The following is a 57,024-nucleotide window of genomic DNA, read 5'->3' on the forward strand; positions in this document are numbered from 1 at the left end:
AGGACGGGTGGGGCTGTCCGGCGACAGGACCCGCGCGCTGGTCCTACCGGATGTCCCGTACTTTCAGGTTCCTGAACCACACCACCGTGTCGTGATCCTGCAGGAGGAGCGGCGTGCGGATCTTGTCCGCGTACCCCTTCACATCCCTGAACTTGCTCGTCGCGATGCCATGCGCGGCGGCCGGACTGGTGATGTCGTAGGCGAGGACGCGCGCGCCGTTCAGCCAGTGCTCGACGGACGTGCCGCGCACGACGAGACGTGACGTGTTCCAGTCGCCGGTGGGGCGTGCCGCGACGGTCGTGGGTGGGATGACGTCGTACCACGCACCGGTCTTCTGGCGATCGGTCAGCGCGATCGCCGTGTAGTTCTCATCGTCGATGGTCTGGTACTCGTGGCCGATCGCGCCACCGCCGTTGCCACGCGCCTCGTCCACGAAGTACTTCACGCCGCTGTTGCCCTGGAACGAAAGCCGCCAGTCCCACTGGAACTCGAAGTCGCCGAACGCGCGCGTGGTGATGATGTCGCCGCCCTTGCGTCCGAGCCCTTTGAGCGTGCCATGCTCGACGGTCCATCCGGCGGCGGGGAAGCCGGCCTTCGCGAACCCCTTCCATCCATTCGTGGTCGTGCCATCGAACAGGAGTTCCCAACCGGCGGCGCGCTCCTGTTCGGTGAGGACGTTCTGCGGAGCGGCGTTCGACGCGCGCTCGTCGAGCTGCGCCGCGATGCGACGCCACGTGGCGATGTTGGCGGCCAGGTTCGTGTACGGATCGCCGGGCACGTTGTAGGCCTGCAGGCCGATCGGTCCGGAGTATCCCGCCGCGCGAAGCCGCTGCAGGTAGTCGACCATGTCGAAGTCGCCCTGATCGAGCCGCGCCACCCACGTGCGGCTCGGCGAATCGATGCCATTGATGCTCACGCGCGTGGACACGGGTGCCACGGCCTTCAGTGTTGCGTCGAGGCGATCCCCCACGCCGCTCATGTACTCGTGACACAGGTTGATCGTGGCGCCCACGTTGGCTCGCTTCGCCTTGGCGACGATGCGGGCAGAGTCGACGCCGTGCTCGACGTAGAAGCCTGCGTGGCCGTAGAGCGCGACCTTCACGCCGTACTTGCGCGCGATGTCGGCCACCTTGCGCACGTTGGCCACGGCGCGCGCGTCGTTGTCGCCCGTGGTCTTCGTTTCGCGGATGGTGATCCACACCACTGTGTCGGTACCCGCCAGCATGCGGATCGCCTCGGCCAGCCGCGGGTCGAATGGCTCGGGCCTGTCGATGTACGTGTACACGTAGAGGCCGTAGATCTTCAGGTCCACTGCGCCGAACGCCTTCTGCCAGCGCGCGAGATCCTCGGGGTTCGTGTAGTTGTAGCTGATGCCGTCGTAACCGAGTTCCTTCAGCACCGACGCCTGTTGTTCTGGCGTCCACGACCCGCGGCCCACACCGTTGTCGAAGACGTAGAACTCGGGACGTGCGTCGGCCGCCGCCGGCAGCAGCGCAAGGAGACAGGCGAGACACGCAGCGCGCCAGGCGTTCATGCCACCCCCCACGGTGCGCGACCGGCCGGCGCCACGAGGTGCCTGTTGGCCTCCTCGTCATCAGGAAAGCGTTCGCTGACGGGATCCCAGCGCAGCGCCTTGCCCTGGCGCTTCGCGCCGATGTGCGCAAGGTGGCAGATCGAGATCGTGCGTTGGCCTACTTCGGCGTCCTCCATGGTGTTGCCCCGGCTGCGCACCGCGTCGATGAAGTCCACGCGTTCGCTGCGGAGCGGGAAGCGCACGGCGTCTGGACCGAGTGTCGACGACAGGATCGACGGCGTGCTGGCTTCGAGGAACTCGGGGTGCGCGGCCGACTTCGAGTAGTTCACCTGCACCCAGCCCTCGTCGCCTTCGAAGCGGATCTGCGGCTGATCCATCGTGTAGAACATCTCGACGCCGTTGGCGAACCTGAAGCGCGCGTCGAACGTCTCCAGCACGTCCCACACGGGGTCGTCGTGGTACTTGCCTGTCGCCTGCACTTCGATCGGGCCGGTGCGCTCCGTCCCGTTGGCCCATTGGCAGATGTCCACCAGGTGCGCGCCCCAGTTGGTGAGCATGCCGTCGGCGTACATCGTGCTGCGGAACCAGCCGGGGCGTCCCTTCAGATCGCGCGGGTTGTGGACGCGCTTCTGCATGTAGGGGACCTTCGGCGCGGGCCCGAGCCACATGTCGTAGTCGAGGCCGGCTGGCACGGGCGCTTCGATCGCCGGTTCCGCCGGGAACTCCTCGCGGGGCGACGACACCCGGATCGTCTTCAGCGTGCCGATGCGTCCGTTGCGCACGAGTTCGACGGCGCGATGGAAGCGTTCGAGCGAGCGGAACTCGCTGTCCACGCGGAACACGCGCTTGTGCTTTGCGACGGTGTCGACGAGCAGGCGTCCCTCGTTGATGTAGCGCGTGATGGGTTTCTCGAGCGACACGTCCTTGCCCGCGCGCAGTGCCAGCAGCGCCATCGGCACGTGCCAGTGATCGGGCGTGCCGATCATCACCGCGTCGACGTCGGTGCGGGCGAGCACGTCACGGAAGTCGCGATACGTGGCGCAGCCCGCGTACGTGCCAGACGATGACTGCTTCGCGTGGATCGATTCGACGAGCGCCCTGGCCTGCTGCACGCGCCAGTCGTCCACGTCGCACACGGCCACCACCTGCACGCCGGGCACGGCCATGAACTCCGGGATGTTGAGGCCCTGGCTCTGCCTCCCAGTCCCGATGAACGCCATCGTCACGCGATTGGACGGCGCCTGCGCGCCGAAAAGACGCGAAGGGAGAATCGTCGGCCCGACGATGCCGGCCGCCGCCAGTCCGGCAGACTGCAGGAATGCTCTGCGTTGCATGGTGCCTCAGCCTACTACACGAGCCTTGGCTGAGGGCGCGGGTCCTGTCGCCGGCCAGCCCCAGTTGTCCGGTGATGCCGTGGCCCGCAAGGACCGTGGCACTAGCCCTGACCGCCGCCTGGCCCCCGCCCGCCGCGCGGCGAGAACGGATCCCCTGGAGTCTCTCCGCGCAGAGTAGAGGAAGGTAGCCGTCGGATTTCCCGCTTCCGCCGGGCTGCGGCGCGGCAGGCTATCCGGCGGTCGGCGGTTACTGATCGTCTCCTGCAGACGAATCGGAGCAAGCCTGTCTGCGACTCGCGCACGCGACGATCTCCGAGAGGGTCGCGCCCATCTACACCGTGCGTGACCGGCAGCCTGTCTCGCGCACGCTCGCGAGAGGGCGCGGGTCGTGCCGTCAGCGCCTGGCGTGCCTGGAGACGCTCGCGCGTGCCAGAGGCGACGGCGGATTGTTCGACAGTCGAGACGATGTGTTCGAGCAACTGGGATCGTTCGAATTTTCGCTGTCCTTATCCTTTACCCACTTCCCTTTTCACTTTTCCGCAGGCTTCCATCCCTGTTCGTACTCGCGGCCCCACAGCTGCATCGCGGCATCGTCGTTCGCGATGCGGCCGGTGGTGGGGTCGCAGGTGAGGGCGCGGCCGGTCTTCCAGGCGATGTTGCCGAGGTGCGCCATCATCGTGCTCACGTGGCCGCCGTCGATGGGCGTGGCGAGCGTGGCGGTGCCGCGGATGCCGTCGCGGAAATTCGCGGTGTGCAGCGCGTCGAGGCGCACGGCGGGGCCGACGGTGCTCGTCACGGCACCCGGGTCGGTCTTCACTTCCTCGACCTGCGCGCCCTGGATGTCGTAGACCGTGTAGCCGTCGCCGTCGATGAGGAGCGAGCCGTTCTCGCCGTGGAACGTGACGCCCACCGCGCGCCCCTGCGGCTTCCACGCGTTGGCGCTCATCGATTCCCACGTGATCATCCGCCGCTCGGGATACTCGAGCGTGATCATCTGCGTGTCGGGGAACTCCCAGTCATCGGCGTAGCGATAGCGTCCGCCGGCCGACGTCACGCGCGTCGGGTGTTCGAGCTGCAGTCCCCAGCGTGCGAGGTCGAACATGTGCGTGCCGTTGTTGGCCGATTCGCCCGTGCCCCAGTGCCAGCGCCAGTGCCACTCGTAGTGCACGACGTTGTCGAGATACGGCCGGCGCGGCGCGGGGCCCTGCCAGAGGTCGTAGTCCAGCCACTCGGGGACAGGCCCGGGCTTGCCGGTTCCGATCGACGGGCGATTGGCGGAGTACCACGTGCGCGCGGTGTACACGCGGCCGATGCGTCCGCCGTGGACCAGTTCGATCGCGCGCTTGACGTTCGGCCACGAGCGGCGCTGGTTGCCCATCTGGACCACCTTGCCCGTGCGCTTCTGCGCGGCGACGAGCCATTCGCCTTCGAGCGGATTGTGGCTGCACGGCTTCTCGACGTAGACGTGCTTGCCCGCGTTCAGCGCCATGATGGCCGCCGGCGCATGCCAGTGATCCGGCGCGGCGATGACGAGCGCATCGACGTCGGGCATGTCCAGCACCTTGCGCACGTCCGCACTCGTCTTCGGCGTGCCGCCGCCGGCCTCGGCAATCATCGCCGCCACGCGCGCCGACGCGCGCGAGTCCACGTCGCAGATCGCGGTGATGGCGGTGCCCGGCGTGTTCAGGAACGCGCGCGCGAGCTGGCCGCCGCGGCTGTTGACGCCCATGATGGCCACGCGGACGCGGTCCGACGGAGCCCCGCCCTGCACGCGAATCGCTGGCGCGGCGGAGACGACGGCTGGAGCGGCGAGCCCCGCGCCGAGCGTGGCGGAGGCAGTCTTCAGGAACGAACGACGATCGACGGAATGGGCCATGGCGCCAATACGATACCTCGTCACGACTCCGGCAACCGGCAACGGGCAAGCCGGCAACCGGATCGAGTGGTTCTGACCGCCGGATGAAATCCGGCGGCTACGCGGCGCCGTGCTCGCGGCGCTATCGCTGTTCGACTGCCCGGCAATGGCCGATCGGTTGCCCGTTGCCGGTTGCCGGTTGCCGCCGATGTCTGACATCCTGTGCACACCGCATGACGACAGCCGCCACCGCGCTCTCGCGGTTCATCACCTTCGACCGCGCGGCGTGGGCGCACTTGCGCGACAGCACGCCGCTCACGCTCTCCGAGGCGGATCTGAGTGCGCTGCGCGGCGTCAACGACGCGCTCTCGCTCGACGAGGTCGTGCAGATTTACCTGCCGCTGTCGCGACTGCTGAACCTGTACGTGCACGCATCGCAGGGGCTCTACCGCACCACGCAGACCTTCCTCGGCAACAACGGCCATCAGGTGCCGTTCATCATCGGGCTGGCCGGAAGCGTGGCCGTCGGCAAGAGCACCACCGCGCGCATCCTCCAGGCGCTGCTCTCGCGCTGGCCGAATCACCCGTCGGTTGATCTCGTGACGACCGACGGGTTCCTCTTCCCGAATGCGGTGCTCGAAAGCCGCGGCCTGATGAAGCGCAAAGGGTTCCCGGAGAGCTACGACAGGGCGCGCCTCGTGCGCTTCCTCGCCGACGTGAAGGGCGGCGTCCCGGAGGTCCACGCGCCCGTCTACTCACACCAGCGCTACGACATCGTGCCCGGCGCCGTGCAGACGGTGCGACAGCCGGACGTCGTCATCGTCGAAGGGCTGAACGTGCTGCAGGCGCCGCCGGATCAGCGCGACACCGATCACCTGTTCGCGTCGGACTTCTTCGACTTCTCGATCTACGTCGACGCGCAGGAGCGCGACATCGAGCAGTGGTACGTCGCGCGCTTCCTGCGTCTCGTCGAGACGGTGTTCCAGGATGCCGACTCGTACTTTCACAGGTACGCGTCGCTCGACGAACGCGAGGCGCGCGAGACGGCCGCGCACATCTGGACCGAGATCAACGCCCCCAACCTGCGCGAGAACATCCAGCCCACGCGCATGCGAGCCCACCTGATCCTGACGAAGGGCCCGCACCACACCGTCGAACGCGTCCAGCTCAGGCGCGTCTGAGCGCGATCCGATCCACGGTGGATCGGGCACCCACAAAGGCGTGCCCCTACAACCGTTGGCCGCGCCGTGGCCTTGGTGGCCGCTGCCGGTGCCCGCCGTCGTTCGGCGTGACCGACGCTCGACGTTGTCCCGGTTGCCGGACCCCGTCACCTCTGCTTGCGCGGGTCGTCGGGGGGAGGCGGTGTGCGGAGGGCGAACACGATCGCGATGATGGCCATGGCGACGAGCGGGTACTGGAGGATCGTGGCGCCGAACAGGCCGGCGTAGATCGAGCCGAAGGCCGTGAAGAGCGCGAGGCCGAACCAGAGTGAGCGGGCCATGATTAGGCGCGGGTCGGGTCCAGAGGACCCACCCTACCTTCGGTCGGGCCGACCCTGCCAACGTTGTCACGGATCCAGTCGTGCATCAGGCGTGCGGCGTGGCCGCGGTGGCTGACCGCCGACTTCTCGTCCTGCGTCATCTCCGCGAACGTGCGGCCGAGCGGCGGATAGTACAGCACCGGGTCGTAGCCGAAGCCGTTGGTGCCGCGTGGCTCTGGCGCGATCTCGCCAGCCACCTCTCCCTCCGACACATGGAGGATGGCGCCGTCGGCCTGCGCGAGCGCCATCACGGACACGAATCGCGCCGGCGATACACGACTCCCCAGCGCGTCGAGTTGCTCGTACACCCACGCATTCCGTTCCGCATCGTCGCGCCCGGGCACGCGGGCGGACCGCACGCCCGGCGCGCCGTCGAGCGCCGCCACCTCGAAGCCAGAATCCTCGGCCAGGCACGGCAGGCCCGATTCAGTTGCGTAAGCCGACGCTTTCAACATCGCGTTGTCGCGGCAGGTGTCGCCCGCTTCCTCCGGCGGTGCGATGGGCGTATCGAGGTCCGCGAGCGACACCAGCGTGAACGGCAGGTCCGCGCACAGGACCACGAGCTCGCGCATCTTGCCCGGGTTGCTCGTGGCAACGAGCAGGCGCGGCGCGCTCATGCGCGGCCGGGCACCGCGATGCCGAGCAGATCGCCGACGATCGCCGCCTGCTTCACGATCAGTTCATCGATGCCCTTGCTGCCGAGATCGAGCAACTGGTCCAGTACCGCGCGCGGGAACGGCTCGCGCTCGGCGGTGCCCTGGACTTCGATGAAGCGCCCGTCGCCGGTGCGGATCACGTTCATGTCGACGTCCGCGTTCGAGTCCTCGTCATACGCGAGGTCGAGCATCGGCACGCCGCCGATCACGCCAACGCTCGTCGCGGCGAGGTAGTCCTTCACGGGGATCGCCTTGATCTGCCTGGCCTCGACCATGTGGTGCATCGCGAGCGCCATCGCCACGAAGCCGCCCGTGATGGCGGCCGTGCGCGTGCCGCCATCGGCCTGGATCACGTCGCAGTCGATCCAGATCGTGCGCTCGCCGAGACGCGTCATGTCGACGACCGATCGCAGCGACCGCCCGATCAGGCGCTGGATCTCCTGCGTGCGTCCGCCGACCTTGCCGGCCGTCGACTCGCGTTGCACGCGCGTGGTGGTGGCGCGCGGCAGCATGCCGTATTCGGCGGTGACCCACCCCTTGCCGCTGTTGCGCATGAACGGCGGCACGCGGTCCTCGACGCTCGCCGTGCAGATGACGCGCGTCCGTCCTGTCTCGACCAGGCACGACCCTTCGGCGTGCAGCGAGATGTGCGGGGTGATGGTGCAGGGGCGGAGGGCGTCGTTGGCGCGGCCGTCGGAGCGTGGCATATCCGACACAGTCTACAGTGCCGTCATGTCGCGCGCCCGCCCTGCGCTTACGGCTGTGGCGGCGATGCCGACGGTGTCGTCGCGTCCGGAACGTCGGGTGCCGTCACCCAGCGAAGGTTCTTCGTCAGCGGATGCCGCAGGTCGACGTGGCCGGCGAGCGTGTCCATCTCCTGTCCGTCGACGAGGATCTGCACGCCCTTGATGGCAGGCAGGTTGACGGTGATGGCATCGACGATCGCGTATACGGCGAAGAGCTCATCGAGGCTGCCGCCGCGATGGTTGGCGACGGCTTCCTTGGACAGGTCCACGAACGCGGTGCCGTCTTCCGATACGAAGACCTGCCGCACGCTGGTGCCTTCGGCGATCGCCTGCGCGAGCGGCTCCGGCGCGGGCTGGAGCTGGGCTTCGACGAGCTCGCGCGCCTGGTCGGCTGGCGTGGCACCGTACGGGACGTCGGCATCGACGGCCGTCAGGCGCAACCCGTCCTCCGCCACGTAGAACAGGCTCGCGCGAATGCGTCCGGAGGCCTCCGCGCCATCGTCGGCATCGCCGAGAGGGACGTCGACCGTGGCCGGCTCGAACCAGCGCGGCACCACGACGAACGCCGCGACTCCTATGACCAGCGCGGTCAGGACGCCGAGGAGCGCGACGATGACGGGACGACGCATGTCAGCGTGGGTCCTGCTGCTGCGTGGCTGGGGCGGTCGAGCCGCTGACGCGATCGCTGCCCGCCTTGAAGCGCACCACCGCCGCGAGGAGCGCTTCGACGATCTGCGACTGATGGTCCGGCGCGTTGAGGCGCTTCTCCTCGGTGGGATTGGTGATGAAGCCCGTCTCGACGAGCACGGCCGGCATGTTCGCGCCCACGAGCACGCGGAACGGTGCCTGCTGGATCGCACGCGGCGACATCGGCAGCCGCTGGCGCATCTCCGCTTCCATCAGTCGCGCGATGCGCGCCGACTCGTTGAGATGCTGGGCCTGCGCCATCTCCCACAGAATCAGCTCGACGCTCCGTTGTCCGCCGCCGACCGTCGGCAGGAGCGCGCCTGGTTCGGCAGCGTTCGCGCGGGCCGCGTTACCGTACTCGCCGAGCGTGACGTAGAACACCTCGGCGCCCGCCACCGACGATCGCACCGACGCGTTCGCGTGGATGCTGATGAACAGGTCGGCCTTGTTGTTGTTGGCGAACGCCGCGCGCGTGTCGAGCGCCACCGTCTCGTCCGCGCTCCGTGTCAGGAGGACGCGGATGCCGAGACGGGCTTCGATGGCGGCCTTGAGTTGCCGCGCGATCGAGAGCACGACGTTCTTCTCGAGCGTGCCCGACGGGCCTCGCGCGCCCTGTTCCGTGCCGCCGTGTCCCGGGTCGATCACGACGGTGCGCACGCCGCCGACGTCGATCGTCGGCGTGATCACGTCGACGGGTGCCGACGGGAGCGCCTCGCCGCCTGCCGTGTCCGTCGGATCCGGCGCGGCAGGCGCGGGCAGCGCCGTCAGCAGATCCAGCGTCACGCGAAGCCGGTCGCCATCGTGCTGTTCACTCGCGCGATAGCTCGCAAAGGCGGCGCCGAGCGTGATCTCCACCGACGAGGGCGGCACCACGCGTACCGCCGTGAGCACCTGGGAGGTCGCGACGGCGGAGACATCGGCGTCGAGCGCGTCGGCAGCCAATCGTACGAGCAGTCGACCGCTCTCGCTGACCACCGTCTGCTGCACGGCAGGCGAGACGGTGAGCACGATCCGCGTGCCGTTGCCGAGTGGCTCGCTCGTCGCGGTCACGGCAGGCACGCTGGGCGAGCCGACGACGATGAGCGAAGAGCGACGACGGACGTCGATACGTGGCGACGCACCTGGGGCCAGTGCGCGTTCGATCACTTCCACGGGCAGAAGCCAAGTCGCGCCCTGTCTGGACGGCGGTCCAGGCAGGCTCACCACGCGACCGTCGACGGAGGCCAGGCCCTGCGTGAGCGACACCACGATGGACTTCTCGCCCATCGTGATGACGAGGCCGCCGGCGCGGTCCTCGCGCAGCACGAGGCCGAACAGGCCGCTGAGATCTGCGGCGCTGACGTATTCGCGCCCGTTCACGAGCCAGACGGGCAGCGGCTGCGTGCCGGTGGTCGTGATGACGTTCCAGACGCGCCGTGTCGCGGCGGGCTGTGAGGCGGGCGTTTGCGCGCCGGCCCCCGTCACGAGGACTGTCGCGGCCCCGACGAGCAGCACGGGCAGCCAGTGGCGGAGGCGAATCACGGCCTCAATCATAAAGGGGATATCGGCAGGCTACCCCATCGGTTCCAGCACGACAGGGTTGGTCAGCGCGCCGATCCCCTCGATTTCCACGGTGACTTGGTCGCCTGGCACGAGCCAGCGCGGCGGCGTGCGGGCCATGCCGACGCCTTCGGGCGTGCCCGTGAGAATCACGGTCCCGGGCAGGAGGGTGGTGCTGCCGCTCAGGAACGCGATGATCTCCGGGACGCTGAAGATCATGTCCGCCGTGTTGGAGTCCTGCACCAGCTCGCCGTTGAGACGTGTGGAGATGCGGAGGGCGTTGGGATCGGGGATCTCGTCGGGCGTGACGAGCGCGGGACCGAGCGGCGCGAAGGTGTCGAACGTCTTGCCCCGGCTCCATTGACTGCCGCCGCGCTTGATCTGCCAGTCGCGCGCGCTCACGTCGTTGGCGCATGTATAGCCGAGCACGTAATCGAGCGCGTGCTCCGGCTTGACGTTCTTGCAGGCCCGTCCGATGACGACGGCCAGTTCGCACTCGTAGTCGACCTGCTCGCTCGCGAGATGGTGCGGGAGCTCGATCGGTCCGCCGGGGTGCTGCACGGTGTTCGGTCCCTTGGCGAAGACCACGGGCTGCTCGGGGATCTTCGCGCCCGTCTCTTCAGCGTGGCGACGGTAGTTCAACCCGATACACCAGATCATGGTGGGAGTGACGGGAGCGAGCACCTGTTTGACGGGTACGTGTGACTGCGTCGCCTTGAAGCCGTCGGAAGGATTGCCGGTGAGCGCGTGATAGCTGCCCATCTCGCCATGGGTCGCGAAGACCGTCAGGCCGTGCTCCGTGAGACACCGCATGATGCGCATGACACGACATCATATCCGGGCACCCGCCTTCGCGCCTTCGGCGCTACGGCGCGGCAGGCCCTCGTCATCCGGCATTCGGCATCATCGCAGCGTGGCGAAGCGCCCGGACGCCGTGTCCCAGGGCTGGCGACTGCGGGGGGCGAACACCTCGGGCGGGCAGGCGGTGGCGATGAGGGCGCGGCCTTCGGCCAGCGAGCGCACGGCACCGAGCGCCACCAGTTGCACCACCACGTTGCCGAGCGCCGTGGCTTCCACGGGACCCGCGAGCACGCGGCATCCCGTGGCGTCGGCCGTCGCCTGATTGAGCAGCCGATTGCGAGAGCCGCCGCCGATCACGCGGATCGTGTGGACCCGCGTGCCGGTCACCGCCTCGAGCGCTTCCAATCCGCGTCGATACGCGAGCGCAAGGCTGTCGATGACGACCCTGACGACGTCTGACGCCGACGCGGGGACGGCCTGCCCGGTCCTCGCACACCACGCCTGGACGGCTGCTGCGTCAGGCGCTCGATGAAACGCGGCATCGTCGGGATCGATGACGGCCTGACACGGTGGACGCGAAGCCGCGGCCGCAAGGAGATCCTCCATCGCGAACGCCTGCCCTTCAGCACGCCATCCGCGCAGGCAGCCTTCGAGGACCCAGAGCCCCGTGATGTTGCGGAGCAGGCGCGTGGTGCCGCCGACGCCACCCTCGTTGGTGAAGTTGTGCGCGAGCGCCGCGTCGGACACGACCGGCGACGGCATCTCCGTGCCGAGCAGCGACCACGTGCCGGAACTGATGAACGCCACGCCTGGCCCCGACGGGATCGAGGCCACCGCCGACCCCGTGTCGTGACACGCGGGCGCGATCACGGGTACACCAGACAGGATGGGTGCGCGCGTGGTACACGCGGCCAACGGCGTGCCGAGTCTCGTCCCGGGGCGCACGATGGGTGGAAGCATGTGCGTCGGGAGGTCGAGCTCGCGCAGCAGCTCGGTTGCCCACGTCCCCGTCCGCCAATCCACCATCTGCGTCGTCGAAGCATTGGTGGATTCCACGGCGCGCGATCCGCACAGCCAGTGGTGCAGCAGGTCTGGCATCGTCAGCAGCGCCGCCGCGCGATCGAGGCGATCCGGCGCGTCGCGTCGTTCGGCGACGAGCTGATACAGCGTGTTGAACGGCAGGAACTGGATGCCGGTGCGGTCGTAGAGCGTACCGCGTCCGATGCGCGCGATGACCGCGTCCATCACGCCGTCGGTTCGCGCGTCCCTGTAGTGCCAGGGCAGTCCGAGCAATCTGTCGTCGGCGTCGAGGAGCGCGTAGTCCACGCCCCACGTGTCGATGCCCAGGCTGGCGAGCGGCTGGCCGGCCGAGGCGCGCTCGAAGCCGGCCAGGACCTCGTCGAACAGGCGCGGCGCGTCCCAGTGCAGGCCGCCGCGGTCGTCGCGTGCCGTGGGAGTGGGGAAGCGATGCGCTTCGGCGAGCGTCAGCGTGCCCTCATCGGTGTCCACGTCGGCGCGCATCACGCGTCCGCTCGTGGCTCCGAGATCGCACGCCGCGATGCGCCACCGCGCGCTCGTCATGCGTAGGAACTTCCTGACGCGAGATTGCGCGCCCCGCGTTCCTTCGCGATCGCCTCGACGTAGCCGCTCTCGCGTAACGCGACGAACGGATCGGCGGGCAGGCCGCGTGCGGTGGCCCACGCCGTGACGAAAGGCCGCGTGTCTGTGGCGAACGCGTCCGTGAGGCAGCGCTCCGCGTCCACGAGCCGGCATGCCTGCTGGTGCGCGGCGAGGGCTTCACGGTCCACGAGCGCGGCTTTCACCCAGAGTTCCTGGGCGGTGCGCACCGTCTGGACCATCGCCTCGATCTTGCCCTTGAGGTTGTGGCTCTGGTCGACCATGTACGCGAGATCGGGCTCGCGGTCCTGCTCCCAGGCGAACTGCTGGATCTCGTTGAAGATGCGGAACACCTGGTACGGATCGATCGACCCGAGCGTCAGGTCATCGTCCGCGTAGCGGCGATCGTTGAAGTGGAAGCCGCCGAGGCGATCTTCGTCGAGCAGCCACGCGACGATCTGTTCGATGTTCTGGCCCTGGTAGTGGTGACCCGTATCCACGAGCACGGACGCCTGCGGACCTGCCTCGCGCGCGAGCACGAGCGCCATGCCCCAGTCGGCGATGTCGGTGTGGTAGAACGCCGGCTCGAACGGCTTGTATTCCACGAGCATGCGCTGGCCGGGGCCCAGGCGTTCGTGCACCATGCCGAGCGCCTCGGCGAACCAGCGCTTGCGATGGCGGATGTGTTGCGTGCCGGGGTAATTGGAGCCGTCGGCGAACCAGAGCGACAGGTCGCGCGATCCGAGCTGCCGCGCGATGTCCACGCTCTCGCGCAGGTGCGCCAGCGCCTCGGCCCTGACGGCGGCGTCGGGATTGCCGACCGACCCGTGCTTGTAGCGCTGGTCCTGGAACAGGTTCGGATTGATGGCGCCCGCGCGGATGCCGTACCGCTCTTCGAGCGCCTGCACCTGCGGGACGTCGGCGATGCCGCCAGGGAGGTCCCACAGCACGTGCAGCGCCAGCGTCGGACACGCACCCGTGAGCCGATGCACCTGCGCGGCGTCGGCGAACTTCTCCGCGAGCGTCGTCGCCGCTGCCGCCTGCAGGAATTTCCCGAACCGTGTCCCCGTGTTGGCGAAGCCCCACGAGGGCAGCTCGATGACGAGCCGATCCAGCGCGCGCCCCGCAATCTCCGCGTACGTCAGTGTGCCCATGAGGTGTCAGCAACTGTAGCGAGGTGGGAGCCCGCCGGCAACCGACTGCCGGCTGGAACAAGGCGGTGTAGCCGCCGGATTCCATCCGGCGGGCGGCGATCACTGACTGCTGGACAAGTCCGGCAGCTACAAGGTAGGGGAGTCCGGCACCTACACCGTCGTGAGGGCGGCGTCGACGTGTGGCGTGTGTCCGATTGCCCGGTTGCCGGTTGCCCATTGCCGGTTACCGGTGAGGTATACACTCCCGCGCATGCCCACACCCTCTGCGGCGGCGCACCTCGATGCGCTCTATGAGTTCGACCGCGAACCGGTGACCGACGATCGCCTCGTCGGGCCGGGGTACTTCGCCGGCTCGCTGGCGGGCGAGCACGTGGCGGCGACAGAGTTCGTCATCGGTGTGATGTTCGTCAACTGGGGCGCGAGCGTGCGCGACATGTTCCTCGGTCTGGCGATCGGTAACGCGCTGGCCGTGCTCACGTGGACGCTGTTGTGTGCACCCGTGGCCGTGCAGACGCGGCTGACGCTCTACTGGTACCTCCGCAGCATCGGCGGCCCGTGGCTCACCGTCATCTACAACGTGCTGAACGCGGTGCTTTTCTGCATCCTTGCCGGCTGCATGATCACGGTCTCGGCGTCGGCCGTGCGCATCCCCTTCGGCGTCGCGCCGCAGGTGCACTGGTATCCCACCGACGTGCGTTTCGTGCTCGTCGTATGTCTCGTCGGCGCCGTGGTGGTCGGTCTTGCGATGGCCGGCTTCAAGAAACTCGCGGCGTTCTCCAGCGTGCTGTCGCCGTGGATGTTCCTGATGTTCATCGCCGGCGCTCTCGTCGGCCTGCCGGTGCTCGCGCAACAGGCAGGGCTGCCCGGTGTCTCCAGCATCGCCGATCTCTTCACGCTGGCGGACCGCGTGGTGTGGACCGGCCGCACGCCCGACGGCAGCGCGCCCATGGGCTTCTTGAAGATCGCAGCGTTCGCGTGGATCTGCAACCTCGCGATGCACGGCGGCCTCTCGGACATGGCGTTGTTTCGCTACGCCCGCCACAGTTCCTACGGCCTCCTGACGGCGGTGGGCATGTTCCTCGGCCACTACCTCGCATGGATGTGCGCGGGGCTGATGGGGGCCGGCGCGGCATTGCTGCTGCGCGCGCCGCTCACCGGGCTCGATTCGGGTGCCGTGGCGTACGCGACGATCGGCTGGGCGGGCATCCTCGCGGTAATCGCCGCCGGCTGGACGACGGCGAACCCGACGCTGTATCGCGCGGGTCTGGCGCTGCAGGCCGTCACGCCGGACTGGTCACGCGCGCGCGTCACGCTCGTGGCCGGCATCGCCACCACCGTCATCGCATGCTTCCCGTTCGTGTTCACGCGCCTGCTGGACTTCGTGGGGCTCTACGGACTCCTGCTCGCGCCTGCCGGCGCGATCGTGCTCGCGGAGCACTGGCTGTTCCCGCGGCTCGGCCTCACGCAGTACTGGGCCACCTATCAGGGACGCCTGTTGAACTGGCCGGCGCTCGTGGCGTGGGTTGGGTCGATCGCCATCGGGTTCGTGCTCGAGCGGAGCGGCGTCCTGCACCTGTTCTACCTGTTCGTGCCCGTCTACCTGCTCACGATGGTGATGTACATGGCGCTGGCGTCGATGGCTGGCGCGCGCACGCCGGCCCCGGCAGGAGCGAGTGGCATCCCGGGTATCGAACGGCGCGGCATGCCACCTGCGTCGCCGGCGATCGCGCGCGGTGGTGCGCTGAGGATGGTCGCGGGAATCGTGGCCGTCACGGCGCTCGTCGCCTGCCTCGTGCTCCCCGCGCGCCTGCTGGGGCTCGAGCCGCAAGACGTCGTCGCCGCGCTTCCGGCCCTCCACGCCGGGTTGATTGTCGCGACGCTGGTCTACCTCGTCGCCGGCACCGTCTTCGCCGTCGGCCGATACGAGTAGGGGCTGGTGGTCAGCAGCAGGCGTAGCGCCGGATTCTATCCGGCGGATGGGCATCACTGACTGCCGGACAAAGTCCGGCAGCGTCCACGTGTCGCTCCACCTGACCGGTTGCCGGTTGCCGGTTGTCCGTTGCCGGGCGTCATATTGCGCCAGAATGGAGCATGCCGCTGATTGTGTCGGTCGCCTCGGCGGCTCCCGGACATCGCGTCGATCAGGCCACGATCCGTCGTGAGTTCGCGCCGCTCGTCGCGGGTGTTCCGCACGTGGAACGACTCCTGCCGGTGTTCGATCGATCGGGTGTCGAGGCGCGTCGACTGATCCATCCGCCAGGCTGGTATCTCGAACCACGCTCGTGGGACGAGCGCAATCGCGAGTATCAGGCGCGTGCGCTCGAGCTGGCGGAACAGGCGGCGCGCGCAAGCCTCGACCAGGCGGGCGTCTCGGCCGCTCGGATCGACCACGTGTATTTCGTGTCGACGACGGGACTGGCCACGCCGAGCCTCGATGCGCTGCTGGCGGGGCGGCTGGGCATGCGCCCCGACGTGCGGCGGTCGCCACTGTTCGGGCTCGGATGCGCGGCTGGCGCTGGTGCGCTGTCACGCGCCGCCGACGTGCTGACGGCGCGCCCACGCGAGCGCGCCCTCGTCGTCTCGGTCGAGATCTGCAGCCTCGTCTTCTCGACGGACGCGAAGACGCAGACCGACCTCATCGGCGTCGCGCTGTTTGGCGACGGCGCGGCGGCAGCGGTCCTCGCCGGAGATGACGCGGGCCATGAGGGCATCGGCATCGTCGCGACGGAGACGCGCCTGTTCGCCGACGCGAAGCACCTGATGGGGTGGGACTTCACGGGCGACGGCATGCGCCTGGTGCTCGCGCGCGACATCCCGGATGTCGTTCGCGATCGCATCGCGCCTGTCGTCTCCGAGTTCACCGCGCGTCACGGCCTGTCGGTGGCCGACTTCGATCATCACGTGCTGCATCCCGGCGGACCGAAGGTGATGGCCACCTATCGGTCGTCGTTCGGGTTGTCGGAAGACGCGCTGCACATCGCGCGGACGTGCATGCGTGAACACGGCAACCTGTCGAGCGCCGCCGTGCTCGTCATGCTGAGCAACCTCGTGGCCAGCGGCCGGCCGGCGTCCGGCGATCGTGGCCTGATGCTGGCGCTCGGCCCAGGCTTCGGCGCCGAGATGCTGATCCTCAAGTGGTAGCCGACGTCGCCATCGTCGGTGCCGGCCCGGCCGGCGCGGCACTCGCCATCGAGCTCGGTCGCCGTGGCGTGCGCGTGAACCTGTACGAGAAGTCGCGTGCGCCGAAGCTGAAGGCCTGCGGAGAGGGCATCCTGCCGCACGGCGTTGCGACATTGAAGGTGATTGCCGGCGGCCTTCCCGACGCGCCCCGCGTGCGCGGGTTGAGGTTCGCGATCGAGGGTGCGGCCGTCTCGGCTGATTTCCCCGAAGGTCATGGCCTGGTTGTCAGGCGCGATCGCCTGCACGCCTGGCTGCTCGACCGTGCCGGCGCGAGCGACGACATCGATGTCCGCCTCGGCACGCCGTACTCGCCGCATGGTGAACGCTTCGTCGTGGGCGCCGACGGCGCGCGGTCGATGTTCCATCGCCTGCTGCCTGCGTATCGCCCCGCCGATCGACGTGTCGGGCTGTCCACGCACATGGCCGGCATCGACGGCGTGACCGACCGGGTCGAAGTCTTCTTCCATCCACTCGGCGAGATCTATCTCGCGCCGTCGGGGGAAGGGGAGGCACTCGTCGCCGCGCTCGTTCATCAGCGCACATTCAGGCGCGACGCGCTCACGTTCCTCCTGCGCGACATCCCGGAACTGCGCGCACGTACCTCGCACATCGAGATGACCACGCCGCTGCTTGCGTCGGCACCGTTGGGACTGCACGTGCCGCGCGTTGTCGACAGGGACCTGCTGCTCATCGGTGATGCCGCAGGCGCGCCGGATCCCATCACCGGCGACGGTATGGCGCTGGCGTTCGCATCGGTGACGCTCGCCGCCGACGCCATCGCATCCGGCGATCTGGCGCGCTACGAACGCGAACGGCTTGCACTCGGGCGCACGTCGGCGCGACTCGGCCGCCTGTTGCTGCACATGGCGCGCGTGCGCGGAGTTGCCGCAAGGACGTTGATTGCGCGGCCGTCGCTCGCACCCACGCTGCTCGACGTGGCCATCTCGCGCAGGCCGCTGAATGCGGCCACGCTGCTGCGGGCGGTGCTGTGACGACGACGTCGAGTCAGCGCACGGACAGGTTCGCGCACCGCATCTACCAGCGCGAGATCCTCGACGATCACGAACCAGAGCAGGCGGTCGTCGACACGATCTACGCGTTCATGGCGATGGTCAACCGTCGTCTTGGCGGTGCGGCGGCGACGATTGCGCGGTTCGAGACGTTCAGCCGTGCGTGGCGTCCCGGCGAACGCATCGAGGTGCTCGACATCGCGTGCGGTGCTGCCGACATCCCGCGGGCGCTCATCGCGTGGGGGCGCGCACGCGGGTTCGACGTGCGCGTGACGGCGCTCGACGTCTCGCCGCCCGCGCTCGACTACGCACGACGATCGGGACCGCCTGACGAACGCCTGCGCCTGCTGTGCGCAGACATCCGCCAGTCATTCTGTCGGAAGGCGAGCTTCGACTACGTCACGAGCGCGATGTTCTTCCACCACCTGACCGACCAACAGGTCGTCGATGCTCTGCGTCTGGCCAACGGACTGGCGCGTCGCGGCATCGTGATCAACGATCTCGTGCGCTCGCGACAGGCATGGGTGCTCACGTGGCTGCTCACGTGGCCCTTCCATCCGATCCTCCACCACGACGGCCCGCTCTCGATCCGCCGCGCTCTCACCCCCGATGAACTCCTGCGTCTGGCCGGTGTCGCGGGTGTGCCATGGCTCACTGCCGAGCGCCACGTCGGCGAGCGGATGACGGTGGCCGGCGAGCGATCGTGATACGAATGACACCATGAATCACGTCACATACGCCTGGGACGATGCACGTGCCGCGTCGCTGACGCCTGCGCACCGTCTCGTCTATCGATCGAACATCCTCGGCGCCGATCAGCGCATCACGAACACCGGTGGCGGCAACACGTCGGCCAAGCTCACCGAGCGCGATCCGGTGACGGGCGCGCCTACCCGCGTGTTGTGGGTCAAGGGATCGGGCGGCGACCTGCGTACGAGCACGCTCGCCAACTTCGCGTCGCTCTATCAGGACCGTCTGCTCCAGTTGCAGGACACGTATGCGGGCATTCCCGATCGCGGCGTGAAGTCGGACGCGGAAGACCACATGGTGGCGCTCTATCCGCACTGCACGTTCAACCTCAATCCGCGAGCCACGTCGATCGATACGCCGCTGCACGCGTTCGTGCCGGCCGCGCACGTCGATCACATGCACCCGAACGCGGTCATCAGCGTGGCGGCCTCACGCAACGCCGAGCGCCTGACGCGCGACATCTACGGTGACGATGTGGTGTGGACGCCGTGGCAGCGGCCTGGCTTCGAACTCGGCCTGGTGTTGCAGGACGTTGTCGCGCGGCACCCGAACGCAGTGGGCGTGGTGCTCGGGCAGCACGGCCTGATCAACTGGGCGGACGAGGACAAGGCGTGCTACGAACGCACGCTCGATCTGATTTCGCGAGCGGCTGCGTACATCGAGTCGCGGGACAAGGGCGACGCGACGTTCGGCGGTCAGCGATACGCGGACATCACGACTGGGGCGCGTGGCGACGTGTTGTTCGCGATCCTGCCGTGGCTGCGAGGGCAGGTCTCGACGCGCCGACGCATGATCGCCACGCTCCAGCACGACGCGGCGATGCTGCGGTTCGTCAACAGCCACGACGCGCCACGTCTCGCGGAACTGGGCACGTCGTGTCCCGATCACTTCCTGCGCACGAAGATCAAGCCGCTGTACGTGGCGTGGGATCCATCGACGGGCGACGTCGAGGAACTGCGTCGGCTCCTGGCCGAGGGTCTCGACCAGTACCGGCGCGACTATGCCGCGTACTACGAGGCGTGCAAGCGTCCTGATTCGCCGCCGATGCGCGATCCGAATCCCACGGTCGTCCTGATCCCAGGCCTCGGCATGATCGCGTGGGGCAAGGACAAGAGCGAGTCGCGCGTCACGGCGGAGTTCTACACGTGTGCCGTGGAGGTGATGCGCGGGGCCGAAGCGATCGACGAGTACGTCGCGCTGCCGCAGCAGGAGGCGTTCGACATCGAGTACTGGCTGCTCGAAGAAGCGAAGCTGCAGCGCATGCCGCCAGAAAAGCCGCTCGCCGGGCGCGTCGTGATGGTGGTGGGCGCGGGCCATGGCATCGGGCAGGCAGTGGCGCATCGCGTGGCGGCCGAGGGCGCGCACGTCGTGTGCGTGGACTGGTCGGAGGAAGCCGTGGCCTCGACGACCGGAGAACTGATCGCGAAGTACGGCCGCGGGATTGGCGTGGCCGGCAGCGGCATCAGCGACTGCGGCCCCGCGATCGCCGTCAACGTCGACGTGTGTCATCGGCCGAACGTCGCGTCGCTCGTGCGTGACGGCGTGTTCGCCTACGGCGGCATCGACCACGTTGTCATCACCGCGGGCGTGTTCCCGACGCCCGATGCGACGGGGCACGTGCCCGACGAGATCTGGCGGCGGACGTTCGACGTCAACGTCCTCGGTGCGTATGTCGTGGCCGACGAGTGCCGTGTCGTGTGGGACGCGCAACAACTGGCGGGCAGTCTCGTCATCACGACGAGTGTGAACGCCGTCGTCGCGAAGAAGGGGTCGGCGGCCTACGACACGTCCAAGGCCGCCGCCAATCACCTGGTGCGCACGCTGGCGGTGGAACTGGCGCCGATCGTGCGCGTCAACGGCATCGCCCCTGCCACCGTCGTCCAGGGTTCGACGATGTTCTCGAAGGAGCGCGTGATGTCGTCGCTCGCCAAGTACGGCATCGCGTTCGACGCCGACGCGTCGGTCGAGGACCTGCGCGCGGCACTGGCCGACTTCTACGCGCAGCGCACGCTCACGAAGCGTCCCATCACGCCGGAGGACCAGGCGGAAGCCGCGTACTTCCTGCTCTCGGATCGCGCCGGTCGCGTGACGGGCCAGATCCTCCACGTCGACGGCGGCCTGCCGGAAGCGTTCGTCAGATAGTGGCGGCTTACGGCCTGCCGCTCGTGGTCTACGGCACAGCCTGTCCCCGTACGTCGAGCCTCTTTCGGGATGAGCGTGGGTGACCGGTTCGAGCCAATGAGCGAACGGCCCAGCCTACCAGCGGTCGAAGAAGCGACGCACGGCCGCGCGGCCGATACGTCCAGCGCGCGCGCAGCGACTCCGTTCGATGTTGTCTTTTCGACGCCAGGTGACGCACGATTGTGTCGACGTCAATAGTCATAACGTGACAGTTTTCGACGCCCCGGAAGGTTTTTCGACGTGACGCTCCAGCCACCCCAGCCGGCGACGTTTCAGGAGCAGACCGTCCCCCACGGAACTCGTCTGGTCGGAGCGGCTGCACTTGCCCGTGAGCTGGCACTGGTGGTGCCCGTTCGCCATCCGAGCTGTGTCGCCGAACGGCACATCAGTGGAAGCCGGCGCGCCGACGGCGCCTGGGCCGTGTTCGACAAGCGCTATTGGCCTGGCGACGGCTTGACCGACCACGTGCTGTTCTTCCTCAAGCACGAACCCCTCGACCTCCTCGTGCTCCGGCGGGTCTTCGAGGCGCTCCCGGAAGAGAGTCTCAAGGCGCTCGTCTACACGGCACCCACGTCCGCGCCCGTTCGACGGGCGTGGTTTCTGTACGAGCACCTCACCGGCCGACGTGTAGACATCGATGACGCGCCGCAGGTGCCGGCGGTCGATGTGCTCGACCCAAAGGCGTACTTCACGGGCAGACCGCGCCTGTCCAAGCGGCATCGCGTGCGCGACAACCTGCTTGGTGTCTGGCGCTTCAGTCCCGTCATCAGACGCACACCGGCACTGACGATGTACCTCTCTCTCGATCTCGCCGCACGCGCCCGCGACACGGTAGGCCGTACGGGTGGACATCTGGTGGCGCGCGCCGCCAGCTTCCTGCTCCTTGCCGACAGCCGCGCCAGCTTCCAGATCGAAGGCGAACGCCCGCCTCGCAACAGACTTGAGCGCTGGGGTCGCGCCGTGCTGCAGGCGGGCAAGCATGCGCTGACTCTCGATGAAATCGCGCGGCTGCACAACGTGCTGATCGAGGACGCGCGTTTCGTTCGACCCGGACTCCGCACCGAAGGTGTCTTTCTCGGTGAGCGCGATCACGTCGGTGACCCGCTCCCCGAGTTCGTTGGCGCGCGTGCGGGCAACCTCGCGGATCTGATGACCGGCCTTCTCGAGGCCAATGACCGGATGCGCGACGACGGAATCGACCCCGTGCTGCAGGCGGCCTCGACGGCCTTCGGATTCGTGTACGTGCACCCGTTCGAGGACGGCAACGGCCGCTTGCATCGCTGTCTGATTCATCACGTGCTCGCCGAGCGTCGTTTCACGCCGGCAGGGATGGTGTTCCCGGTCTCGTCGGTGATGCTGGACCGCATCGACGACTATCGCACCACCCTGCGGGCGCACTCAGCCCCGCTGATGCCGTTCATCGAGTGGCGCCCGACGCCGGAACGCAATGTCGAGGTGCTGAACGACACCGCGGATTTTTGTCGCTACTTCGACGGCACCGAGGCCGCTGAGTTCCTCTACGCGTGCGTCCGGCGCACTGTGGACGAGGACTTGCCGCGCGAGATCGACTACCTGCGCCGGCACGACGAGGCGATTCAGCGCGTCATGGCGACTGTGGAGATGCCCGATCGCGTTGCCGGGAATCTGGTCATGTTCATTCGCCAGAACAAGGGTACGTTGTCGAAAAGACGACGGCAGGCCGAGTTCGAGCAGTTGACCGACGACGAGGTGCGGCGGATTGAACGCATCGTTGCAGAAGCGTTCCTCGGCTTTGCTGACGTGCCCGGAACCCTGCGCGAGCCGTCCGCAGGTGAATGATCATCATGCCGGCGAGCGCCTCTCCTCCCGAGCAGGTGGACCGGGTCTCGGCTGCCAACAGGTCGGGCACCATGGGCCGATTCGTCCTCCTGTCGCGAGGCGTGGAGCGCTCGTGCGTGTCTTCACCGTGAGCAATCGCACGGGACCGTTCCTCTCTCTGCTGGTGGGAGCGGACGACACGATCGTGGGCGTGAGCCGGCCATGGACGACCGAACCAGGGCAGTTAGTCGAGCGCCTGGAACTGGTACGCGAGCGTCAGCAGGTTGGCGCTGTGACTCTCCCTCGCATCATCGAGTGGCGCGTAGGCAAGCATGTCGCCGAGGTCGTGACCACCGCAGCCACCGGCGAACCAGCCCTGCGCGATTTCCGATAACGAGCGGACGAGGGGAGGGAGACACGACGGGCCGGGCGACCTGTCCGCCGTAGCCCGGAGGGCGAAGGTGGAAGCCCGGCCCCTTGCCGATGATGGTAGGGCCGGCTCTCCGAGCCCGGCCCTGGCGCGCCGTAAGCCCTGAGCCGTAAGCCGTAAACCGCCTGTATCACTGCACCGCGATGTTGCCGCTGGCGGTGCTCAGGCGGAGCGTGGGGCCGCCGCCGCGGACGGTGCCCTGGATGCGCCGACGATCGATCTTGCCCTGAAGGGTGAGGGCCGGGCCCATGTCGAGCGACCCCGACGCGGTGCTGGCGTCGACGACGAAGCCGCGATCGGCGGGGACGCGCACCTTCACGTCGCCCGACGCCGCGGACAGCTTCCAGTCGCCTGTCGGCGTGCCGTCGACGCCGATGTTCCCGCTGCCGGTGTTGGCAGACAGCAATCCGACGACGCCGGTCAGCCTGATGTTGCCGCTGCCCGTGCTCGCCTTGACGTCGCCCTGACCCGAGAGCGTCGCCACGATGTTGCCGCTGCCGCTCGAGAGCGACGCGGTCCTGCGCGCGTCGGTCACCGAAACGTTCCCCGACCCCGTGCGTGCGTCGATGTCGTTCCCCGCACTCGCGACGGAGACGTTGCCCGACCCGCTGTTGGCCTTGATGCGGCCGTCCACCTGCGCCACCGACACGTTGCCCGAGCCCGAGCGTGCCGTGACCGTTGTTGTCGTCGGCACCGTGATCTCGTACGACACCTTCACGGCGCGACGCGTCTCCTCGTCGGTGATGTTGCCCACCGTCACGACGTCGCCGGTCTGCACGATGGGGGGATTGGCGGCGAGGCGGCGTGCCAGATCGGCGGCGTTGGGCGGTGCGTTCCAGCCCGTCCTGACCTCGATGGTTCCCTTGACGAGGACGGTCGAGCCCGCGCCCCCGCGGACGGTGACGTTGCCGCTGCCGGTGGACGCCTCGAGCGTGGGCGCCGCACCAACGGTGAGCGAGCGCTCGAACACGATCGGCTGCGCGACAGCCACGATGGGGGAGAGGGCAAAGACCAAGACCTCGAGCCTTTGACGGCAGCGTCGCGTGTCGAGTTCTTCCGAGGCGGCCGCTGAGGGCGCGGGTCCTGTCGCCGGACAGCCCCACCCGTCCTCGGCGCGAACAGCCCTTGTACGGGAGACGCGCCTGCGCGCGGGCGGGGCGGCCCCGTCCGGCGCCACCCGCGCCCGTGATGGTCTAGGACGTACCACTCGCTGTAAGCCATAAGCCGTGAGCCGTGAGCCCGATAATGTCCCCGTGCCTCACGCCGTGCGCGGTCATACGGGTCTCATCGTGTTGCTCGGCAGCCTGACCGCGATCGCGCCCATGTCGATCGACATGTACCTGCCGGCGTTCCCGGCGCTGCAGGAGACGTTCGGGACCGACGTCGCGGCGATTCAGCGCACGTTGTCGGTGTTCTTCATCGGCCTTGCGGTGGGGCAGTTGTTCTACGGGCCGCTGGCGGATCGCTTCGGACGACGGCGCCCGCTGCTCGTGGGGCTCGCACTGTACACGGTTGCATCGGTCGGCTGTGCGCTTGCCGGATCCGTCGGTCAACTCCTGCTGTGGCGCGGCCTCCAGGCGCTCGGCGGGTGCGCCGGCGTGGTGATGGCGCGGGCCGTGGTGCGCGACGTGTTCGGCCCGAAGAAGCAGGCGCGCGTCCTCTCGTCGCTCATGCTCGTCATGGGCGTCGCTCCCATCCTCGCGCCCATCGTCGGCGGCTGGGTCCTGACTGTGGCCGGCTGGCGCACGATCTTCTGGATTCTCGTCGTCTTCGGTGCGACGACGTGGGTGGCCGTGGCGCGCGGACTGCCGGAGACGGCTGTCGACAGGCGTGCGTCGACGCTCACCATCGGCGGCGTGGCCGCGGCATTCGGACGCGTCATCGGCAACGCCCGTTTCAGGCGCTTCGCCGGCGCCGGCGCGCTCGCGCAGTGCGTGCTCTTCGCCTACATCTCCGGCGCGCCCTTCCTCTTCATGGAGGTGCTCGGGTTATCGCCCGCTGGCTTCTCGGCGATGTTCGCGATCAACTCGACGGGGCTCATCCTCGCGTCGCAGATCAATCGTGCGCTGCTCGCGCGCGAAGAAACGTCGGCCGTGCTGAATCGCGCGCTGACGGTGCAGGGTCTTGCCGCGCTCGTCTTCCTGGCTGTCGTCGTGTTCGCCGCGCCGTCGCTCGTCGTGCTCGCCGCCCCCGTGTTGCTGCTCGTGCTGCTGCTCGGATTCGTGCTGCCCAACACGACGGCACTCGCGCTCGCGCCGTTCGACAGGGATGCCGGTACGGCGTCGGCGGTCCTGGGCTCGATGCAGTACGGGACGTCGGGGCTTACGACGCTCGCCGTATCGGCCTGCTTTGACGGCACCCTGCGCCCGATGGCCGTCTCGATCGCGCTGTTTGTAGTCGGGGCCTGGCTGTTGTCACGCACGGGCAGGGACTAACCGGGTACAACACGGGCCGGGCTCGGTGAGCCGGCCCTACCTACCGCTGCAGTGGGTAGGGCCGGCTCTCCGAGCCCGGCCCGTCTGGGTCAGCGCGACAGGAACCAGCCGCCCAATACCGCCGAGACGAGGTTGGCCAGCGCGACGATGGCGAGATCCTGCGGCGAGCCGCGCCACACCACGTGGAACAACGCACATTCGGCGGCGATCGCCCACGTCTCGGCCACGAGCACGTACGTGGCATACGACGCGTGCGGCCACATCAGCAGCGGCAGCGCGACGATGACGATGGGGTAGGTGACGGCGGTGAGCCAGAAGGCCGCGGTCAGCCGCTGCGCGTATGTGTAGCGAGGCGCCTCGTTCACCGGCCATCGACCCAGGCCAAGCAGCAGAACAGGCGCTTCGAGCGCGACGGTGAGGACGTAGCCCACCGGCAGCCATCGCCAGAGCGCGCCGGCGTCGATCGTCGAAGCAGGGTCCACGTGCGTCAGAGCAGTCGGATGAGGAACGGCACTTCGACGAGCACGTGCGCGATCGCCAGCGTGAAGTAGATCTGTCGCGTCAACTCGTAATCGATCGCGAACGCGATCCACAGGGTGACGACAAGGCCGAGCCCTGCGGCGAGCACGAGCGTGACGAGCCGGCGCCACTGAACCGATCGCGCGGCGAGCGGCACGCGTCGCAATCGCCACGGTACGGCGCCAGTCGCAAGCGGGATCGCCACGATCCAGGCGATGTAGTGCAGCGATTCGAGGAACACGTGCGTCGCGAGCACGGCGGGTCCAGTGCCTGGCACGCCGGCAAGCGTTGCGGCATCCCATCCCCCGTCGGCCGGGCCCGCAGGGCCGGCCCTGCCAATTGTGCCGACCCGGCCAGCGATCGTATTCGCCGGTGCTACCGGTTGCCCGTTGCCGATTGCCGGTTGCCGGTTTATTGCCCAGATTCCGACGATGAGGATCGGGACGAGGAGCAGCGTGGCGCGATAGGCACCATGCCACGGCGTGCGGCGGATCGAGAGCTCCCTGTCGAGGAACGCCAGAGCCAGCAGCGGGTGGAGGAACATCAGCGCGACGCTCGTCCACACGGGCTGTGCCCACGCGGTGGCGAGACACAGAAGGCCTGGCGGGACCAGCCACAGCCAGTCGCGCCGCGGCGGTTGTTGCTGACGCAGCATCACGAGGACGGCGATCCAGCCGATGAGGGCCGTGTGCCAGAGCGCAAGCCACGCGACGTCCGCATTCGAGCCGGCCCACGTCAGCGCTATGTACGCGGCGGTAAGTGCCACCACGCCGCCGATGCCCGTGACGAAGTACTGCCGCAGCGGACCCCAGCGGCCGGGCATGCGCGACAGCAGGTATCGCGCCTCGCACCAGTTGTGCGGCCCGGCGCCGAGCGCGACAACGGTCACCGCCATGCCGACGGGCGCGATCGCGCAGGCGAACGCGATGAGCGCGACGACCAGCGCGCCGATCGCATGTGGCGGCCACGCGCCCAGCGCCGGCACTGCCTCGTCGAGCGTCGCGCTGAGACGTGCCATCAGCGCTGAGGATAGACGAGCCGGACCTTCACCGGACCACTGCCAGGCACGACGATGACTTCGACGGTCTGTGGCAGTCGCCCGCCCGGTGCTTGTCGTGGTGCGACGATGTCGGCGTACACGAATGCGGCTCCGGTGAGGACGACGAGGAGCGCGACCACGACCACGCGGCCACGCCGCAGTCGCCCGGCCAGCAGGGGGAGGCTCAGGACGGCGAGCGTGAGCGCCGCTGCCGCGACGATCTGGCGGACACGCGACGACGCATCCTCCGCCACCTCGTCTCGTGGCGGCTCGAACGGGCCCTCGACGACGGTTCCGGCCATCATGGCCCGCAGGTGCTCGCGTGGAATCGTCACCTGGACATGATTCGGAAGGGCAGTCGTGACGGGCGTGGCGGTGATCTCGGCGGGGAGGCGACCGGTTCGGCGCTCGGCGGGTGGCGGCGTCCTGTCGCGAGATGCCGGGGCGTCGGCATGGACGGACCATGAACCCACGAGGCACGCGAGCACGGCAACGACTCGGAACAGGCGCATGACTGCACCAACGCCGCCGCGCCCCCGAGCGAACTTCCGGATCTGCTACCCTCGAAAGTCCATGACTGTCGACCCGATCGTCACCTCCCGTCGCGCGCTGCTCCTCGGCCTCGTGGCATCCGTGTCAGCCGCGGCCTGCGGCGGCAGCAGCCCGACGGACCCATCACCGACCGCCCAGACATGGGTGGCCGACGTGCCGTTTCAGACGATCGATCTCGAAGTGGGGACCGGCGACGAGGTCGTCAACGGTACGAAGATCCGTGTCGACTACGTCGCGTGGCTCTACAGCACCGCGACGAGCGACAACAAGGGCACCATCATGGACACGTCGCTGCAGGGCCGTGGGCCGTTCGAGTACGTCGTCGGCGCGGGGACCGTGATCGCCGGCTGGGAACGCGGCATCCCCGGCATGCGCGTCCTCGGGGTCCGTCGCCTGATCGTTCCGCCCGCCCTCGCCTACGGCTCCACCGGCAACGGCAGTATCCCCGCGAACGCCACGATGATCTTCGAGGTCAGGGTCAACGAGATCGTCAGCTGACAAAGGGAAAAGGGTAATCGGACAAAGTCCGATTACCCTTTTTACTTTGCCGCGAAACAGTACGTGTATCCTGCGCCGCCTGTGGCGACGAGGTTGGCCTGGCTGCAGCCGCGGGAGAGGTGGGAGGCGTTGAGCGAGGTTGGCGCGGGGCCGCCGCCGGTGCGGTCGAAGTGGCCGACCATCGCGCTGCCGACGCCGTCGGCCTGGCTCGTCCAGTTGCCGCACGTGGCGACCGACGCATCGCCGTCGGCAACGGTGCCGTCCTGTTTGGTGCCCGTGAGGATGTCGTGCTGGTTCGGGCTGTCGCCGCGGCCCTTCACGACCTCGCCCTTCTCGTTGAGCGCCGATTGCTTGGTGAACGAGGGGGCTTCACCGTGGAGATCGGCGACGTCCTTCGCCACGAGCTCGCCCTTCGCGTTGTGCCAGGGACCCGCGCCGATGCGGTCCTTCGCGTTGATGGCGGGCTTGCCGTCGGCTGCCGTGGTGCTGAGGTAAGCGCGCCAGGTCTTGCCGCCCGCACCCACCGCCGCCGCGAGCGCCTGACAGTGCTTGTCGGCCCCCGCGAGCCCGCCGAGATTGGCGCCGTTGCCGGAGCCGACACTCGTGATGAAGAACGACATCTGCGGCGACGCCTGCGCGTACACCACCACCGAACCCGCGGTCGCGATCGCCGCGACAATGGCCATCGGAATCAATGTCTGCATCGCTGTCATCCTTTGTATGTGATCTTCCAGATCGTTCCGTTTCCGTCTTCCACGACCAGCAGTGAACCGTCGGTGGTCTCGGTGAGACCGACGGGGCGCCCCCACACTTCGGGCTTGTTCTCGTCGAGCATCCAGCCGGTGACGAAGTCTTCGTACGCGCCGGTGGACTGCCCCTTCACGAACGGAAGATAGACGATCTTGTAGCCCGTCCGCGGCGCGCGACCGCTGGAGCCGCGCAGGGCGGCGAACGCGCCGGTGCGATAGTGCGCAGGGAACGCCTTGCCCCCATAGAAGACCATCGTCATCGCCGAGGCGTGCGGCTCGAAGAGGAGCTCCGGCACTTGCGTCTTCTTGACGAGATCCGGGCGCGCACCTGCGTGACGCGGATCCTCGTGCGCACCGAGGTAGGCCCACGGCCAGCCGTAGAAGCGGCCCGGCACGGCCTTCGCGGCGTAGTCGTGGACGAGGTCGTCGCCGAGTCCGTCGCGCTCCTGCACCGTCATCCACACCTCGCGCGTCGTCGGATGGACGGCGATGCCCACCGCGTTGCGCACGCCGGTGGAGACGACTTCGCGGCCGGTGCCGTCGGCCTTGAACCTGAGCACCGTGGCGCGCAGCGGATCGGGATCGGGGTCGATGTTGTGCGAGGAGCCGACGGTCACGTAGAAGTGACGTCCGTCTGGCGTGAAGGCGATGTTGCGCGTCCAGTGGCCGGCCTTGCCGTTGGGCAGCGGCGCGATGACGGCGGCAGCGGCGGTGGCCTTCAGGTCGCCGCGCGCGTAGGGGTACTTCACCACCTGGTCCGTCGCGGCGACGTACAGCGCGCCCCTCTGGAACGCGATGCCGAACGGCTGGTTCAGCCCTGTCGCGAATTCACTCCGCTCGGTGTCCTCGATCGTGCCGTTGCCGTTGGCGTCGCGCAGCGCCCAGATCGTGCCCGCGCCGGAATCGACCACGAACACGTCGCCGTTGGGAGCCTGCGCGATGTTGCGCGCGCGCTTGAAACCGCCAGACGCATAGAGCGTGGCGGTGAAGCCCGGAGGTACGGCGAGCGACACGCCGTCGGGCTGCGGGACGATCTTCGGAGGATTGGGCTTCTGCTCGCCGGGTGTCGCGAGTTCGTTGGCGGAAAACCTGTGCGTGCGTGGGCCTGTCGGCGCCTGTGCCGAGAGGGCGATGGTGAACGCGAGACCGGTACCGGCCGCTGCGACCAGACCAGCAAGACGAGCGTGAGACATGAAAGACGGACTCCGGGGGGAAGAGTGACGCGCGCATCATACGACAGCCCCCCGGGGGAAGGCATTCGACGTCGTCGACGCGGTCCACGCCGCGCCCGCGGGCCGCGCGGCCCGGCCGCACAGCGTGTCGTCATGCACGTGGTTGTCCGCGGCCCGCTCAGGACCACAGCCGTGACACCAGCCAGGCCAGGAACGCGGCGGGAGCGATGGCGGCAAGGAAGAGCAGGATGAGGAAGCCCGTCACGAAGAGCACGTCGAAGCGCGAGGGTGCCGCGCCGGGGCGTGCGTGGCGTTCCAGCAGGCGCATGTTCCAGGTGTTGGCCTTCCAGTAGATGTCCGCGACGTTGCCGAGAATCGGCACCATGCCGAGCAGCGCGTCGATCGCCGAGTTGATCACCATCCGCGCCTGCACGAGTTTCGGCACACCCATGCGATAGGCCTGGAACACGAGCAGCACGCCGAAGGCCGGGCTGCTCAGGTCGCCGAGCCCGGGAATCAACCCGATGATGGCGTCCCAGCCGAACCTGACGTTCGTCCCCGGGATCCGGAACACCTGATCGAGCAGCCAGCTCCAGTGCCGCAGTCGTTCGAGACGCGCATCGTCAGCCACTCAGCAAGTATGAACATGAATGCAGGAACTCAGGAGTTCCTGATCTACGATTCCCCCCATGCCCGCGTATCGCCTGTGCCGTCGTGTTGCTCTTGCGCTCGTGGTCCTGCTCCTGCCGGCGCTGCCGGCGTCTGCCGAGGTGACAGTGAGGACCGTCAACTGCATGAACTTGCCCAACTGCCTCGCGCTCGACAACGGGCACGTCGAGGTGATCGTGACGACCGACATCGGGCCGCGCGTGATCGCGTACCGCCTGCGTGGCGGGCGCAACGTGCTGGCGGAGATGCCGGCCACGGTGGGCGGGAAGGAGTGGCAGCCCTGGGGCGGCCATCGGCTGTGGCTCGCGCCCGAGTCGCGCGAGTTGTCGTACGGCCTCGACAACGCGCCGATTCGCCACACGATGCGGGGGACCAACACCGTCGTGCTCGACAGGGGCGTCGAGCCGGAGACGGGCATCGCGAAGACGATCGAGGTGACGCTGGACGAGGCGTCGACGAAGGTCACCATCGTGCACCGCATCACGAACCACCGCACGGCGGCGACAGACATCGCGCCGTGGGGCATCACGATCATGCGCGGCGGGGGGACGACGATCCTGCCGAACGAGCCGTACAAGCCGCACGCGGAGGCGCTCCAGCCCGTGCGTCCCATGGTGATGTGGGCTTACACGAACCTCGCCGATCCACGCTGGACGCTCGGGCCGAAGTTCATCCGCCTGCGCTCCGACGCGGCGATCGAGGAACCGCAGAAGATCGGCATCGGCAACCGCCTCGGATGGGCGGCCTACAGCGTCGACAACGACCTGTTCGTCAAGCGCGTCGCGCCGTTCGAGGACGGCAAGCGGTACGCCGACTACGGGACCACGTACCAGACCTACACGTCGGGCTCGTTCATCGAGGTCGAGTCGCTCGGCGAACTGACCACGCTCCAGCCAGGCGCGTCTGCCGAGCACGTCGAGACATGGTGGCTCTTCGGCGATGCCACCATCGCGGGAGACGATGCGGCGGTGGAGAAGACGCTCGCGCCGTATCTCCAACGTGCCCGCTAGCGTCTCGAGTTCCCCGGCTACTCCTTCGAGAACGCGAACCGCACTCTGCCCTGGCCGAGTGCCCGGGCGAGGCCGGCGGGGTCGTCAACACGGCCGAGGGCAGCGACCCGCCGCGCTCTCGGCGGTCAGCGAGGCGTTTCGCCTGTAGGGCCTGAACGCCGCCCAGCGGACAAAACACCGAAGTTTCACGCCACTCGGGTCTTCACCAATGACTCGACCTCCGGCCAGATCGTCTGCCGGGCTACGCGCAGTTCGCAATCCGACTGCAAGTCGAGCCAGACCTCCGGCGACACCCTGAAGTACTTGCCGAGGCGCAGGGCAGTATCGGCCGTGATCGCGCGTGTGCCGTTGACGATGCCGCTGATGCGATTGGCCGGGACCGCCAGGTCTCGCGCCAGCGCATTGATGCTGATGCCCAGCGGCCGCATGAACTCCTCCATCAGGATCTCTCCCGGAGGAACAGGGTCGAGCATTCCTGTCTTCGTCATGTCGTTCCTTTCAGTGGTAGTCCACGAACTCGACCTCGTACGCGTCGCCTGACTTCCACGTGAAGCACAGCCGCCACTGGTCGTTGATCCGGATGCTGTGTTGCCCTCGGCGATCTCCCTTCAACGCTTCGAACTGATTGCCTGAAGGCGCCTCCAGATCGTCGAGCACGCGAGCGCGGTGCAGGTACGGCAGCTTCCGCCGGGCGGTCCGCTCGATCGCCTTGAACCGCCGAACCGGGATGTCGTTGAAGAGGGCCTCGACATCCTTGTCGCGGAAGGAGCGGATCACGCGAGCAGTCTATTGCGCGTTACGTAACGCGCGTCAATTGACGTCGATGAACGAGCAGTACACTGGACGGATGGAACGGCCGCTGTCCCAGACGCCGATCGTGCGAACGGTGTTGACGGGGGCGGTGCGGCCACTCGGCCACACGACGAGCGGCATCGACAAGCGTCCGCGCGAAGGGACGCAGCGCGTGGAAGCCAATGGACTCGTCGGTGACGCGCAGGCGGATCTGCGCGTCCACGGTGGCCCGGACAAGGCCGTGCTCTGCTACGCGTGGCACCACTACGAGGCGTGGCGCGTCGATCTCCCCGAGTGCGCGCTGCTTGCCGGCCCCGGTGCGTTCGGCGAGAACTTCAGCGTAGCCGGTCTCGACGAGCGTAGCGTGTGCATCGGCGATCGGTACGACATCGGGTCGGCGCGCTTCATCGTCACGCAGGGGCGTCAGCCCTGCTTCAAGCTCAATCTCAGATTTGGCGTGCCGGACATGTCGCTTCGCGTCCAGAACACCGGCCGTACCGGCTGGTACCTGCGCGTGGAGACACCGGGGGAAGTGTGCGCCGGCGACGCGATCGTGCTGGTCGACCGACCGTATCCGTCGCACAGCATCGCCGAACTCATGGGGCTGATTCGCACGCGCGAACTGCGGCCTGACGTCCTGCGCCCGCTGCTCGCCCTGCCGCTGCCGCCGTCGTGGAGGAAGCTGTTCGAGCGGCGTCTCGAAAGCGGGGCGACGGAGGACTGGACGAGACGACTGCAGGGGAGTGACGCATCGAGCACGGGAGCCTGAGCGGCGCTGCCTTTCACGCCACTCCGGTGACCGCCGGATGAAATCCGGCGGTCACACCCTGGATCAGTATCGGGCATCGGGTACGGCATCCATCCTTCATCACTTCCGCGATTCGGTATCCGAAACTCATCCGGTACCACACCGCTATACTGCTTGTCGTGACGCGGCGTCTTCGAGCGTGGGCCGGGGTGTGGTTGTTGCTCCTCATGATCGGGTGGCAGGTGGCGCCGGTCGTGTGTGAGGTGGTGTGCCCGGTTGCGTCGCACGCTGACGCGGCGATTGCGGCCGCGGTGCCTGTGACGGCAGACGACGTGCCGTGTCACGAACGCGACGATGATGCGGCGACGCAGCAGACCGACGTCTCGCGCGGCGTGATGCGTGCGCAGGTCGTGCCCGGCTGCGAGCATCCGCCGGCCGCTGTGTCGCCACGCTCGACGGCGAGCGTGACGGTGCCGATGCCCGCCGTTGTCGCCGTCTTCGCGTCGGCGCATCTGTCGCCGCAGGCATCGTCGTTCGCGCCTGACGCATCGTCCACGCATCGCCCCGCGTGGGCACCGCCCGTCGCCACTCGCTCGCTCGTCCTCCGTATCTGATCCGATCGATTCTTCCGCGCGTGACGTGCGTGTACTCGCACGTGGCGCGTGTATTCCCGTCGCGCGCGCGTGTCACGCAGCGCGGCACGGTGCCTGCCGAACCATGGTGGGCACGCCGGTACCGGAATCGACATCGATCATGTTCTTCACGCACACACCACAATCGGCCGCTGACGTCTCGCGCCGACGGTTCGTCACGGGACTTGCTGCTGGAGGCGTGGTTCTCGCCGCGCAGCAGTTCGCGCCGTCGCGCGTATCGGCGGGCATTCGCGCGACGCAGGCGCGACAACCGCAGCAGTCACTTCGCGGGCAAGCATTCGATCTGGAGATCGGAGAGTCGAGCGTCGACTTCACGGGTCGCGCGCGCACCGCCATCACCGTCAACGGATCGCTGCCCGCGCCGCTGCTGCACTGGCGCGAAGGCGACGTCGTGACCATGCGCGTACGCAACACGCTGCGCGAGGACGCGTCGATCCACTGGCACGGCCTCGTCCTGCCCGCGAACATGGACGGCGTGCCGGGACTCAGTTTCGACGGCATCCGCGCCGGTGGGGAGTACACCTATCGCTTTCCGGTGACGCAGGCCGGGACGTACTGGTATCACAGCCACTCGGGCTTCCAGGAGCAACGCGGGTTGTATGGACCGATCGTGATCGAGCCGCGCGAGCCCGATCCGATACGCGCGGATCGCGAGCACGTCCTCATGCTCACCGACTGGACCGACGAGGATCCCGCGCGCGTCTACCGCAAGCTGAAGAAGGAATCGCACTACTACAACTGGCGACAGCGGACGGTGGTGGATCTCGTACGGGACCTGCGCGCGAACGGCTGGTCGTCGACGATGGCGGATCGGCTGGCGTGGGGCGGGATGCGCATGAATGCCGGCGACCTGGCCGACGTCACCGGTGCCACGTACACGTACCTCCTGAACGGCACGACGCCCGCGGGTAACTGGACCGGACTCTTCGCGCCTGGTGAACGCGTGCGCCTGCGCGTGATCAACGGCTCGGCGATGACGTATTTCGACTTGCGCATCCCCGGCCTGAAGATGACAGTCGTTGCCGCCGACGGGATGCCCGTACATCCGGTCACCGTCGACGAGTTCCGCATCGCGGTCGCCGAGACGTACGACGTGATCGTCGAGCCGACGGGGCAGGAGGCGTTCACGATCGTCGCGCAGGCGATGGATCGCACGGGCTTGGCCGCCGGCACGCTCGCGGTGCGCGACGGTCTGCGGGCCGAGGTGCCGGAACTCGATCGACGTCCCGTGCTCTCGATGGCCGACATGGGGCACGGCCACGCCGCATCGGACGCCGACGTGTCACACGACGCGCACGCGGGGCACGGCGGGCACGAGGGGCATGGCGGCGCTGGCGCCATGATGATGGCGATGCAGGCGCATCCCGCGAGCGAGCGCCGAAACCCGCTCGTGGACATGCAGACGATGATGCCGGCGGCGAAGTACGACGATCCGGGAATCGGTCTGCGTGACAACGGAAGGCGTGTGCTTACGTATGGCGACCTGCGGAGCGCGTTCGCCGATCCCGACGGCCGCGAGCCGACGCGTACCATCGAACTGCATCTCACCGGCCACATGCAGCGTTTCGCCTGGTCGTTCAATGGCCGGAAGTTCTCCGAAGCTGAACCCATTACGCTGACGTATGGCGAGCGCGTACGCATCGTGCTCGTGAATGACACGATGATGGCGCACCCGATACACCTCCACGGCATGTGGAGCGACCTCGAGGACGAGGACGGCCGCTTCATGGTGCGCAAGCACACGGTGGACATGCCGCCGGGGAGTCGTCGCAGCTATCGCGTCACCGCCGACGCGCTCGGGCGATGGGCGTATCACTGCCACATGCTCTTCCACATGGAGACGGGCATGATGCGCGAGGTGCACGTGGTGGAAGGGGGGCAGTCGTGACGCCGCGCGTCGCGTTGGTCCTCCTCGTCGGTGTGCTCGTCGCGGGCGTGCCGGCGCATGCGCAGGAACCGGATCCGCATGCGGATCATCACGGGGCGCACGGGGAGACATCCGGGCAGCGGGCAGCGGGCACCGGGCACCGGACCGACGATGCGTCGTCGGATTTGCCGGCGTTCATCGCGCCGGTCACCGACGAGATGCGCGAGGCGGCGTTCCCGCACGTGCACGGGCACGCGGCGCACGACACGCGCGTCAACGCGTTCGTGCTGTTTGACGGGATCGAGTGGCGGTCGGGGCGTGCGCAGGACGGTGTCGCGTGGCGCAACACGGGATGGATCGGCGGCGACATCCATCGCCTGTGGTTCCGGACCGAAGGGGATGCCGGTGATGGCAGCCTGCGTCATGCGCAGGTGCAGGCGCTGTATGGCGTGGCTGTCGCGCGCTGGTGGGACGTGGTGGTGGGCGTGCGACAGGACGTGCGGCCCGCGGCCGCGACGTGGCTGGCGTTCGGCATCCAGGGACTCGCGCCGGGCTTCTTCCACGTCGAAGCCACGGGCTACATCGGCAGCGAGGCACGGACGGCGGCGCACGCCGAGGTGAGCTACGACCTGCTGCTCACCAATCGACTCGTGCTCCAGCCGACGGCCGAGTTGACGCTGTACGGCAGGGATCACGAAACGCTCGGACTGGCGCGCGGTTTCAGTTCAGGAGAGGCGGGCCTGCGATTGCGCTATCACCTGACGCGCGAAGTCGCGCCTTACGTCGGCGTGACGTGGGTGCGCGCGATTGGCGCGGCGTCGGACGCGAGTCATGGCGCTACCACGCCGCCACGCGACGTGCGGTGGGCGCCCGGTCTGGTCACGGGCGTGCGCGTCTGGTTCTGACGGGCAGTCACCGACGGGCGGCCACCGTCTCCGCTGCCATGCAGCTACGGAGGGCAGACGAGGGCCGCCCCTACAGAGAGCAGGTCAGCTCCGGGCCGGTCCTTCGTCGGTGGGGAGCGGATGGCGCCAGCGAAGCCGTGGGAATCGCGCGTAGTGGTCGTCTGTCGTGACGAACGTGCAGCCGTGCTCGAGCGCCATCGCGGCCAGATACGCATCCTGAATCAGATTGCCGCGACAATCCGCCTTCGTACACAGATCCCGGAAGATGGCCCAGTGCCCGGCTTCGGCACCAACGGGTTTGGCCGCCGGAGCGGCGAGACATGTGTCGAGGAATTCCTCGACGGCGGTGCGCGGACTTGGCGGCTTGAGAATCCCGGGATGTGTGGCGATGCGCAGTACGGCAGAGAGCACGGGCTCGAACAGCGCGACGGTCTCCGTGCCGTTCAACGCGTCCTGCAACCACGCGTGGTACTCGGCGTGACGCCTGCTGTCCTCGCGAAACGCGTAGAGGAGGACGTTGGCGTCAGGCGCGATCACCGGAGGCCGTCCATTCGATCGTAGATGCCGCCCATGTCGTCGAGGCTCAGTCCCGACTGCAGCCCCTGACCCTTGAACGTCGGCAGGCGCACCGGGGGGCGACGCCTGGCGCGACGTTCGGCCAGGCGGGCGCGGAGCGCCTCCTCGACGAGAGCCGTCAAAGTCGTCCCCTGCTCGGCGGCGTAGGACTTCGCACGACGATGCAGTTCGTCGTCGAGGGAGATGATGGTGCGCATGCTGCCTCCTGATACAAATGTATCACTGGCGCTGCGCGCGTCCTCGGCTACTCCGTCTCGGGGGCGGCGACGGTGGCGCGCAGGGTCGTCAGGACCTCCTGCGACTTCCACCCGTTGCCGCGCCAGATCTCGACGATGCGGCCCTTGCTGTCGATGACGGCGGTGGCGAGCGTGTGGTCGAGCGTGACGCCGTTGCGCTCGACGTGGATCGCGAAGGCCTTCGCCAGCGTCTCGATGTCTGAGGGCGTGCCCGTGACGAACGTCCAGCGCGCCGGATCGGCGCGCATCGACTTGCCGTAGGTCCGCAGCACCGCGGGCGTATCGAACTCGGGATCGATCGTCGCCGCCACGAGGCGCACGCCGGAGAGCGACGTGTCGGCAGCCAGCTCGCGCTGGATCTCCTGGAAGCGCTTCACCATCAGCGGGCAGAAGTCCGGCACCGGACAGCGCGTGAAGATGAACGTCAGCGCCGTGACATGGCCGTCCAATGACGCCTTCGTGAACGGGAGGCCTGTTTCGGTGACGAGGGCGAGTTCCGGCATCGCATCGCCCTTGCGCAGGCGCGAACTCGTGCTTCCCGCGCCCAGCCTGACCGCCTCGGCCACCCGTTCGTCGCGTCCCTGCGTCTCGAACCCGTTGGCGAGCGTCGCACTGCCGCCCACGGACAGCGTGAAGCGAACGCGATCGCCCGGCCTGAGCGCTGGCACCGGTGCCTCGGGATCGAGCCTGAACGGCATCGTCATCGCCGGCATGTAGCCGGGGATTTCATCGTGCGAAATCATCACGTGCCCGTCGGCCGGCGCCGCCGTCACCACGCCCGAGACAGGAAACGTCCTTATGTCGTCGGCTGGCGTGGCGGACCGCGTCCTGGAGCGCGCCACGGCGACCGTCACCGCGATGGCGACGAGGAGCAGGGCGAGCAGCCGTCTGGTCGTCATGCCCGAAAGTGTACGATCGGACCCCGGCATGTCTTTGCGCCCGAGCAAGATCCGGATCGTTGCGCTGCGACAAAGACACCGTCAGCCTGGCGGGGGAGACTGCGCCGCAGGAAGGACCTCAATGACCCGATACCTCGCCCCCGCGGCACTCATCCTCGCCCTCGTCGGAGCCGGTTGTTCCGCTCCGGCGCCGTCAGACACCGCCACACCTGCCACGTCTGCACCGGCATCCGGAACGCCGGCCGCAGCAGTGAATCACGATGGGCGCGCCATCGAGATCACCGGCAACGACACGATGAAGTTCTCCGTGACGGAGATCAAGGCCAAGCCGGGCGAGAAGCTCAGCGTGACCCTCGTCAATCTCGGGACCACGCCCAAGTTCTCGATGGGGCACAACTGGCTCCTGCTGACGGCCGACGCACCGATGGACGCCTTCCTCGTGGCGGCGGCCGAAGCGGCGACCAACGACTACGTACCGCAGAACGACCACAAGGCCAGCATCCTGGCGGTCACGAAGCTGCTCGGCCCGAACGAGCGCGACACGGTCACCTTCACGGCACCGGCCACGGCCGGCAGCTATCCCTTCATCTGTTCGTTCCCCGGTCACTACCAGGTCGGCATGCGCGGCATGCTGATCGTCGAGTGACCGCGTCCGCTCCCCTCATCAGGACACGCACATGACCAGACAATCGACAGTGACCGCCTGCGGCACTCTGACGCTGGCGCTGCTCGTGGCTGCCGGCTGCAACCCTCCGGGTGCCGGCACGCCAGGTACCGCCACCGATGGCTCGGCGGCTTCCAAGACCTTCGTCGCGCCGGGCGAGATGGACGAGTACTACCTGTTCTACTCGGCTGGTCACTCGGGGCAGGTCTACGTGGCCGGCATCCCCTCGATGCGCCACATCTCGACGATTCCCGTCTTCGCCCCGTATCCGGCCACAGGCTACGGGTACGACGAAGAGACCAGGAAGATGCTCGGCGGCTTCACCTGGGGCGACGTCCATCACCCCGGGCTGTCGCAGACCGACGGCAAGTACGACGGCCGCTGGCTGTTTGTCAACGACAACGCCAACAACCGCATCGCGCGCATCAGCCTGCGCGACTTCAAGACGCACCAGATCCTGGGTCCGATCCCGAACTCGAGCGGCAACCACGGCTCGTCGTTCGTGACCGAGAACAGTGAATACGTGCTCGTCGCCACGCGCTTCTCGGTGCCGCTGCCGAAGGGCCGCTACGCCGATCCGTCGTCGTACGCCGACGAGTTCAACGGCATGGTGAGCGGGATCAAGGTCGACCAGACGACGGGCGAGATGACGGTCGGCTGGCAGATCCTCACGCCACCCTTCAACTGGGACCTCGGATCGACGGGCAAGGGCCCGAGTTCGGGTTGGGCGTTCTGGACGTCCTACAACTCCGAGATGGCGCACGAGACGCTCGAAGCCACGTCCACGCAGGGTGAGCGCGACTACGCCGCCGTCGTGAACTGGCGCGCCGCGGAGCAGGCCGTCAAGGACGGCAAGACGACGATGATCGGCGGCATTCCGGTGATCGATCCGGCGAAGGTGCCTGGCGTCATGTACTTCCTGCCCGTGCCGAAGTCGCCGCACGGCATCGACACCGACCCGTCTGGCCGCTGGATCGCGGCGTCGGGCAAGCTGCAGCCCGTCACGTCGGTGTTCGACTTCGAGAAGATCCAGAAGGCCGTCAACGAGAAGGTGTTCGACGGCGAAGTGCGCGGCGTGCCCGTGATCAAGCACGAGGCCGTGCTCGAAGGGGAAGTGCCGGTGGGCCTCGGTCCGCTGCACACGCAGTACGACGGGAAAGGCAACGCGTATACGTCCCTCTACGTGGAGTCGGCCGTGGCCAAGTGGAGCCTTCCGCCCTGGAACGACGATCAGAAGAAGGACCTGAACACCATCGTTCTCGACAAGATCCCGGTCCACTTCAACATCGGCCACCTGGTGGTCGGTGGCAGCGACACGAAGGAGCCGTACGGCAAGTACCTCGTGGCCATGAACAAGCTGTCCAAGGGGCGCCACCTGTCGGTCGGGCCGTCGCAGCCGGAGAGCAGCCAGCTCATCGACATCACGGGCAACAAGATGGCGATGCTGTACGAGGCGTTCACCGAGCCGGAGCCGCACTTCGCGCAGATCCTCAAGGCCGACGCCATCAAGCCGATCGAGGTCTATCCGAAGGCCGAGAACACGAACCCGAACGCCGTGTGGGACGCGTCGCAGGCCGGCGTCACGCGCAACGGCAACAAGGTCGAGGTGAAGATGGTGGCCATCAGGAGCCGCTTCATTCCGGACCGCATCGACGCGAAGGTCGGTGACGAAGTCACGATCCACGTGACCAACGTGGAGCAGACGACCGACATGATTCACGGCGTCGGGATCATCGAGCACGACATGAACGTCGTCGTCGACCCTGGCGAGACCAAGACGGTGAAGTTCACGGCGGGCAAGGCGGGCGTCTACCCGTTCTACTGCACGAACTTCTGCTCGGCACTGCATCAGGAGATGCAGGGCTATCTCGCCGTCAAGCCCTGACACGACACGGAGCGCGGAGCCCCTCATGTACGCACGTCTCTCGGCCATGCAACGCCTGCTGGACCGCCCGGTGAGTCTCCTCGGGCGGGGCCTCATCCTCGCGGGCGTGCTCGTCCTGATCCTGGGGGCCACGCTGCCCCTGTGGCGCATCAGCCTGGTGGCGCCGCAGTACGCCGAGGGGCTCACGCTCGACATGTACGCCTACCAGATCGTGGCCGGCAACGGCGGCCAGGATCTGGCTGAAATCAACACGCTGAACCACTACATCGGCATGAAGCCGATCGTGCAGGCCGACTTCCTGGAGATGAAGCTCCTGCCGTTCGCGGTGGGCGTGTTCGCGCTCATCGCGCTGCGCGCCGTGGTGGTGGGGCGCATCATGAACCTCGTGGATCTGGTGGTGCTCTTCCTGTACTTCGGGGCGTTCTCCCTCGGGAGTTTCGCCTACCGTCTGTACAGCTACGGGCACCACCTCGACCCCGCGGCGCCGATGAAGATCGATCCGTTCATGCCCGTGCTGATTGGCTCGCAGCAGATTGCCAACTTCGTGCAGACGAGCCTGCCGTTGTCCGGGACGTTCTGCATGGGCGGGTTCCTGGTCTGCGTCCTCGGGGCGTTCTGGCACTCCCTGCGCGAGGCACGGAGGCTCGCGTGATGTCGCGCCGGCTGGCGATCGGGCTCGTGTCGGGCCTGACGTTGGCCGTCGCGGTCACCAGGGACCCCGCGCTGCCCGTGCTGGCGGCCACGCAGGACGCGCCAGAGGCGCACCTTGCCGACAGCGCCGCCGACGATCGCACGGCGTGGCTGCTGGAGCGACTGGCGGACGCGCCTGACGGTGCCGTCGTGGTCGTGCCGCGCGGCGTGTATCGCGGACCGATTCGCATCGTGCGTCCGGTCCACCTGCGCGGGGAGTCCGGCGCGCGCCTGCGGGGAGACGGCAGGACGCACACCGTCTCGGTCGAAGCGCCCGACGTGACCATCGAGGGCTTCGACGTCAGCGGATCCGGCCTGGACCTGAGCAAGGATCACGCGGCCATCCACGTGACGGGACCGCGCGCCACGCTCGTCGACAACCGCATCCACGAATCGCTCCACGGCGTGTACGTCCGTCAGGCCGACGGTGCGCGCATCGAAGGCAACACCATCATCGGCGTGGAGACGAAGATGGAGGCGGTCGACCCGTTCGCGGCCGCCGGGCCGTCCGAGGGCGAACTCTGCGAGGTCACCGTCAACCAGAACCAGCGCGGCAACGGGATCCACATCTGGAACTCGTCACACCACGTCGTGGCGCGCAACACGATCCGGTACACGCGTGATGGCGTGTACTTCTCGTTCGTGGACAGGACACACGTGCGCGACAACGTGATCGAGCAGGTGCGGTACGGCCTGCACTACATGTACTCGGACGACAATCGATTCGAAGGCAACACGTTTCGCGACAACGCCGCAGGCGCCGCCGTCATGTCGTCCAAGCACATCGTGTTGCGGCGGAACGCGTTCCTGGCGAGCCGCAATCATCGCGCCTACGGCATCCTGTTGCAGACGGTCGACGACACGACGCTCGAAGAGAACCGCATCGCCGGCAACACCGTCGGCGTGTTCTTCGAGAGCGGGCACGGCAATCGCCTGCGCAACAACGTGATCGCCAACAACCACATCGGCATCCACGCGTCCGACAGCTCGGATGGCAACACGTTCGCAGGCAACGACTTCGTGGACAACCTGCACACCGTCGAGACGTCCGGCGGCAACCTGACGAGCGTATGGGCGGAGGACGGTCGCGGCAATCACTGGAGTGGTGCCGTGCGACTCGACATGAATCGTGACGGCATCGCCGATGTCCCGCATCGCGAACTCGACCTGTTCGGGCAGACGCGACGTGACCTGCCCGTCATCGGCCTGCTGGTGGGCAGCCCTGGCGAGCGGTTGCTCCGGTTCGTCCACGCGCGCATCGCGCTGCCCGGACTGCCCGGCGTGGTCGATCCCTCACCGCTCGTCAATCCCTCGCATCGATGATCGCCATCAACGCTCTCTCGAAATCGTTCGGTCGCCATCGCGTCCTCGACGGGCTCGATCTCGACGCGGCACCGGGGCAGGTGACATTGCTCGTCGGCGCCAACGGATCCGGCAAGACGACGACGCTGCGCGTACTGTGCGGACTGTCGCGCCCCGACGGCGGGCGCGTGACGATCGGCGGCGCCGACATCGTCTCGGCGCGCGACGCGGCACTGGCGCACCTGGCGTTCCTGCCGCAGTCGCCGCGGTTCCACGATCGCCTCAGCGTCGGCGAGATCCTCGACTTCTATGCGCGGCTGCGCGGCGCCGGGCGGGCGCGGGTGTCAGACGTCGCGTCGCAGTGGGGGCTGGACAATGCGCTGGCGCAGCCGACGGGCCGGCTGTCCGGCGGCACGCGGCAGCGGCTGGCGCTGGCGGTGCTGTCGTTACCCCAGGCCCCTGTCCTCGTCCTCGACGAACCGGGACTGAGCCTGGACCCGGATTGGCGTCGATTTCTCCACGCGGAACTGCACGCGGCGGCGCGGCGGGGAACGACGGTGCTCGTGGCGACGCACCTGCTCGGTGAATGGGAAGGACAGGCAGACAGGTGTCTCGTGCTCGAGCAGGGCCGCGTGGCGCGTGAGCTGCCGCCCGGACGCCTGCGCGAGGTGTTCCCGTTCTCGCTCCCCCATGTCGTTCGTTCGAACGCGAGTTGATCGAGGCCCGTCATGAGCACCGCATCGCGCGCCATCGTCACGGCCTCGTTCAGGCGAGAGGTCGCCGAACACAGGCTGAATCGCTTCCTTCATGTGCATCTGGCGCTGTCGGCGGTCATCGGCCTGCTGCCGTTGTTCACGCCCGACGCGATCGTGCGCGCCGCGCCGGCGTGGGCACTGCAGGGCGTGTTGTACTGCCTGTCGCTGTCGGCGTTGCTGCTCGGCCTGAGTGCCGCGCAGGGCGACGCCGACGAATTCCCGCTGCTGTTCACGCAGCCGATGTCGCGGGGCACGTGGCTGGTGGGCAAGGTCGCCGCGCTCGCGGCGCTCATCTGTCCGGCCGCGTGCCTGCTGGTGCTGCCCGCCGCGCTGATGGGTGGCGCGTCCGTCGTGCTGCTGTCGATCGCGCTCGCGTCGGCAGGCGTCTGCCTCGCGATGGCGCTCATCGGCCTGGCCGTCGGATTCTGGGTGCGCGACCACGTGCGCGGGTTGCTCGTGGCGCTCGGCGTGTGGTTCACGATGCTGTTCGGCACGGACCTCGTGCTGCTCGCGCTGTCTGGCGCACCGGTCGTGCACCAGTGGCCGAGCGCGTTCGTGCTGCCGCTGATGGTGAATCCGCTCGATGCGTTGCGCGTCACGGTGCTGTTCGGCTTCGAGCAGACCGCACCGGCAGGCGTCGGCGTCGGACGGATCGCCGCATGGTGGCTCGCCAATGGCGGCCTGTGGCTGGGGCTGGTGCTGACCGGCTGGATGGCGATGGCCTTCGGCGTCGGCCTGGCCGGCGCTCGTCGTCGCGTCGATCTCTGACGGAGAGAGGTCTGGCCCGGCCTTCGACTCCGCTCAGGCCGCCCCGAGCTGGCCGAAGGGCGAGGGCCGACCCTACGTTGCCTACTCGTCGTCGCTGCCGGCGAGATCGAGGAGCCGTTGTTGTGACTTCACGAGCAGGAGCCGCTTGCGCGTCTCGATCAGGCCGCGTGCCTGCCATTGCGTGAGCGTGCGACTCACGGTGTAGAGCGTGGTGCCGGTGAGATCCGCGAGCTCCTGTCGCGTGAGCGGCTGCGTGATGAGCACGCCATCGGCCGTGCGTTCGCCGCATTGGCGCATGAGGCGCAGCAGCGTGTGCGCCAGCCGCGGCCCGACGCGCGCCGTTGTCAGCTCCCTGACGCGCGTGAGCGCGTCGGTCATGTGCGTGGCCATCTCGCGCATGACGTTCACGCTGACCTGCGGCGTCTCGGCGACGAGCGATGCGACCGTCTCGCGTGTCCAGCACCGCACGACGGTCGGCTGCGTGGCGATTGCCGTTACGGGATAGGGCGCCGCACCAAGCAGCACCACGCCGCCGAACGGCTCTCCCGGGCTCACGAAACGGACGATGAGCTCGGTGCCCTCGGCGGTGACCTGCAGCACCTTCAGGAAGCCCGACTCCACGAGTACGAGATGCCGTGCCGGCTCGCCCTGACGCGCGAGGGTCTCTCCGCGTGCGAGCTGCCGCGTGGCGGACTGACCCAGCCAGAGCGCCCGCTCGGCGTCGGTCAGGCCGTCGAAGATCCGTGAGCGCGTGAGAGCGTCAGCCGGTGCCATCGCGCAACAGGGTATGGCCGGCAACGGGCAACCGGCAACCGGACGGGCACCGGGCAGCGGGCACCGGGCACCGGAATCTGCTGACGAAGCGCACGGGCTTCAGCACTGACCGCCGGATGAATCCGGCGGCTACAGTGGCAAAGCACCGTCTTCCGGTACCCGGTGCCCGGCTGTTTTGCGCTGGCGCAACGACTGTCGCTTTTCGCCACGGTACTTTCGCGAACATGGTGATTTCTTCCGACACGACTGTTGCCGACATCGCGACGTACGCTCCTGCGACCATCAGCGTGTTCCAGCGCTACCACATCGACTTCTGTTGTGGCGGGCGCGTGCCGTTGCGGGACGTGTGCGCAGACCAGGGTCTCGACGCCGACGCCATCCTCGACGAGTTGCGCGCCGTGGCGTCGCCCGGTTCCGAGGAGCCGAAGTGGACGGACGCCACGATGACCGAATTGATCGGGCACATCCAGCGGCGCTATCACGAGCCCCTGCGCGACGAGCTCCCGCGGCTCGACGCCATGCTCGACAAGGTGGTGAGCCGGCACGGCGCGCACCTGCCTGACGTGCTGCTCCCGCTCCAGGCGACGTTCAAGTCGCTGGAACAGGAACTGCTCGAGCACATGCACAAGGAAGACCGCGTGCTGTTCCCCGCGATCGTCACGCTCGAGGGCGCCGGCGACACCGACGCCGCCACGATTCCCGCGGCGCGCCTGGTGGCACCGATCGCCGTCATGGAAGCGGAACACGAGTCGGCGGGCGAGGCCCTGCAGGTGCTGCGGCAGCTCACCGGTGGCTACGCGCCGCCCGACTGGGCGTGCCCCACGTTCCGCGGGTTGTACTACGGGCTCGCGCAACTCGAGGCGGACATGCATCGCCACGTCCCCCTCGAGAACCACGTGCTCTTCCCGCGTGCCGCGCGCGCGGCACGACAGCGCGCCTGACGCGACAGCCTGTGCCTGAGCGCCCGGTTGCCGGTTGCCCGTTGCCGGCTAATACCGCCCGTAGATCTCGAGCGCCTTCTGTATCGACTTCTCCTGGCGGATGAGCGGGATCATCTTCGACTCGCGCGCGTCGTAGTCCTTCAACAGGGCCACGACCTGCGTCGCGGCGGCGTACGGCACCACGACCACGCCGTCCGCGTCGCCGACGATGAAGTCGCCGGGCGTGACGAGGACGTCGCCGCAGCGGACTGGTGTCTGCTTGGACACGGCGACCATGCGGCCCACAGACGTGGCGGGGCTGATGCGGCGGGCGAACACCTGATGCCCGATCTCGCGCAGTTCGGTCACGTCGCGCACGGCGCCGTCGACGATCGTCGCCTCGATGCCGCGCACCTTGGCGGTGGTCGCCATCAGGTTGCCGAGCGCGGCGATCTCCACGCCGCCCTCCATCACGTACACGAGCACGCTGCCCGCCGGGGCCTCGTCGAGCACCTGCATGTGATAGTTCGGATACGTCTTCGTGTCCGAGCGCAGGACGGGCCGCATCACGGTCGTCCAGGCGCGCCCGACGATCTTGCCCGGGCTGATCGGCTTGACGTCTGACGACATCCACCCGCGTGCGCCAGTGGCCGACTCCACGGCGTCCGCGATGTTGCCGGTGCTGTTCTCGGGCCGGCGCAGCGCGGCGATGACCTCGGTGTCTGGCATGGCGGGACCGGCCTGCGCCGCAGGCGTCTGCGTCGCGGCAGCCTGCGTGGCGGCCAGCGGCGCACGGGCTGTCGACGATGTGGTGAGGACGGGGATGACCAACGCGGCGACGGCCACCGCGGCGAACGAACGGACGGACATGAGCAAGAGCCTCCTGTGCGTGTGCTATAACACGCCTCATCGGTCCCGGCCACGGTGAACGGGTGAATTGGTCCATGCCCGTACGCGCCAGCGCTCAGGTGACCCGACGCGCGCGTCCGCGAGGAGACCTCCGTTGTCCAGCCGTTCCAGAGTCCTGATGCTCGCCGCCCTCGCGGGCGTGGGTGCCTTGTGCGCCGCGCCCGCGATGGCCCAACCCTACTCGCTGCTCATCAAGGGCGGCCACGTGATCGACCCGAAGAACGGGCGTGATGGCGTGATGGACGTGGCGGTGGCCGACGGCAAGATCGCCGTCGTCGCGGCGTCCATCGATGCCGCGCAGGCACGCCGCGTGGTGGATGCCTCGGGCCTCTACGTGGTGCCCGGTCTCATCGACCTGCACGCGCACGTGTTCTTCGGCACCGAGCCCGACGCGTATCTGAGCAACGGCCTCGTGGCGGTGCCTCCCGACAGCCACTCGTTCCGCGCCGGCCAGACCACGCTGGTGGATGTCGGTGGCGCGGGCTGGCGCAACTTCGGCCAGTTCAAGACGCAGGTGATCGACACCTCGCGCACGCGCGTCCTCTCATTCCTCAACATCGTCGGCGCGGGGATGCGCGGCGGGCCCGCGGAGCAGAATCTCGGCGACATGGACGCCAAGCTGACGGCCATGCGGATCAGGCAGCACCGGAATCTCATCGTCGGCATCAAGGTGGCGCACTACAGCGGCCCCGAATGGGATCCCGTCACGCGCGCCGTCGAAGCCGGTACCGACGCGGGCGTGCCCGTGATGATCGACTTTGGCGGGCACACGCCGCCGCTCTCGCTCGACGAGCTCCTCAACAAGCGCCTGCGCCCTGGCGACATCCTCACGCATGCCTACGCGCACGTCGCCGGCAGGCAGCCGATCGTGAACGAGCAGGGGCAGGTCGAGCCGTACGTCGTCGCGGCACGCAAGCGCGGCGTGATCTTCGACGTGGGCCATGGTGGCGGGAGTTTCCTGTGGCGTCAGGCCGTTCCGGCGACCAGGCAGGGGTTCTACCCGGACGTGATCAGCACCGACCTGCACACCGGCAGCATGAACGCCGGCATGAAGGACATCCTCAACGTGATGTCGAAGCTGCTGAACCTCGGGATGCCGTTCAACGACGTGATTCGCGCGAATACGTCCAGGCCCGCCGAGATCATCAAGCGCGACGACCTCGGACACCTCGGCGTGGGCACCGAAGCCGACATCGCCGTGCTCGGGCTGCGCAAGGGACAGTTCGGGTTCATCGACTCTTCGGGTGCGCGGATGGACGGCACGCAGAAGCTCGAATGCGAGCTGACGGTGCGCGCCGGACAGGTGGTGTGGGATCTGAACGGCCGAGCGGCGCAGGACTGGACGAAGGTCCCCGTGGTGCCGCCCGGCACGCGCGGGGGGCGCGCGCGGCAGTGAGCGTGCCGGAACACCGGGCACCGGGCAGCGGGCACCCGGCACCGGACACTGCACACCGGGCACGGCGTCTCGGGAACCGTCGCATCACGCGTGGCGCTCTGGTGCTGGCGTTCGGCGTGGCCGGCTGCACTGCGGCCGCCCCTCCATCCGTGCACGCGCAGTCGTCGTCGACGCGTCGCGTGGTGCGGCCCGCGGGCGCGCCTGCCGATCGCCCGTACTCGCCGGGCATCATGGTCGGCGGCACGCTCTACATCTCCGGGCACCTCGGAACGCCTGGCGATGGCCCCGCGCCGCGGGACATGAAGGCGCAGACGCGGCAGGCGATGGAAGGTGTGGGGGCCGTGGCCCAGGCGGCCGGCCTCGGCTACGAGCACCTGGTGAAGTGTCACGTGTACCTCGCGAACATGGACGACTACGCGGCCATGAACGAGGTGTACGGGTCGTATTTCCGCGATCGCGTGCCGGCGCGCACGACAGTGCAGGCGGCGGGGCTGCCCGCCGGCGCCGGCGTCGAGATCGCGTGCATCGCGTACGCCGATCTCGCGGGCATCTCCGTGGTGCGTCCGCCGGCGGGGGCGTTGCCCGCGCCGCTCGGCCCTTACTCGCCAGCCGTGTGGGCGGGCGACACGCTCTACGTGTCGGGCATGGGTGGCCAGGATCCGGCGACCAGGGCGGTGGGCGAGGCTGTCGAGGCGCAGGTCGCGCAGACGGTGGCCAACATCACGACCACGCTCAAAGCGGCAGGACTCGGACCTGCCGACGTCGGCTGGATGCAGGCCTACGGCACCCGCGCGTCGGAGATCGACGCGATTACCGCCGCGATCGGCAAGGTGACAGACGCACCACGTGGTGCCGTGGTCGTCCCGGCGTTGCCCGGGCCGATCCGAGCCGAGCTGACGTTCGTGGCCGTCAAGCCGTCGTCAACAGGCCGCACGGTGCGCATGGATGCGATCGCGGTACCTGGCGGCGATGTCGCCGCGCAGGCACGCGAGGCGTTCAAGCGACTCGGCACGCTGTTGCAGCAAGGGAAGTCGTCGTTGCGCGACGTGGCGCTGGTCACCGTGTACCTGAGCGACCTCTCGGACATGCCGGCGATGAACGCCGTGTTCACGGAAGTCTTTCCATCAGATCCGCCCGCGCGCGTCACCATCCAGGTGCAGCCGCAGGGTGCGGAACGTATTCGCGTGGCACTGGTTGCCGCGCAGTGAACGAAACGGAGACCACGATGTTGACGCGACGGACGTTCTTCGAACGCCTTTCTTCGATCCCTGTCGTCGGCGGCCTGCTCGGCGGTGGCGTGACGGCCGCTGCCGCGGCGCCTGCGCGCCGTGACTACTTCAAGGAACTCGGCGTCAAGCCGTTCATCAACGCGGCGGGCACGTTCACCGACATGACCGCCTCGCTGATGCCGCCCGAGGTGATGGACGCGATCAACTACGCGTCGAAGAACTTCGTGTACCTCAACGATCTGCACGACAAGGTGGCCCTGCGGATCGCGGAGCTCGTGAAGGCAGACGCGGCGATGGTGTCCTGCGGCGCGGCGTCGGCGATGACGCTCGGCACGGCAGGCATCCTCACGGGGCTCGACCGGAAGAAGATCGTCGACCTGCCGAACCTCACGGACATGAAGACGGAAGTCATCATGCAGAAGTCGCATCGCTTCGGGTACGACCACGCGATCCGCAACTGCGGCGTGTCGATCGTCGAGGTCGAGACGGTTGCCGATCTCGAACGGGCCGTCTCGCCCAACACGGCGATGATGCTCTTCTACAACAACAACAATTCGGTGGGGCAGATCCGAGACGAGGAGTTCGTGCGCCTCGGGAAGAAGCACGGGATCCCCACGATGAACGACTGCGCGGCCGACGTGCCGCCCGTCGAGAACCTGTGGAAGTACACCGCGATGGGCTTCGACCTCGTCGTGTTCTCCGGCGGCAAGGGCATCTGCGGCCCGCAGAGCGCGGGATTGCTGCTCGGCCGCAAGGACCTCATCGCGGCCGCCCGCGCCAACGCGTGGCCCAACGGCAACGCCATCGGTCGCGGGATGAAGGTGAACAAGGAGGAACTGCTCGGGATGCTTGTGGCACTCGAGCGTTTCATCAAGCTCGATCACGTGGCGCAGGAAAAGGAGTATCAGCGCCGCGCCGACGTCATCCTGAAGGCCGTGAGCGGGCTGAAGGGCGTCACGGCGGCGGTCACGGTGCCGGAAGTCGCCAACCACGTGCCGCACGTCCAGATCAAGCTCGATACGGCCACGGCCGGCATCACGGGACGCGAGGTCTCGCGACGTCTGCGTGAAGGCACGCCGTCCATCGGCGTGCGCTCCGGCGAAGAACTGCTGATCGGCGTGTGGATGATGAAGCCAGGCGAAGAGAAGATCGTCGCCACGCGCCTGCGCGAGGTCCTGAGCGGAAAGGCGTAGAAAGTGAGGCCAGGGTATCAACCCCTGGCCTCACTTCCCATTCGTCAGATGGAGCGAACGGTCCCGCCATGGCGCGTCAGCGCGGCGGCGGAAACCCGTTGGTCTACGTCGTGGCGATGCAGTCGATCTCGACGAGCGACTTGCCCGGGACGCCGCCGTAGCACGCGACCGTGGTGCGCACCGGCGGATTGGGGCCGAACCGGCCGCGGTAGACCTCGTTCATCCCGTCGTAGTCCTGCAGGTCGTGCAGGTACACGTTCACCTTCAGGACCTTGTCCATCGAGGACCCGGCCTTCTTGAGTTCGGCCTCGAGTGAGTCGAGCACGGCCTTGGTGTGCACCTTGATGTCACCGGCCTCGTGATAACCCTTGCCGGCGATGAACACGAGTCCGCCGTGCACCCTGCCGCCCGAGAACAACGGCGCCTGCCGTGGCGCGGCCGCCTGCTGGGCCTCATCAGGGATGGTGACGATGCCGTTGGCGTCGGTGGTCGAGGCGTGGGCCCGGCCGCCGAACACGCCGGCGACTGTGGCGCCGGCTGCGGCGAGCAGGGAGCGGAACGCGGAACGGCGAGAGGGATCGGGCTGGGTGACTGGCACTGTCGTGACTCCGTTCGAGTGGGGGTGGGTGATGGGCGGCGCACGCGCCGCAACACGCCCGGAGGATAGCGACTCACCCGCGCGAGGGCAAGCCATCGTCACTCTCGGATGGACAAGCGCGGCGATTTCGATTACGTTTGGCGCCTCTGTGAGAGTGAAACGCCGTGTACGAATTCGGCGTAACCGTTCCAATGAGTGACCGGTCACGTCGAGCCCATGGGCGCAAGGCGCCGCATATCGTCCACCGCGAAATCTACTGGCTGCCTGGAGGTTGCCGCGTGATTCGAGTCATCTTCTCTACTCTTCTTGCCCTGACGCTGTCGTCACCCGCCTTCGCGCAGCTCGCCTCGCAGACAGGCCTGATCGGCACCGTCACAGACTCGGGCGGTGGCGTCCTGCCGGGCGCCACGGTCACGGCCGTGAACCTCGGCACGCAGGCAACGCTGAGCGGCGTGACCAACCAGGCGGGCGTGTACCAGTTCAACGCGGTACCGCTCGGACAGTACGAGATCACCATCAGCCTCCAGGGCTTCCAGAGTTTCAAGGCTACCAACATCCTCGTCACCGGCAACGCCGTCGTGCGCCAGGATGCGGTCCTCGGCGTGGGCGACCTCACCGAGACCATCACGGTCGAGGCGTCCAACACGACGATTCAGACCGACAGAGCCGCCGTCTCGCAGACGGTGGAGGCTCGCGCCGTGGTCGACCTGCCGTCGAGCGGGCGCAACGTGTGGCAGTTTGCCGCCACCACGCCCGGCGTGCTGCGCGGCAACACCACCGACATCGGGCTGTCGTTCCGCGGTGCCGGCCAGCGCGAGATCCAGAACAGCCTCACCATGGACGGCATCAACGCGACGTCGAACCTGCTGGCGATGACCAGCATGCGTCCGATGGCCGACGCCGTCACCGAAGTACAGGTCCAGACGGGCAGCACGTCGGCCGAGTACGGCTCGTACCTCGGCGTGCACGTCAACGTGGTGACCAAGGCGGGCACGAACACGTTCCACGGATCGCTGTTCGAGTACTTCCAGGACAGTGCGCTCGAGAGCCGTGGGTACTTCGACAACCCGAACCTGCCCGAGCCGCCCAAGCGCAGCAACCAGTTCGGCGTGCAGTTTGACGGCCCCGTCATCATTCCCGGCCTCTACAACGGCACGAACAAGACCTTCTTCATGGCGGCCTACGAGGGGCTGCGTTCCAACCGCCAGACGACGCCGATTACCTCGGTGCCCACCGAGCGCATGCGCCGCGGTGACTTCAGCGAGATCGCCACGCAGATCGTCAACCCGATCACGAAGGTGCCGTACGCGGGCAACCAGATCCCGCAGTCGCAGCTCTCGGCGCAGGCGCTGCGGCTCCTCAGCTACTACCCGCTGCCGAACCTGCCTGGGACGGCCAACGGCACGGGCAACAACTACCAGGGCACGGTGCTCACCGAGAGCAACATCGATCAGTTGCTGATGCGGGTGGACCAGAACCTCGGCAACGACGGGCGCCTGTACGTGCGCTACAACTGGGTCGACGCCTTCGACGGCTTCGGCGCCGTCATCCCGACGGCGGGCCTCTACCAGCCCCGCAAGAACTACAACACGCTGGTCTCCTATCAGCAGACGTTCTCGCCCACGCTGCTCAACGACTTCCGCGTCGGCTATCACCGCATCACGTTCGACTCGTTGAACAACCTCACGCTCGCCGGCGAGTCGTCGGCAGGCTCCAACCTCGGCATCCCGGGCTTTGACGGCGACGTGCGGTACGACAACCCCGGCATTCCCTCGATCGGCGTCACCGGCTTCGGCGGACTCGGCAACGGCGGCACCAACTGGTACCAGTTCGACACGACGTTCCAGTTGTCCAACGTGCTGTCGTGGACCAAGGGCCGGCACAACATCCGTACCGGGTTCGACCTGCGCAAGATGGCCACGGGGCGCAAGGCCGCCAACAGCCCACGCGGGGCGTTCAGCTTCAATGGCGGCATGACAGGCTACGCGATGGCCGACTTCATGACGGGCATCCCGTTCACCGTCGGTACCCCGGTCGATCAGGTGCAGGGCGACGTGGGGCAGTGGCGCAATGGCTTCTTCATCAACGACGTGTGGCAGGCGTCGCGCCGCATGACGGTGAGCCTCGGCCTTCGCTACGAGCGCAACACGCCCGTACGGACCTATGAAGGTCTGGCGTCGATGCTCGACGCGTCGCAGACGCAGATCATCCCGACGTCCTTCCCCTCCAGGGGCTTCGAGTTCCACGAGCCGAACAACAAGGACTGGGGGCCGCGCGTGGGCGCCACCTACCGGCTCACCGAGAAGACGGTGCTGCGCGCGGGCTGGGGCATCTACTACAACCCGAACCAGATGAACTCGTTCACGTTCCTCACGAACAATCCGCCGATCGCGGCCGAGTTCACGTTCACCAACAACACGACGGCACCGACGCTGTCGTTCGAGCAGCCCTTCGGCCAGGTCGGTCCCGGCGGGCCGCCGAACATGATCACGCCGAACCGGCACCTGCCCAACGCGCGCAAGAACCAGTGGAGCCTCGACCTCCAGCACGAGCTCTTCGGCAGCACCGTCGTCGAGGTGCAGTACCTCGCGTCGCGCACGAAGAACCTCGATCGCAGCTACTACAACAACGATCCCCTGCCTGGACCTGGCGCGGTCGATCCGCGTCGTCCGAACCAGTTGTTCCGGCAGATCCGGACCATCCAGAACGACCTCGTCGCCAACTACGACGCGGTGAGCCTCGTCGCGCGTCGGCGCATGACCAAGGGCCTGCTGCTCAACGCGCACTACACGTGGTCGCGCACGCGCGACATGGCCACGCATTCCAACGGCGGCGGCCAGACGATGAACCAGTACGACAAGTGGGCCGACTACGGTCCGGCCAACTGGGACGTGCCCCATCGCCTCGTGGTCAGCTACGTGTGGGACATGCCGTTCTTCCGCGAGAGCGACAACGTCCTGCTGCGCGGCGTGCTCGGCGGGTGGCAGATCGGTGGCGTGACCACGATCCAGAGCGGCACGCCGATCAACGTGCTGATTCAGCCCGACCGCGCCAACGTCGGTCGTGGCGGGCAGCGTCCGATGCTGGTCAACAGCGGCGTCGCGCTCAACTGCCAGGCGAATCCGAATGGTGTCGGACTGGTCAACTGTATCGACCCGGCCGCCTTCGCGCTGCCAGACCTCTACACGTTCGGGAACACGCCACGCAACTACCTGCGCGGGCCGAAGTACAGCCAGACCGACGTCTCGTTCATGAAGAACATCGCCACCGGCGGCCGTTCGCGTATCCAGCTGCGCGCGGAGGTCTTCAACCTGTTCAACCAGGTGAACTGGGGCAATCCCGGCGCCACGCTCGGCACCGCGGCATTCGGCGTCATCTCGTCGGCAGACACGATGCGCCGCGCCGAACTCGGCGTGAAGTTCCTCTTCTGAGGTCGCTCTCGCAGGAACGGCACTCCATGTGCCGTTCCTGCCTCTCTTCCTGCATTCCCCGCATTCGGCATTCCCGGCATCCCCATGTTCACCCGACGTGACGCGCTCCGTGCCCTCAACGCGCTGGGGCTCGGCGCGGCGGTGCCCGCGGGCGCGGCTGCACAGGGCGTGTCGCGTGCGCCTGCCGTCGCGCCGGCCGGCGGCGATCTCTACGCCGGTCTCGGTGTGCGTCCGCTCATCAACGCGCGTGGCACGCTCACCATCATCGGCGGGTCGATGGAACTGCCCGAGGTCCGCGTCGCCAAGTCGGTGGCCAACCAGCAGTACGTCCACATCGAGGAACTGATGGAAGCCGCGGGCGCGAGACTCGCGGAGCTCACCGGTGCCGAGTGGGGCATGGTGAGTTCGGGCTGCGCCGCGGCGATGTCGCATGCGACGGCTGCGTGCGTCGCAGGCGGCAACCCCGACCTGCACGTGCGCATCCCCGATCTTCGGGGCTTCGCGCGCACGGAGGTCATCATCCCCGGGCATTCGCGCAACGTGTACGACGCCGCGATCCGCGCCGTGGGCGTCTCGATCGTCGAGGCGAACACGCCCGCCGAACTCGAACGGGCGATCGGCCCGAAGACGGCCATGATCTACGTCTTCGCGAACCCGCGGAACGAGACGGGCCCGATGTCGCTCGAAGCCATCGCCGGGATCGCCAGGCCGCACGGCGTGCCGATCATGGTGGATGCGGCGGCCGAGATCCTCACCGTTCCCAACATCCACCTGCAGCGCGGGGCCACGCTCGTCGGCTACAGCGGCGGCAAGATCCTGCGCGGCCCGCAGAGCGCGGGGATCCTGCTCGGCCGCAAGGATCTCGTGAAGGCCGCGTGGATCCACAGCGCCCCGCATCACGGCTACGCGCGATCGATGAAGGTCGGGCGTGAAGAAGTGATCGGCATGCTCGTGGCCGTCGAGCGCTGGGTGACGGGCGATCGTGCCGCCGAGTGGGCCGAGTGGGTGCGTCAGGCCGATGTCATCGCGCAGGCGGCCGAACGCATCGCCGGCATCACGGCCATCGTCGCGCGCGAGGCGCGCGAGGACCGCTCGAACCGCAGCCCGCGCGTGACGCTGCGGTGGACGGCCGCGGAGATCGGTCTCACCGGACAACAGGCGTCCGCGCAGCTCTACGAGGGCGAACCGCGGATCGCCGTGGGCGGGGCCTCGGGCGCGCGCGAGGGCATGGCCGGCGACACGGGACTCTCACTGAGCACGTCCATGCTCGCGCCTGGCGACGAGCGTATCGTGGCGGCGCGGCTCACGCAGCTGCTGTCGGCGCGACGCACGCTCGTGACGCCGCCCGCCGCTGCCGCGCCGAGTGGGGATGCGTCGGGGCAGTGGACCGTGGAAATCGCGTTCGCCGCGTCGCGCACCACGCACGTGCTCCAGTTGCGTCAACAGGGAGCCGCCATCGAGGGATCGCATCAGGGCGACTTCCTGACGCGCGACATCACGGGCACGATGGACGGCGCACGCGTCACGCTCGCCAGCATCGTGACCGAACGCACGGGCGACGCCTTGAGCTATCGTTTCACCGGCGAGCTGTCGGGCCACACGATGTCGGGCACGCTCGACCTCGGGGAATACCGTTCCGCAACCTGGCGAGCTACACGAACCGGAAAGTCGTGATGCCAATGCTTCGTTCCTTCACTCTGTTCTGCCTATGCTGTCTGCCTGCCGTCGCGCACGCCCAGGCACCGGCTCAACCCGCATCAGAGATGTTCGTCTACGTCGGCACCTACACCAATGAGCGGAGCCAGGGGATCTATCGCCTGCGGCTCGACCTCGGCACGGGCACGATCTCGGCGCCGGAACTGGCGGCTGCGGCGACCAATCCGAGCTTCCTCGCGCTCGATCCGTCGCGGACGCATCTGTATGCCGTCAACGAGATCGGCAAGTTCAACGACAAGCCGACGGGAGCCGTGAGTGCGTTCGCCGTCGATGCGGCGACCGGCGCGCTCACGCCCATCAACCAGGAGAGCTCCGGCGGCAGCGGCCCTGCGCACGTGTCGGTCGATCGCGCGGGACGTGCGGTGCTCGTGGCCAACTACGGTGGCGGCAGCGTCGCGTCGCTGCCCATCGGCCAGGGCGGGCGCCTCGAGCCCCCCGCGTCGGTGATGGTGCACCAGGGATCGAGCGTCCATCCCAAGCGGCAGACCAGGCCGTACGGGCACTCGATCAACGTGGATCCCTCGAACACCTTCGCGTACGCCGCCGACCTCGGCACCGACCGCATCTTCATCTATCGCCTCGACCCGACGACCGCGGTGCTCACGCCCGCCGAACCGGCGTTCGCGGCGATCGCGCCGGGATCGGGTCCGCGCCACATGTCGTT

54 protein-coding genes (1 of these 54 only partly in view) are annotated in these 57,024 nt (G+C 68.0%); 28 read left to right on the plus strand and 26 right to left on the minus strand.

The genetic code is table 11. The features are described 5' to 3' along the window. Positions 1-43 precede the first annotated feature (43 nt). From IT182_13360 to IT182_13370, 3 genes are all read right to left on the minus strand, one after another. Entirely contained in the window at positions 44-1,534 is a 1,491-nt protein-coding gene (locus IT182_13360; GenBank protein ID MCC6164331.1) for a DUF1080 domain-containing protein, read from the minus strand. Next, entirely contained in the window at positions 1,531-2,868 is a 1,338-nt protein-coding gene (locus tag IT182_13365) for a Gfo/Idh/MocA family oxidoreductase (GenBank protein ID MCC6164332.1), read from the minus strand. Before IT182_13365 ends, IT182_13360 begins: the two co-directional genes overlap by 4 nt. A gap of 529 nt (positions 2,869-3,397) precedes the next feature. After that, positions 3,398-4,744 (minus strand): Gfo/Idh/MocA family oxidoreductase, encoded by a 1,347-nt coding sequence (locus IT182_13370; protein MCC6164333.1) that lies wholly within the window; start codon positions 4,742-4,744, stop codon positions 3,398-3,400. A 212-nt stretch (positions 4,745-4,956) separates the two neighbouring features. Between IT182_13370 and IT182_13375 the strand changes: the two genes are divergently transcribed. Next, entirely contained in the window at positions 4,957-5,904 is a 948-nt protein-coding gene (locus IT182_13375) for a type I pantothenate kinase (GenBank protein MCC6164334.1), read from the plus strand. 146 nt (positions 5,905-6,050) lie between these two features. Here the strand turns inward: IT182_13375 and IT182_13380 are convergent, their stop codons facing one another. From IT182_13380 to IT182_13415, 8 genes are all read right to left on the minus strand, one after another. After that, entirely contained in the window at positions 6,051-6,224 is a 174-nt protein-coding gene (locus tag IT182_13380; GenBank protein MCC6164335.1) for a hypothetical protein, read from the minus strand. A 2-nt stretch (positions 6,225-6,226) separates the two neighbouring features. Continuing rightward, entirely contained in the window at positions 6,227-6,880 is a 654-nt protein-coding gene (locus tag IT182_13385; GenBank protein MCC6164336.1) for a non-canonical purine NTP pyrophosphatase, read from the minus strand. Beyond that, complete coding sequence (rph, locus tag IT182_13390) at positions 6,877-7,626, minus strand: ribonuclease PH (GenBank protein MCC6164337.1); 750 nt, start codon at positions 7,624-7,626, stop codon at positions 6,877-6,879. The genes IT182_13385 and rph overlap by 4 nt, the downstream gene beginning before the upstream one ends. A gap of 47 nt (positions 7,627-7,673) precedes the next feature. Continuing rightward, positions 7,674-8,294 carry a GerMN domain-containing protein gene (locus tag IT182_13395; protein ID MCC6164338.1) on the minus strand — a complete coding sequence of 207 codons (621 nt, stop codon included), beginning with the start codon at positions 8,292-8,294 and terminating at the stop codon, positions 7,674-7,676. 1 nt (position 8,295) lies between these two features. Then, positions 8,296-9,873 (minus strand): N-acetylmuramoyl-L-alanine amidase, encoded by a 1,578-nt coding sequence (locus IT182_13400; GenBank protein ID MCC6164339.1) that lies wholly within the window; start codon positions 9,871-9,873, stop codon positions 8,296-8,298. 30 nt (positions 9,874-9,903) lie between these two features. Then, positions 9,904-10,713, minus strand: coding sequence for a fumarylacetoacetate hydrolase family protein (locus IT182_13405; protein MCC6164340.1), 810 nt, complete (start codon positions 10,711-10,713; stop codon positions 9,904-9,906). Positions 10,714-10,794: 81 nt separating this feature from the next. Then, positions 10,795-12,273 carry a rhamnulokinase gene (locus IT182_13410; protein MCC6164341.1) on the minus strand — a complete coding sequence of 493 codons (1,479 nt, stop codon included), beginning with the start codon at positions 12,271-12,273 and terminating at the stop codon, positions 10,795-10,797. Further along, a complete protein-coding gene (locus IT182_13415) occupies positions 12,270-13,463 on the minus strand; it encodes a sugar isomerase (protein MCC6164342.1) in 1,194 nt (397 codons plus the stop codon). The genes IT182_13410 and IT182_13415 overlap by 4 nt, the downstream gene beginning before the upstream one ends. A 250-nt stretch (positions 13,464-13,713) precedes the next feature. On the opposite strand from IT182_13415, the gene IT182_13420 reads away from it, so the two are divergent. From IT182_13420 to IT182_13450, 7 genes are all read left to right on the plus strand, one after another. Next, positions 13,714-15,393: a nucleoside transporter gene (locus tag IT182_13420; GenBank protein MCC6164343.1), complete on the plus strand. Its 1,680-nt coding sequence runs from the start codon at positions 13,714-13,716 to the stop codon at positions 15,391-15,393. 161 nt (positions 15,394-15,554) lie between these two features. Next, entirely contained in the window at positions 15,555-16,604 is a 1,050-nt protein-coding gene (locus IT182_13425; GenBank protein MCC6164344.1) for a hypothetical protein, read from the plus strand. Beyond that, positions 16,598-17,635 (plus strand): FAD-dependent monooxygenase, encoded by a 1,038-nt coding sequence (locus tag IT182_13430; protein ID MCC6164345.1) that lies wholly within the window; start codon positions 16,598-16,600, stop codon positions 17,633-17,635. The genes IT182_13425 and IT182_13430 overlap by 7 nt, the downstream gene beginning before the upstream one ends. Continuing rightward, entirely contained in the window at positions 17,632-18,360 is a 729-nt protein-coding gene (locus tag IT182_13435; protein ID MCC6164346.1) for a methyltransferase domain-containing protein, read from the plus strand. Before IT182_13430 ends, IT182_13435 begins: the two co-directional genes overlap by 4 nt. 13 nt (positions 18,361-18,373) lie before the next feature. Continuing rightward, entirely contained in the window at positions 18,374-20,545 is a 2,172-nt protein-coding gene (locus IT182_13440; GenBank protein ID MCC6164347.1) for a bifunctional rhamnulose-1-phosphate aldolase/short-chain dehydrogenase, read from the plus strand. A gap of 279 nt (positions 20,546-20,824) precedes the next feature. Next, on the plus strand, positions 20,825-22,402 hold the full coding sequence (locus tag IT182_13445; protein ID MCC6164348.1) for a Fic family protein: 1,578 nt from the start codon (positions 20,825-20,827) through the stop codon (positions 22,400-22,402). 112 nt (positions 22,403-22,514) lie between these two features. Further along, positions 22,515-22,775, plus strand: a complete 261-nt coding sequence (locus tag IT182_13450; GenBank protein ID MCC6164349.1) for a hypothetical protein — start codon at positions 22,515-22,517, stop codon at positions 22,773-22,775. A gap of 166 nt (positions 22,776-22,941) precedes the next feature. Here IT182_13450 and IT182_13455 read toward each other — a convergent pair whose 3' ends face one another. Further along, positions 22,942-23,826 (minus strand): DUF4097 family beta strand repeat protein, encoded by an 885-nt coding sequence (locus IT182_13455; protein ID MCC6164350.1) that lies wholly within the window; start codon positions 23,824-23,826, stop codon positions 22,942-22,944. 238 nt (positions 23,827-24,064) lie between these two features. On the opposite strand from IT182_13455, the gene IT182_13460 reads away from it, so the two are divergent. Next, positions 24,065-25,246, plus strand: coding sequence for a multidrug effflux MFS transporter (locus IT182_13460; protein MCC6164351.1), 1,182 nt, complete (start codon positions 24,065-24,067; stop codon positions 25,244-25,246). A gap of 89 nt (positions 25,247-25,335) precedes the next feature. Here IT182_13460 and IT182_13465 read toward each other — a convergent pair whose 3' ends face one another. Genes IT182_13465 through IT182_13475 form a run of 3 tightly spaced genes read right to left on the minus strand, consistent with a single transcriptional unit; the run spans position 25,336 to position 27,316 of the window. Continuing rightward, on the minus strand, positions 25,336-25,728 hold the full coding sequence (locus IT182_13465) for a hypothetical protein (GenBank protein MCC6164352.1): 393 nt from the start codon (positions 25,726-25,728) through the stop codon (positions 25,336-25,338). A gap of 5 nt (positions 25,729-25,733) precedes the next feature. Then, a complete protein-coding gene (locus IT182_13470; GenBank protein MCC6164353.1) occupies positions 25,734-26,783 on the minus strand; it encodes a hypothetical protein in 1,050 nt (349 codons plus the stop codon). After that, positions 26,783-27,316 carry a hypothetical protein gene (locus IT182_13475; GenBank protein MCC6164354.1) on the minus strand — a complete coding sequence of 178 codons (534 nt, stop codon included), beginning with the start codon at positions 27,314-27,316 and terminating at the stop codon, positions 26,783-26,785. Before IT182_13475 ends, IT182_13470 begins: the two co-directional genes overlap by 1 nt. 61 nt (positions 27,317-27,377) lie before the next feature. Here IT182_13475 and IT182_13480 point away from each other — a divergent pair, with 61 nt between their 5' ends. Then, a complete protein-coding gene (locus tag IT182_13480) occupies positions 27,378-27,854 on the plus strand; it encodes an FKBP-type peptidyl-prolyl cis-trans isomerase (protein MCC6164355.1) in 477 nt (158 codons plus the stop codon). Between the two features lie 41 nt (positions 27,855-27,895). Here the strand turns inward: IT182_13480 and IT182_13485 are convergent, their stop codons facing one another. The 3 genes from IT182_13485 to IT182_13495 form a co-directional block, all read right to left on the minus strand. Beyond that, positions 27,896-28,567 (minus strand): lectin, encoded by a 672-nt coding sequence (locus IT182_13485; GenBank protein MCC6164356.1) that lies wholly within the window; start codon positions 28,565-28,567, stop codon positions 27,896-27,898. Continuing rightward, the gene (locus tag IT182_13490) at positions 28,564-29,796 is read right to left on the minus strand and encodes a PQQ-dependent sugar dehydrogenase (protein MCC6164357.1); all 1,233 of its coding nucleotides are present in this window, start codon (positions 29,794-29,796) and stop codon (positions 28,564-28,566) included. Before IT182_13490 ends, IT182_13485 begins: the two co-directional genes overlap by 4 nt. A gap of 157 nt (positions 29,797-29,953) precedes the next feature. Beyond that, positions 29,954-30,406, minus strand: coding sequence for a DUF4112 domain-containing protein (locus tag IT182_13495; GenBank protein ID MCC6164358.1), 453 nt, complete (start codon positions 30,404-30,406; stop codon positions 29,954-29,956). Between the two features lie 58 nt (positions 30,407-30,464). On the opposite strand from IT182_13495, the gene IT182_13500 reads away from it, so the two are divergent. Then, positions 30,465-31,454: a hypothetical protein gene (locus IT182_13500; GenBank protein MCC6164359.1), complete on the plus strand. Its 990-nt coding sequence runs from the start codon at positions 30,465-30,467 to the stop codon at positions 31,452-31,454. Between the two features lie 185 nt (positions 31,455-31,639). Here the strand turns inward: IT182_13500 and IT182_13505 are convergent, their stop codons facing one another. Together IT182_13505 and IT182_13510 are read right to left on the minus strand one after the other, a co-directional pair. Continuing rightward, on the minus strand, positions 31,640-31,942 hold the full coding sequence (locus IT182_13505) for a HigA family addiction module antidote protein (protein MCC6164360.1): 303 nt from the start codon (positions 31,940-31,942) through the stop codon (positions 31,640-31,642). Between the two features lie 10 nt (positions 31,943-31,952). Beyond that, positions 31,953-32,231, minus strand: a complete 279-nt coding sequence (locus IT182_13510) for a type II toxin-antitoxin system RelE/ParE family toxin (GenBank protein MCC6164361.1) — start codon at positions 32,229-32,231, stop codon at positions 31,953-31,955. Positions 32,232-32,301: 70 nt separating this feature from the next. On the opposite strand from IT182_13510, the gene IT182_13515 reads away from it, so the two are divergent. The 4 genes from IT182_13515 to IT182_13530 all read left to right on the plus strand — a co-directional run bounded on the left by IT182_13515 (position 32,302) and on the right by IT182_13530 (position 36,419). After that, on the plus strand, positions 32,302-33,015 hold the full coding sequence (locus IT182_13515; GenBank protein MCC6164362.1) for an MOSC domain-containing protein: 714 nt from the start codon (positions 32,302-32,304) through the stop codon (positions 33,013-33,015). Between the two features lie 158 nt (positions 33,016-33,173). Next, positions 33,174-33,608, plus strand: a complete 435-nt coding sequence (locus IT182_13520) for a hypothetical protein (protein ID MCC6164363.1) — start codon at positions 33,174-33,176, stop codon at positions 33,606-33,608. Positions 33,609-33,747: 139 nt separating this feature from the next. Next, on the plus strand, positions 33,748-35,535 hold the full coding sequence (locus IT182_13525) for a copper resistance system multicopper oxidase (protein MCC6164364.1): 1,788 nt from the start codon (positions 33,748-33,750) through the stop codon (positions 35,533-35,535). Then, entirely contained in the window at positions 35,532-36,419 is an 888-nt protein-coding gene (locus tag IT182_13530) for a copper resistance protein B (protein ID MCC6164365.1), read from the plus strand. Before IT182_13525 ends, IT182_13530 begins: the two co-directional genes overlap by 4 nt. Positions 36,420-36,503: 84 nt before the next feature. Here the strand turns inward: IT182_13530 and IT182_13535 are convergent, their stop codons facing one another. Genes IT182_13535 through IT182_13545 form a run of 3 tightly spaced genes read right to left on the minus strand, consistent with a single transcriptional unit; the run spans position 36,504 to position 38,130 of the window. After that, positions 36,504-36,956, minus strand: a complete 453-nt coding sequence (locus IT182_13535) for a type II toxin-antitoxin system VapC family toxin (protein ID MCC6164366.1) — start codon at positions 36,954-36,956, stop codon at positions 36,504-36,506. Then, on the minus strand, positions 36,953-37,192 hold the full coding sequence (locus tag IT182_13540; GenBank protein MCC6164367.1) for a type II toxin-antitoxin system VapB family antitoxin: 240 nt from the start codon (positions 37,190-37,192) through the stop codon (positions 36,953-36,955). The genes IT182_13535 and IT182_13540 overlap by 4 nt, the downstream gene beginning before the upstream one ends. A gap of 47 nt (positions 37,193-37,239) precedes the next feature. Continuing rightward, positions 37,240-38,130, minus strand: coding sequence for an SCO family protein (locus IT182_13545; protein ID MCC6164368.1), 891 nt, complete (start codon positions 38,128-38,130; stop codon positions 37,240-37,242). Positions 38,131-38,251: 121 nt separating this feature from the next. Between IT182_13545 and IT182_13550 the strand changes: the two genes are divergently transcribed. The 6 genes from IT182_13550 to IT182_13575 are packed head-to-tail and all read left to right on the plus strand — an operon-like array spanning position 38,252 to position 44,194. Further along, positions 38,252-38,776 carry a cupredoxin domain-containing protein gene (locus tag IT182_13550; protein MCC6164369.1) on the plus strand — a complete coding sequence of 175 codons (525 nt, stop codon included), beginning with the start codon at positions 38,252-38,254 and terminating at the stop codon, positions 38,774-38,776. 31 nt (positions 38,777-38,807) lie between these two features. After that, positions 38,808-40,679: a Sec-dependent nitrous-oxide reductase gene (gene nosZ / locus IT182_13555; protein MCC6164370.1), complete on the plus strand. Its 1,872-nt coding sequence runs from the start codon at positions 38,808-38,810 to the stop codon at positions 40,677-40,679. A gap of 25 nt (positions 40,680-40,704) precedes the next feature. After that, positions 40,705-41,331: a hypothetical protein gene (locus IT182_13560; protein MCC6164371.1), complete on the plus strand. Its 627-nt coding sequence runs from the start codon at positions 40,705-40,707 to the stop codon at positions 41,329-41,331. Next, positions 41,331-42,692: a right-handed parallel beta-helix repeat-containing protein gene (locus IT182_13565; protein MCC6164372.1), complete on the plus strand. Its 1,362-nt coding sequence runs from the start codon at positions 41,331-41,333 to the stop codon at positions 42,690-42,692. Before IT182_13560 ends, IT182_13565 begins: the two co-directional genes overlap by 1 nt. Further along, the gene (locus tag IT182_13570) at positions 42,689-43,387 is read left to right on the plus strand and encodes an ABC transporter ATP-binding protein (protein MCC6164373.1); all 699 of its coding nucleotides are present in this window, start codon (positions 42,689-42,691) and stop codon (positions 43,385-43,387) included. The genes IT182_13565 and IT182_13570 overlap by 4 nt, the downstream gene beginning before the upstream one ends. Positions 43,388-43,399: 12 nt before the next feature. After that, positions 43,400-44,194 (plus strand): hypothetical protein, encoded by a 795-nt coding sequence (locus tag IT182_13575; GenBank protein MCC6164374.1) that lies wholly within the window; start codon positions 43,400-43,402, stop codon positions 44,192-44,194. 81 nt (positions 44,195-44,275) lie between these two features. Here the strand turns inward: IT182_13575 and IT182_13580 are convergent, their stop codons facing one another. After that, positions 44,276-44,968 (minus strand): Crp/Fnr family transcriptional regulator, encoded by a 693-nt coding sequence (locus IT182_13580; GenBank protein ID MCC6164375.1) that lies wholly within the window; start codon positions 44,966-44,968, stop codon positions 44,276-44,278. Between the two features lie 224 nt (positions 44,969-45,192). On the opposite strand from IT182_13580, the gene ric reads away from it, so the two are divergent. Next, entirely contained in the window at positions 45,193-45,909 is a 717-nt protein-coding gene (gene ric, locus IT182_13585) for an iron-sulfur cluster repair di-iron protein (GenBank protein MCC6164376.1), read from the plus strand. 48 nt (positions 45,910-45,957) lie between these two features. On the opposite strand, the gene IT182_13590 is transcribed toward ric, so the two are convergent. Continuing rightward, positions 45,958-46,758 (minus strand): RraA family protein, encoded by an 801-nt coding sequence (locus tag IT182_13590; GenBank protein ID MCC6164377.1) that lies wholly within the window; start codon positions 46,756-46,758, stop codon positions 45,958-45,960. Positions 46,759-46,915: 157 nt separating this feature from the next. Between IT182_13590 and IT182_13595 the strand changes: the two genes are divergently transcribed. The 3 genes from IT182_13595 (at position 46,916) to IT182_13605 (ending at position 50,615) form a co-directional block, all read left to right on the plus strand. Further along, positions 46,916-48,193, plus strand: coding sequence for an amidohydrolase/deacetylase family metallohydrolase (locus IT182_13595; GenBank protein MCC6164378.1), 1,278 nt, complete (start codon positions 46,916-46,918; stop codon positions 48,191-48,193). Positions 48,194-48,342: 149 nt separating this feature from the next. Then, the gene (locus tag IT182_13600) at positions 48,343-49,401 is read left to right on the plus strand and encodes a RidA family protein (GenBank protein MCC6164379.1); all 1,059 of its coding nucleotides are present in this window, start codon (positions 48,343-48,345) and stop codon (positions 49,399-49,401) included. 17 nt (positions 49,402-49,418) lie between these two features. Beyond that, positions 49,419-50,615 (plus strand): aminotransferase class V-fold PLP-dependent enzyme, encoded by a 1,197-nt coding sequence (locus IT182_13605; GenBank protein MCC6164380.1) that lies wholly within the window; start codon positions 49,419-49,421, stop codon positions 50,613-50,615. Between the two features lie 103 nt (positions 50,616-50,718). On the opposite strand, the gene IT182_13610 is transcribed toward IT182_13605, so the two are convergent. Beyond that, a complete protein-coding gene (locus tag IT182_13610) occupies positions 50,719-51,309 on the minus strand; it encodes a RidA family protein (protein ID MCC6164381.1) in 591 nt (196 codons plus the stop codon). 182 nt (positions 51,310-51,491) lie between these two features. Between IT182_13610 and IT182_13615 the strand changes: the two genes are divergently transcribed. The 3 genes from IT182_13615 to IT182_13625 form a co-directional block, all read left to right on the plus strand. Further along, entirely contained in the window at positions 51,492-54,644 is a 3,153-nt protein-coding gene (locus IT182_13615; protein MCC6164382.1) for a TonB-dependent receptor, read from the plus strand. Between the two features lie 84 nt (positions 54,645-54,728). Beyond that, on the plus strand, positions 54,729-56,318 hold the full coding sequence (locus IT182_13620) for an aminotransferase class V-fold PLP-dependent enzyme (GenBank protein MCC6164383.1): 1,590 nt from the start codon (positions 54,729-54,731) through the stop codon (positions 56,316-56,318). Positions 56,319-56,323: 5 nt separating this feature from the next. Next, positions 56,324-57,024 carry the 5' portion of a lactonase family protein gene (locus IT182_13625; protein ID MCC6164384.1) on the plus strand. The gene runs 463 nt beyond the window's last position, so 701 of the gene's 1,164 nt are visible here — the first part of the coding sequence; the start codon lies at positions 56,324-56,326; its stop codon lies off the right edge, out of view.

The sequence above is a fragment of the Acidobacteriota bacterium genome, assembly GCA_020845575.1.
In the GTDB taxonomy this organism is placed as follows: Bacteria; Acidobacteriota; Vicinamibacteria; order Vicinamibacterales; family Vicinamibacteraceae; genus Luteitalea.

Bases quoted from the DNA above. Each gene is read 5' to 3' on its own strand.
- IT182_13415 (MCC6164342.1), bottom strand. From the start codon at position 13,463: ATGGGCACACTGACGTACGCGGAGATTGCGGGGCGCGCGCTGGATCGG.
- IT182_13620 (MCC6164383.1), top strand. From the start codon at position 54,729: ATGTTCACCCGACGTGACGCGCTCCGTGCCCTCAACGCGCTGGGGCTC.
- nosZ (MCC6164370.1), top strand. From the start codon at position 38,808: ATGACCAGACAATCGACAGTGACCGCCTGCGGCACTCTGACGCTGGCG.
- IT182_13470 (MCC6164353.1), bottom strand. From the start codon at position 26,783: ATGGCACGTCTCAGCGCGACGCTCGACGAGGCAGTGCCGGCGCTGGGC.
- IT182_13380 (MCC6164335.1), bottom strand. From the start codon at position 6,224: ATGGCCCGCTCACTCTGGTTCGGCCTCGCGCTCTTCACGGCCTTCGGC.
- IT182_13540 (MCC6164367.1), bottom strand. From the start codon at position 37,192: ATGCGCACCATCATCTCCCTCGACGACGAACTGCATCGTCGTGCGAAG.
- IT182_13385 (MCC6164336.1), bottom strand. From the start codon at position 6,880: ATGAGCGCGCCGCGCCTGCTCGTTGCCACGAGCAACCCGGGCAAGATG.
- IT182_13485 (MCC6164356.1), bottom strand. From the start codon at position 28,567: ATGACAGCGATGCAGACATTGATTCCGATGGCCATTGTCGCGGCGATC.
- IT182_13475 (MCC6164354.1), bottom strand. From the start codon at position 27,316: ATGCGCCTGTTCCGAGTCGTTGCCGTGCTCGCGTGCCTCGTGGGTTCA.
- IT182_13370 (MCC6164333.1), bottom strand. From the start codon at position 4,744: ATGGCCCATTCCGTCGATCGTCGTTCGTTCCTGAAGACTGCCTCCGCC.
- IT182_13580 (MCC6164375.1), bottom strand. From the start codon at position 44,968: ATGGCACCGGCTGACGCTCTCACGCGCTCACGGATCTTCGACGGCCTG.
- ric (MCC6164376.1), top strand. From the start codon at position 45,193: ATGGTGATTTCTTCCGACACGACTGTTGCCGACATCGCGACGTACGCT.
- IT182_13420 (MCC6164343.1), top strand. From the start codon at position 13,714: ATGCCCACACCCTCTGCGGCGGCGCACCTCGATGCGCTCTATGAGTTC.
- IT182_13410 (MCC6164341.1), bottom strand. From the start codon at position 12,273: ATGACGAGCGCGCGGTGGCGCATCGCGGCGTGCGATCTCGGAGCCACG.
- IT182_13425 (MCC6164344.1), top strand. From the start codon at position 15,555: ATGCCGCTGATTGTGTCGGTCGCCTCGGCGGCTCCCGGACATCGCGTC.
- IT182_13545 (MCC6164368.1), bottom strand. From the start codon at position 38,130: ATGACGACCAGACGGCTGCTCGCCCTGCTCCTCGTCGCCATCGCGGTG.
- IT182_13505 (MCC6164360.1), bottom strand. From the start codon at position 31,942: ATGACGAAGACAGGAATGCTCGACCCTGTTCCTCCGGGAGAGATCCTG.
- IT182_13560 (MCC6164371.1), top strand. From the start codon at position 40,705: ATGTACGCACGTCTCTCGGCCATGCAACGCCTGCTGGACCGCCCGGTG.
- IT182_13515 (MCC6164362.1), top strand. From the start codon at position 32,302: ATGGAACGGCCGCTGTCCCAGACGCCGATCGTGCGAACGGTGTTGACG.
- rph (MCC6164337.1), bottom strand. From the start codon at position 7,626: ATGCCACGCTCCGACGGCCGCGCCAACGACGCCCTCCGCCCCTGCACC.
- IT182_13490 (MCC6164357.1), bottom strand. From the start codon at position 29,796: ATGTCTCACGCTCGTCTTGCTGGTCTGGTCGCAGCGGCCGGTACCGGT.
- IT182_13570 (MCC6164373.1), top strand. From the start codon at position 42,689: ATGATCGCCATCAACGCTCTCTCGAAATCGTTCGGTCGCCATCGCGTC.
- IT182_13395 (MCC6164338.1), bottom strand. From the start codon at position 8,294: ATGCGTCGTCCCGTCATCGTCGCGCTCCTCGGCGTCCTGACCGCGCTG.
- IT182_13525 (MCC6164364.1), top strand. From the start codon at position 33,748: ATGTTCTTCACGCACACACCACAATCGGCCGCTGACGTCTCGCGCCGA.
- IT182_13360 (MCC6164331.1), bottom strand. From the start codon at position 1,534: ATGAACGCCTGGCGCGCTGCGTGTCTCGCCTGTCTCCTTGCGCTGCTG.
- IT182_13590 (MCC6164377.1), bottom strand. From the start codon at position 46,758: ATGTCCGTCCGTTCGTTCGCCGCGGTGGCCGTCGCCGCGTTGGTCATC.
- IT182_13500 (MCC6164359.1), top strand. From the start codon at position 30,465: ATGCCCGCGTATCGCCTGTGCCGTCGTGTTGCTCTTGCGCTCGTGGTC.
- IT182_13405 (MCC6164340.1), bottom strand. From the start codon at position 10,713: ATGCGCATCATGCGGTGTCTCACGGAGCACGGCCTGACGGTCTTCGCG.
- IT182_13605 (MCC6164380.1), top strand. From the start codon at position 49,419: ATGTTGACGCGACGGACGTTCTTCGAACGCCTTTCTTCGATCCCTGTC.
- IT182_13565 (MCC6164372.1), top strand. From the start codon at position 41,331: ATGTCGCGCCGGCTGGCGATCGGGCTCGTGTCGGGCCTGACGTTGGCC.
- IT182_13575 (MCC6164374.1), top strand. From the start codon at position 43,400: ATGAGCACCGCATCGCGCGCCATCGTCACGGCCTCGTTCAGGCGAGAG.
- IT182_13375 (MCC6164334.1), top strand. From the start codon at position 4,957: ATGACGACAGCCGCCACCGCGCTCTCGCGGTTCATCACCTTCGACCGC.
- IT182_13550 (MCC6164369.1), top strand. From the start codon at position 38,252: ATGACCCGATACCTCGCCCCCGCGGCACTCATCCTCGCCCTCGTCGGA.
- IT182_13480 (MCC6164355.1), top strand. From the start codon at position 27,378: ATGACTGTCGACCCGATCGTCACCTCCCGTCGCGCGCTGCTCCTCGGC.
- IT182_13440 (MCC6164347.1), top strand. From the start codon at position 18,374: ATGAATCACGTCACATACGCCTGGGACGATGCACGTGCCGCGTCGCTG.
- IT182_13595 (MCC6164378.1), top strand. From the start codon at position 46,916: ATGCTCGCCGCCCTCGCGGGCGTGGGTGCCTTGTGCGCCGCGCCCGCG.
- IT182_13365 (MCC6164332.1), bottom strand. From the start codon at position 2,868: ATGCAACGCAGAGCATTCCTGCAGTCTGCCGGACTGGCGGCGGCCGGC.
- IT182_13610 (MCC6164381.1), bottom strand. From the start codon at position 51,309: ATGGCTTGCCCTCGCGCGGGTGAGTCGCTATCCTCCGGGCGTGTTGCG.